This window comes from Bacillus sp. NEAU-CP5 (assembly GCF_026420705.1).
GTDB classification, from domain to species: Bacteria; Bacillota; Bacilli; order Bacillales; family Bacillaceae; genus Bacillus; species Bacillus velezensis.
In genome coordinates, this window is record NZ_JAPMOV010000001.1 from 115343 (window position 1) to 171201 (window position 55859).

General features: G+C 40.9%; 66 protein-coding genes and 4 pseudogenes (2 of these 70 running past the window's edge). 23 read left to right on the plus strand and 47 right to left on the minus strand.

Annotated features, from left to right (window positions below; translation table 11 throughout):
* Positions 1–1239, minus strand: partial view of a DNA topoisomerase IV subunit B gene (parE, locus tag OTK50_RS00305; RefSeq protein WP_007611767.1) — the 5' portion only. Its footprint begins 729 nt before the window's first position; the window shows 1239 of its 1968 coding nt (coding positions 1–1239); the start codon lies at positions 1237–1239; its stop codon lies beyond the left edge, outside the window.
* 423 nt (positions 1240–1662) lie between these two features.
* Positions 1663–2070, minus strand: a complete 408-nt coding sequence (locus tag OTK50_RS00310) for a CoA-binding protein (protein WP_007410316.1) — start codon at positions 2068–2070, stop codon at positions 1663–1665.
* A gap of 155 nt (positions 2071–2225) precedes the next feature.
* On the opposite strand from OTK50_RS00310, the gene plsY reads away from it, so the two are divergent.
* On the plus strand, positions 2226–2807 hold the full coding sequence (gene plsY, locus OTK50_RS00315) for a glycerol-3-phosphate 1-O-acyltransferase PlsY (protein WP_007611761.1): 582 nt from the start codon (positions 2226–2228) through the stop codon (positions 2805–2807).
* Between the two features lie 88 nt (positions 2808–2895).
* Entirely contained in the window at positions 2896–3183 is a 288-nt protein-coding gene (locus OTK50_RS00320) for a HesB/YadR/YfhF family protein (RefSeq protein WP_007410318.1), read from the plus strand.
* A 30-nt stretch (positions 3184–3213) separates the two neighbouring features.
* On the opposite strand, the gene OTK50_RS00325 is transcribed toward OTK50_RS00320, so the two are convergent.
* From OTK50_RS00325 to acnA, 7 genes are all read right to left on the minus strand, one after another.
* On the minus strand, positions 3214–3513 hold the full coding sequence (locus OTK50_RS00325; protein WP_007611759.1) for a hypothetical protein: 300 nt from the start codon (positions 3511–3513) through the stop codon (positions 3214–3216).
* 15 nt (positions 3514–3528) lie between these two features.
* The gene (locus OTK50_RS00330; RefSeq protein ID WP_224224309.1) at positions 3529–3945 is read right to left on the minus strand and encodes a YbgC/FadM family acyl-CoA thioesterase; all 417 of its coding nucleotides are present in this window, start codon (positions 3943–3945) and stop codon (positions 3529–3531) included.
* A gap of 86 nt (positions 3946–4031) precedes the next feature.
* Complete coding sequence (gene tlp, locus OTK50_RS00335; RefSeq protein ID WP_007410320.1) at positions 4032–4274, minus strand: small acid-soluble spore protein Tlp; 243 nt, start codon at positions 4272–4274, stop codon at positions 4032–4034.
* Between the two features lie 24 nt (positions 4275–4298).
* Complete coding sequence (locus OTK50_RS00340) at positions 4299–4445, minus strand: acid-soluble spore protein N (RefSeq protein WP_003153977.1); 147 nt, start codon at positions 4443–4445, stop codon at positions 4299–4301.
* Between the two features lie 63 nt (positions 4446–4508).
* Positions 4509–4634, minus strand: coding sequence for an FbpB family small basic protein (locus OTK50_RS00345; RefSeq protein WP_012117651.1), 126 nt, complete (start codon positions 4632–4634; stop codon positions 4509–4511).
* Between the two features lie 78 nt (positions 4635–4712).
* The gene (locus tag OTK50_RS00350; protein WP_003153980.1) at positions 4713–5222 is read right to left on the minus strand and encodes a TlpA family protein disulfide reductase; all 510 of its coding nucleotides are present in this window, start codon (positions 5220–5222) and stop codon (positions 4713–4715) included.
* 61 nt (positions 5223–5283) lie between these two features.
* Positions 5284–8010 carry an aconitate hydratase AcnA gene (gene acnA / locus OTK50_RS00355; protein WP_017417878.1) on the minus strand — a complete coding sequence of 909 codons (2727 nt, stop codon included), beginning with the start codon at positions 8008–8010 and terminating at the stop codon, positions 5284–5286.
* Positions 8011–8241: 231 nt separating this feature from the next.
* Here acnA and sspO point away from each other — a divergent pair, with 231 nt between their 5' ends.
* From sspO to OTK50_RS00375, 4 genes are all read left to right on the plus strand, one after another.
* Entirely contained in the window at positions 8242–8388 is a 147-nt protein-coding gene (gene sspO / locus OTK50_RS00360; RefSeq protein WP_032875047.1) for an acid-soluble spore protein SspO, read from the plus strand.
* 29 nt (positions 8389–8417) lie between these two features.
* Positions 8418–8564, plus strand: coding sequence for a small acid-soluble spore protein P (locus OTK50_RS00365; protein ID WP_003153984.1), 147 nt, complete (start codon positions 8418–8420; stop codon positions 8562–8564).
* A gap of 95 nt (positions 8565–8659) precedes the next feature.
* Complete coding sequence (locus OTK50_RS00370; RefSeq protein WP_003153985.1) at positions 8660–9031, plus strand: Hsp20/alpha crystallin family protein; 372 nt, start codon at positions 8660–8662, stop codon at positions 9029–9031.
* Positions 9032–9264: 233 nt separating this feature from the next.
* Positions 9265–9693 (plus strand): DUF2621 domain-containing protein, encoded by a 429-nt coding sequence (locus OTK50_RS00375; protein ID WP_007410325.1) that lies wholly within the window; start codon positions 9265–9267, stop codon positions 9691–9693.
* A 27-nt stretch (positions 9694–9720) separates the two neighbouring features.
* On the opposite strand, the gene OTK50_RS00380 is transcribed toward OTK50_RS00375, so the two are convergent.
* The 3 genes from OTK50_RS00380 to OTK50_RS00390 form a co-directional block, all read right to left on the minus strand.
* Positions 9721–10212 (minus strand): CcdC family protein, encoded by a 492-nt coding sequence (locus OTK50_RS00380; protein WP_007611735.1) that lies wholly within the window; start codon positions 10210–10212, stop codon positions 9721–9723.
* A gap of 79 nt (positions 10213–10291) precedes the next feature.
* On the minus strand, positions 10292–10654 hold the full coding sequence (locus tag OTK50_RS00385; protein WP_007410327.1) for a response regulator: 363 nt from the start codon (positions 10652–10654) through the stop codon (positions 10292–10294).
* An 84-nt stretch (positions 10655–10738) separates the two neighbouring features.
* Positions 10739–11446, minus strand: coding sequence for a cytochrome c biogenesis protein CcdA (locus OTK50_RS00390; RefSeq protein ID WP_087920767.1), 708 nt, complete (start codon positions 11444–11446; stop codon positions 10739–10741).
* Positions 11447–11647: 201 nt separating this feature from the next.
* On the opposite strand from OTK50_RS00390, the gene OTK50_RS00395 reads away from it, so the two are divergent.
* Positions 11648–11821: an aspartyl-phosphate phosphatase Spo0E family protein gene (locus tag OTK50_RS00395; protein WP_012117647.1), complete on the plus strand. Its 174-nt coding sequence runs from the start codon at positions 11648–11650 to the stop codon at positions 11819–11821.
* Between the two features lie 73 nt (positions 11822–11894).
* On the opposite strand, the gene OTK50_RS00400 is transcribed toward OTK50_RS00395, so the two are convergent.
* The 6 genes from OTK50_RS00400 to yneA form a co-directional block, all read right to left on the minus strand.
* Positions 11895–12113 (minus strand): YneF family protein, encoded by a 219-nt coding sequence (locus OTK50_RS00400; protein WP_003153994.1) that lies wholly within the window; start codon positions 12111–12113, stop codon positions 11895–11897.
* A gap of 85 nt (positions 12114–12198) precedes the next feature.
* Positions 12199–12645 (minus strand): sporulation inhibitor of replication protein SirA, encoded by a 447-nt coding sequence (sirA, locus tag OTK50_RS00405; protein ID WP_003153995.1) that lies wholly within the window; start codon positions 12643–12645, stop codon positions 12199–12201.
* Between the two features lie 151 nt (positions 12646–12796).
* Positions 12797–14800, minus strand: coding sequence for a transketolase (tkt, locus tag OTK50_RS00410; RefSeq protein ID WP_224224308.1), 2004 nt, complete (start codon positions 14798–14800; stop codon positions 12797–12799).
* 166 nt (positions 14801–14966) lie between these two features.
* A complete protein-coding gene (locus OTK50_RS00415) occupies positions 14967–15200 on the minus strand; it encodes a DUF896 domain-containing protein (RefSeq protein ID WP_003153997.1) in 234 nt (77 codons plus the stop codon).
* Between the two features lie 68 nt (positions 15201–15268).
* A complete protein-coding gene (locus OTK50_RS00420; RefSeq protein ID WP_044801482.1) occupies positions 15269–15919 on the minus strand; it encodes a recombinase family protein in 651 nt (216 codons plus the stop codon).
* A 15-nt stretch (positions 15920–15934) separates the two neighbouring features.
* Entirely contained in the window at positions 15935–16246 is a 312-nt protein-coding gene (gene yneA / locus OTK50_RS00425; RefSeq protein WP_003154001.1) for a cell division suppressor protein YneA, read from the minus strand.
* 154 nt (positions 16247–16400) lie between these two features.
* Between yneA and lexA the strand changes: the two genes are divergently transcribed.
* Entirely contained in the window at positions 16401–17021 is a 621-nt protein-coding gene (gene lexA, locus OTK50_RS00430) for a transcriptional repressor LexA (RefSeq protein ID WP_007611720.1), read from the plus strand.
* A gap of 337 nt (positions 17022–17358) precedes the next feature.
* Here lexA and OTK50_RS00435 read toward each other — a convergent pair whose 3' ends face one another.
* Complete coding sequence (locus OTK50_RS00435) at positions 17359–17787, minus strand: hypothetical protein (RefSeq protein WP_038458127.1); 429 nt, start codon at positions 17785–17787, stop codon at positions 17359–17361.
* A 154-nt stretch (positions 17788–17941) separates the two neighbouring features.
* Here OTK50_RS00435 and OTK50_RS00440 point away from each other — a divergent pair, with 154 nt between their 5' ends.
* Positions 17942–18391, plus strand: coding sequence for a YndM family protein (locus OTK50_RS00440; RefSeq protein ID WP_003154009.1), 450 nt, complete (start codon positions 17942–17944; stop codon positions 18389–18391).
* Positions 18392–18418: 27 nt separating this feature from the next.
* On the opposite strand, the gene OTK50_RS00445 is transcribed toward OTK50_RS00440, so the two are convergent.
* From OTK50_RS00445 to OTK50_RS00460, 4 genes are all read right to left on the minus strand, one after another.
* Positions 18419–19249 carry a prohibitin family protein gene (locus OTK50_RS00445; RefSeq protein ID WP_007611716.1) on the minus strand — a complete coding sequence of 277 codons (831 nt, stop codon included), beginning with the start codon at positions 19247–19249 and terminating at the stop codon, positions 18419–18421.
* Complete coding sequence (locus OTK50_RS00450) at positions 19236–19385, minus strand: hypothetical protein (protein WP_013352411.1); 150 nt, start codon at positions 19383–19385, stop codon at positions 19236–19238. The genes OTK50_RS00445 and OTK50_RS00450 overlap by 14 nt, the downstream gene beginning before the upstream one ends.
* A gap of 108 nt (positions 19386–19493) precedes the next feature.
* The gene (locus OTK50_RS00455) at positions 19494–20315 is read right to left on the minus strand and encodes a poly-gamma-glutamate hydrolase family protein (protein ID WP_088462070.1); all 822 of its coding nucleotides are present in this window, start codon (positions 20313–20315) and stop codon (positions 19494–19496) included.
* A gap of 405 nt (positions 20316–20720) precedes the next feature.
* Entirely contained in the window at positions 20721–21155 is a 435-nt protein-coding gene (locus OTK50_RS00460; protein WP_224224307.1) for a dUTP diphosphatase, read from the minus strand.
* 378 nt (positions 21156–21533) lie between these two features.
* Here OTK50_RS00460 and OTK50_RS00465 point away from each other — a divergent pair, with 378 nt between their 5' ends.
* From OTK50_RS00465 to OTK50_RS00480, 4 genes are all read left to right on the plus strand, one after another.
* A complete protein-coding gene (locus OTK50_RS00465; protein ID WP_224224306.1) occupies positions 21534–23951 on the plus strand; it encodes a peptidase G2 autoproteolytic cleavage domain-containing protein in 2418 nt (805 codons plus the stop codon).
* A 167-nt stretch (positions 23952–24118) separates the two neighbouring features.
* Complete coding sequence (locus OTK50_RS00470; RefSeq protein ID WP_020955874.1) at positions 24119–24280, plus strand: hypothetical protein; 162 nt, start codon at positions 24119–24121, stop codon at positions 24278–24280.
* A 285-nt stretch (positions 24281–24565) separates the two neighbouring features.
* A complete protein-coding gene (locus OTK50_RS00475; RefSeq protein ID WP_224224305.1) occupies positions 24566–25102 on the plus strand; it encodes a stress protein in 537 nt (178 codons plus the stop codon).
* Positions 25103–25844: 742 nt separating this feature from the next.
* Positions 25845–25943, plus strand: coding sequence for a YjcZ family sporulation protein (locus OTK50_RS00480; RefSeq protein ID WP_003154022.1), 99 nt, complete (start codon positions 25845–25847; stop codon positions 25941–25943).
* A gap of 164 nt (positions 25944–26107) precedes the next feature.
* Here OTK50_RS00480 and OTK50_RS00485 read toward each other — a convergent pair whose 3' ends face one another.
* From OTK50_RS00485 to OTK50_RS00545, 13 genes and pseudogenes are all read right to left on the minus strand, one after another.
* Complete coding sequence (locus tag OTK50_RS00485; RefSeq protein ID WP_003154023.1) at positions 26108–26728, minus strand: lytic polysaccharide monooxygenase auxiliary activity family 9 protein; 621 nt, start codon at positions 26726–26728, stop codon at positions 26108–26110.
* 207 nt (positions 26729–26935) lie between these two features.
* On the minus strand, positions 26936–28009 hold the full coding sequence (locus OTK50_RS00490; protein ID WP_224224304.1) for an LLM class flavin-dependent oxidoreductase: 1074 nt from the start codon (positions 28007–28009) through the stop codon (positions 26936–26938).
* 240 nt (positions 28010–28249) lie between these two features.
* Positions 28250–28855 carry a DUF3885 domain-containing protein gene (locus OTK50_RS00495; protein WP_224224303.1) on the minus strand — a complete coding sequence of 202 codons (606 nt, stop codon included), beginning with the start codon at positions 28853–28855 and terminating at the stop codon, positions 28250–28252.
* Positions 28856–29414: 559 nt separating this feature from the next.
* Positions 29415–29894 (minus strand): DUF4944 domain-containing protein, encoded by a 480-nt coding sequence (locus tag OTK50_RS00500; protein WP_224224302.1) that lies wholly within the window; start codon positions 29892–29894, stop codon positions 29415–29417.
* Between the two features lie 128 nt (positions 29895–30022).
* Positions 30023–30457: a DUF3902 family protein gene (locus tag OTK50_RS00505; RefSeq protein ID WP_088462079.1), complete on the minus strand. Its 435-nt coding sequence runs from the start codon at positions 30455–30457 to the stop codon at positions 30023–30025.
* Between the two features lie 30 nt (positions 30458–30487).
* Positions 30488–30598 (minus strand): annotated as a pseudogene (locus tag OTK50_RS19900) (hypothetical protein); the annotation flags it as partial.
* 387 nt (positions 30599–30985) lie between these two features.
* Positions 30986–31528 carry a GNAT family N-acetyltransferase gene (locus OTK50_RS00515; RefSeq protein ID WP_224224301.1) on the minus strand — a complete coding sequence of 181 codons (543 nt, stop codon included), beginning with the start codon at positions 31526–31528 and terminating at the stop codon, positions 30986–30988.
* A 216-nt stretch (positions 31529–31744) separates the two neighbouring features.
* Positions 31745–32503: pseudogene (locus OTK50_RS00520) on the minus strand (YoaP domain-containing protein).
* A complete protein-coding gene (locus tag OTK50_RS00525) occupies positions 32487–32903 on the minus strand; it encodes a UPF0715 family protein (protein WP_224224352.1) in 417 nt (138 codons plus the stop codon). Before OTK50_RS00525 ends, OTK50_RS00520 begins: the two are co-directional and overlap by 17 nt.
* 180 nt (positions 32904–33083) lie before the next feature.
* Complete coding sequence (locus tag OTK50_RS00530; protein WP_224224300.1) at positions 33084–33422, minus strand: hypothetical protein; 339 nt, start codon at positions 33420–33422, stop codon at positions 33084–33086.
* The gene (locus OTK50_RS00535; protein ID WP_224224299.1) at positions 33422–34534 is read right to left on the minus strand and encodes a WD40/YVTN/BNR-like repeat-containing protein; all 1113 of its coding nucleotides are present in this window, start codon (positions 34532–34534) and stop codon (positions 33422–33424) included. Before OTK50_RS00535 ends, OTK50_RS00530 begins: the two co-directional genes overlap by 1 nt.
* A gap of 267 nt (positions 34535–34801) precedes the next feature.
* The gene (locus tag OTK50_RS00540; RefSeq protein WP_166706265.1) at positions 34802–35005 is read right to left on the minus strand and encodes a hypothetical protein; all 204 of its coding nucleotides are present in this window, start codon (positions 35003–35005) and stop codon (positions 34802–34804) included.
* 598 nt (positions 35006–35603) lie between these two features.
* Positions 35604–36248, minus strand: a complete 645-nt coding sequence (locus OTK50_RS00545; RefSeq protein ID WP_224224298.1) for a carbonate dehydratase — start codon at positions 36246–36248, stop codon at positions 35604–35606.
* Positions 36249–36499: 251 nt separating this feature from the next.
* Between OTK50_RS00545 and adhP the strand changes: the two genes are divergently transcribed.
* Positions 36500–37516, plus strand: coding sequence for an alcohol dehydrogenase AdhP (adhP, locus tag OTK50_RS00550; protein ID WP_224224297.1), 1017 nt, complete (start codon positions 36500–36502; stop codon positions 37514–37516).
* Between the two features lie 137 nt (positions 37517–37653).
* Here adhP and OTK50_RS00555 read toward each other — a convergent pair whose 3' ends face one another.
* The 3 genes from OTK50_RS00555 to OTK50_RS00565 form a co-directional block, all read right to left on the minus strand.
* On the minus strand, positions 37654–38154 hold the full coding sequence (locus OTK50_RS00555; protein WP_224181745.1) for a DinB family protein: 501 nt from the start codon (positions 38152–38154) through the stop codon (positions 37654–37656).
* Between the two features lie 64 nt (positions 38155–38218).
* Entirely contained in the window at positions 38219–39133 is a 915-nt protein-coding gene (locus OTK50_RS00560) for a helix-turn-helix transcriptional regulator (RefSeq protein ID WP_224181744.1), read from the minus strand.
* A 577-nt stretch (positions 39134–39710) separates the two neighbouring features.
* Entirely contained in the window at positions 39711–39896 is a 186-nt protein-coding gene (locus tag OTK50_RS00565; protein WP_003154035.1) for a hypothetical protein, read from the minus strand.
* 453 nt (positions 39897–40349) lie between these two features.
* Here OTK50_RS00565 and OTK50_RS00570 point away from each other — a divergent pair, with 453 nt between their 5' ends.
* Both OTK50_RS00570 and OTK50_RS00575 read left to right on the plus strand, forming a co-directional pair.
* Positions 40350–40670, plus strand: a complete 321-nt coding sequence (locus tag OTK50_RS00570; RefSeq protein WP_239033825.1) for a hypothetical protein — start codon at positions 40350–40352, stop codon at positions 40668–40670.
* Positions 40671–41184: 514 nt separating this feature from the next.
* The gene (locus OTK50_RS00575) at positions 41185–41283 is read left to right on the plus strand and encodes a YjcZ family sporulation protein (RefSeq protein WP_003154037.1); all 99 of its coding nucleotides are present in this window, start codon (positions 41185–41187) and stop codon (positions 41281–41283) included.
* Here the strand turns inward: OTK50_RS00575 and OTK50_RS00580 are convergent.
* From OTK50_RS00580 to xylA, 5 genes are all read right to left on the minus strand, one after another.
* On the minus strand, positions 41255–41506 hold the full coding sequence (locus OTK50_RS00580; protein ID WP_007611667.1) for a hypothetical protein: 252 nt from the start codon (positions 41504–41506) through the stop codon (positions 41255–41257). The genes OTK50_RS00575 and OTK50_RS00580 overlap by 29 nt on opposite strands.
* Positions 41507–41821: 315 nt before the next feature.
* Positions 41822–44419 carry a phosphoenolpyruvate synthase gene (gene ppsA, locus OTK50_RS00585; protein WP_045207483.1) on the minus strand — a complete coding sequence of 866 codons (2598 nt, stop codon included), beginning with the start codon at positions 44417–44419 and terminating at the stop codon, positions 41822–41824.
* A 174-nt stretch (positions 44420–44593) separates the two neighbouring features.
* Entirely contained in the window at positions 44594–46093 is a 1500-nt protein-coding gene (xylB, locus tag OTK50_RS00590) for a xylulokinase (RefSeq protein WP_224224295.1), read from the minus strand.
* Entirely contained in the window at positions 46090–46224 is a 135-nt protein-coding gene (locus tag OTK50_RS00595; protein ID WP_266121819.1) for a hypothetical protein, read from the minus strand. Before OTK50_RS00595 ends, xylB begins: the two co-directional genes overlap by 4 nt.
* 3 nt (positions 46225–46227) lie before the next feature.
* Complete coding sequence (gene xylA / locus OTK50_RS00600) at positions 46228–47565, minus strand: xylose isomerase (protein ID WP_224224294.1); 1338 nt, start codon at positions 47563–47565, stop codon at positions 46228–46230.
* Positions 47566–47828: 263 nt separating this feature from the next.
* Between xylA and OTK50_RS00605 the strand changes: the two genes are divergently transcribed.
* Entirely contained in the window at positions 47829–48983 is a 1155-nt protein-coding gene (locus OTK50_RS00605) for a xylose repressor (protein WP_032875010.1), read from the plus strand.
* A gap of 143 nt (positions 48984–49126) precedes the next feature.
* On the opposite strand, the gene xynB is transcribed toward OTK50_RS00605, so the two are convergent.
* Together xynB and OTK50_RS00615 are read right to left on the minus strand one after the other, a co-directional pair.
* Positions 49127–50728 carry a xylan 1,4-beta-xylosidase gene (xynB, locus tag OTK50_RS00610; RefSeq protein WP_224224293.1) on the minus strand — a complete coding sequence of 534 codons (1602 nt, stop codon included), beginning with the start codon at positions 50726–50728 and terminating at the stop codon, positions 49127–49129.
* 42 nt (positions 50729–50770) lie between these two features.
* A complete protein-coding gene (locus OTK50_RS00615; protein WP_224224292.1) occupies positions 50771–52162 on the minus strand; it encodes an MFS transporter in 1392 nt (463 codons plus the stop codon).
* Positions 52163–52644: 482 nt separating this feature from the next.
* On the opposite strand from OTK50_RS00615, the pseudogene OTK50_RS00620 reads away from it, so the two are divergent.
* Together OTK50_RS00620 and OTK50_RS00625 are read left to right on the plus strand one after the other, a co-directional pair.
* Positions 52645–53122, plus strand: a pseudogene (locus OTK50_RS00620) (site-specific integrase); the annotation flags it as partial.
* 44 nt (positions 53123–53166) lie between these two features.
* Complete coding sequence (locus tag OTK50_RS00625; protein ID WP_224224291.1) at positions 53167–53382, plus strand: hypothetical protein; 216 nt, start codon at positions 53167–53169, stop codon at positions 53380–53382.
* Positions 53383–53459: 77 nt separating this feature from the next.
* On the opposite strand, the gene OTK50_RS00630 is transcribed toward OTK50_RS00625, so the two are convergent.
* Positions 53460–54167, minus strand: a complete 708-nt coding sequence (locus OTK50_RS00630) for a hypothetical protein (RefSeq protein ID WP_224224290.1) — start codon at positions 54165–54167, stop codon at positions 53460–53462.
* Positions 54168–54226: 59 nt separating this feature from the next.
* Between OTK50_RS00630 and OTK50_RS00635 the strand changes: the two genes are divergently transcribed.
* The 4 genes and pseudogenes from OTK50_RS00635 to OTK50_RS00650 form a co-directional block, all read left to right on the plus strand.
* Entirely contained in the window at positions 54227–54385 is a 159-nt protein-coding gene (locus OTK50_RS00635) for a hypothetical protein (RefSeq protein WP_224224289.1), read from the plus strand.
* A 66-nt stretch (positions 54386–54451) separates the two neighbouring features.
* Positions 54452–54862, plus strand: coding sequence for a hypothetical protein (locus OTK50_RS00640; protein ID WP_224224288.1), 411 nt, complete (start codon positions 54452–54454; stop codon positions 54860–54862).
* Positions 54863–54933: 71 nt separating this feature from the next.
* Complete coding sequence (locus OTK50_RS00645; protein WP_206583821.1) at positions 54934–55614, plus strand: immunity protein; 681 nt, start codon at positions 54934–54936, stop codon at positions 55612–55614.
* Between the two features lie 58 nt (positions 55615–55672).
* A pseudogene (locus OTK50_RS00650) lies at positions 55673–55859 on the plus strand (phage tail tape measure protein); its annotated part runs 17 nt beyond the window's last position; the annotation flags it as partial.

Here is a 55859-nt window from a genome sequence, read left to right on the forward strand (position 1 = left end):
TGTGAGTTTTCCGCTCAGCGTCGCTTCTGATTTTTTTCGCTTTTTGCCGCTTCTCGCTTCTTCTCTCGCTTTACGGGCCGCTTCACGGGCCTGGCTGGCTTTAATCGCTTTTTTGACAAGCAGGGTCGCCGTATCGCGGTTTTCTTCCAAGAAATAAGCAAGATTCTCGGAAATGACGGCGTCCGCGGCGGATCTCGCCTCACTTGTGCCAAGCTTCCCTTTCGTCTGGCCTTCAAATTGCAGCAGTTCCTCCGGGATACGCACGGAAATGATTGCGGACAAACCTTCCCTGATATCGGCGCCTTCAAGGTTCTTGTCTTTCTCTTTTAAAAGGGCGACCTTTCGCGCATACTCGTTAAACGCTCTTGTCATTGCCGTTTTGGCTCCTGATTCGTGGGTGCCGCCGTCCTTTGTTCTGACGTTATTAACGAATGACAGCATATTTTCTGAATACCCGTCATTAAACTGAAACGCGAAATCGACTTCAATGTCATGATGCTCGCCTTCAAAGGAAACCACTTCGCATAAAGCGTCTTTTTCCTCGTTTAAATAAGCGACAAATGCTTCAATTCCGTTCTCATAATAAAATACTTCTTTTACGCCGTTCCGTTCATCAATTAATTCTATTTTCAAACCTTTTAACAAGAAAGCCGATTCGCGCAGACGTTCTGACAGCGTGTCAAAATTATAAACCGTTGCGCTGAACATTGACGGATCAGGTTTAAAATGGGTAAGCGTTCCCGTTTTTTTGGTCGTTCCGATTTTTTCAAGTGAAGTCACGGGCTTGCCGCCGTTTTCAAACCGCTGTTTATAAACATATCCGTCACGCTCAATAGTAACTGTCAGCCACTCCGATAATGCGTTTACGACAGATGCGCCGACACCATGCAGACCGCCGCTTGTTTTATAGCCGCCCTGTCCGAATTTCCCCCCGGCATGCAGCACGGTGAAAATAACTTCCGGCGTCGGCTTTCCGAGCTTATGCATCCCGGTCGGCATTCCGCGTCCTCTGTCCTGTACAGAGATGCTGTTGTCCTTATGTATCGTTACGATAATATGATCTCCGTAGCCGGCAAGAACTTCATCGACGGAATTGTCGACGATCTCATATACGAGATGGTGCAGGCCGCGTGCGTCCGTCGAACCGATGTACATTCCCGGTCGTTTTCTGACGGCTTCCAGGCCTTCAAGCACCTGTATGGCATCTTCGTTGTAATCAAATTGCTGTTTTCTAGCCAAACGTACAAACCCCTTTCAAAAAACCTGCTCTTAATCATTCTCTTTTTTAAATGTTTTCATGTCTTTGTTTTTCAGTATGCGCAAGCTTCGGTCCAATTCTCCTCGGACTCACAATTATAACCAATATGCTTGATTTCGCAACATATTTAAGCGAATGGCTCGTTTTTTAGGCCGCAAGACATACATTCGAACGGCTTTTCATCTTTTTGGTGCCCTTTTCGGCGGATAAGAACATGAGTTCGCTTTCTATTATATAGCTTTATGCGGGCCATCGCAAACAGACTGTAAACCCCTGTATAAAGGGGTTTCTAAAAAAGCTGTTCATGCTTTATTGTATCTGTTTCATCATCATACGCAAAGAGTATTCTTTCAATAAAAAAGCAAAAACCCCTGATTTGCCAAGGATTTTTGCCTTTTTTGTTCCTATTTTATAACAGCGCGGGCGACTTTTATACATAAATCCATAACAGCCGTCCGTCCTTTGTCTGTAATCATGCGATACGCTTCTTCATTTGCAAGACCCTGCTGCGCCCAAAAAACGGGAGCGTCCGTCTGTAAAAATTCTTCTGCGACGCCGGGAAGCTGCTCAGAGCGTCTGAACACATTCACGATATCAATCGGTCCTTCCACGTCTTTTAATGAAGCGACGGCTTTAACGCCAAGCGCCTCATCAATCGTTGGATTGACGGGAATAATTTCATACCCTTCATCCTGCATCGCTTTGGAAACCATGTAAGAAGTCCGGTCGGGACGGTCTGACAGCCCGACGACTGCGATCCGTTTGCTCCGGTCCAGAATTTCTTTAATCTCTGATTTTGAAGGATTTTGCATCTTTACCATCTCCTTTTGATAATATATTGTACATGACCGCTTTGCCGGAATCAAAAAAAGCGCTTTGTCAGCTTAATTCTCAAAAAAACTTGTCATCAGACGGTAACAACTCGTGTTAAAATAAAGTGAAGGGACATTGAAAAGGAGAAATGTAGATGTTGATTGCTTTATTGATTATTTTGGCCTATGTAATAGGCAGCATCCCGTCAGGTTTAATCGTAGGCAAACTTGCGAAAGGGATCGATATTAGAGAACACGGAAGCGGCAATTTGGGCGCTACAAATGCTTTTCGCACGCTTGGCGTTAAAGCGGGATCTGTCGTCGTCGCAGCCGATATTTTAAAAGGCACCCTGGCCGCGGCGCTCCCATATTTACTGCACGTCCCCATTCATCCTCTTCTCGCAGGGGTGGCAGCAGTGATCGGCCATGTATTCCCCGTGTTCGCAAAGTTTAAAGGAGGCAAAGCCGTAGCCACATCAGGGGGCGTCCTGCTGTTTTATGCTCCGCTGTTATTCGTTACGATGGTTGCAGTATTTTTCGTATTTTTATTCCTTACGAAATTTGTTTCTCTGTCTTCAATGTTAACAGGGATTTATACGATTATTTACTGTCTGTTTGTAAAAGACCCTTATTTATTAATCGTAGTGACGCTCTTGACCGCGTTTGTTATCTACAGACACAGGGCAAACATCAAACGGATTATAAACAAAACAGAGCCGAAGATCAAATGGTTTTGATGAAACTTCAATTTTGACATCAAAATGCCATATGCGTTTATAATAGAGATAATTTCTTTATATGAGAAACAAAAAGGGAGTGTTCCGGATGAACATGAAAGTAACGAAAGGCGCGCTGGATTGGTACAAAGAAGAGCTCGATCTGGAAACAGGTGATCATGTCCGTTTCTTTGTCCGTTACGGGGGATGCAGCAACGTTCAGAAAGGCTTTTCTCTCGGCATTTTAAAAGACCGGCCGATGAACATCGGCACCAGCACGGAAGTTGAAGGCATTACCTTTTTTATTGAAGAAAGCGACTTATGGTACTTTGATAATCATGATTTGTCAGTCACATATTCAGATCAGGCGGAAGAGCCGGTATTTGATTATGTGTAAAAAAAGAACGCAGCGGATGCGTTCTTTTTTTTACAGCCTGAACCTTTTGAGATGATCAGTCAGACGTTCTTTTTCTAATATGCTTCTCTGCGTATCACCGAGCAGGTCAAAGTGGGGAAATTCATTTTTATGGTGAATCCACTCCGGCTTCAGCCCGTACTCCGCTCCCCATCTGATCAGTTTATTGAGGTCGCTTGAACCGGCCTTCGTCACGGTCTTAGCCTCCGGAAAGCGGTCGTCCAGCCAGTAATGCGTTAAAAAAGCGATTTTTCCTTCCGACACATCCCGCTTCCATCTTTCCAGTTCCTTACGCGTAATTCCAAATGCCATAACTGCAGCCGCTCCTTATTTTTTTGCCTTTTCGTAAGCGGCATGCCAATCAGGAAAAGCCTTGCGAAACTGAATCGGTTTGAAGCTCTCTTTATCAACGCATATATGAGAGGATGTCGCTTTGATGGCAAGTTCTTGGTCCGGATTATAGATGTGGTAGCCGTAAACGGTTTTAAATCCATTATATTCTTCAATCCAAGTATGTACGACAGCCGTTTCTCCGTAGCGGAGCGGCTTTTTATAAGAAATGTTGATATCCAATACAGGGGACAGCACTCCTCTATCTTCCATATCCTTGTAAAGGAATCCGAGTTCCTTAATCAGCGCCGTTCTGCCGACCTCCATCCAGACTAAGTAATTGGCATGATAGACGATGCCCATTTGATCTGTTTCCGCATAACGCACTTCTATTTCTTTTTTTGACACATGCAACGTTCTCTGCTCCCTTATTATCAGATTAGCCCCATTTTATCACAACGAGCCGGAAAGAGAAAAAAACCAGGTTTCCCTGGTTTTTATTATGATTGATAGCCGTTTTCTCTTGCAGCCGATTCATCCTGGATTTCACTGCGGAACGATTCAATGCTTTCATTGCGTCTGGCATTCTTCTCTTGAATGCGCTGTTTTTCCTCATCTGTCGCAAATTCCATTGATTCTTTGGCTTCTTCTATATTCTCAATTGTATTCTGCACCATATCCTGCAGCTTTTCAACGTTATCGGAGCGGTCATCCGGATTCGGTTTTTGATAATTGTTTGTCATAATGTCTGCTCTCCTTTGATGATGTTATTCGCCTTTCGTCTGCATGACAATCGGATGTCCGTTTGACTTGTCATGAAACTTTTCCCCTTTGTTGCGTTTATATTTAACGGGTTTTGTCCCTAAGTGGCTCGGAGCGTATTGCGGCTGGCCGTCTTTCTTGTTTATGCCCATGTTCATCCCTCCTTAAGAGTATATTTTGCAAAAGGAGGTTCAAACATGACTGCAAATTAAAGGTTATTTTTGTTTGAACCGCTGCTCCAGCTTTTCTTCAAGCTGATTCAAATATTCCGTATTGGTCATCAGCTCACGTTTATTTTCCATAACCAATTCATGAAAAGAACGTTTTCGCATTTTTTTCAATCTTCTCACCTCCGTGTTTTCATTCATTTTTTCCAATTTTTCAAAACCTAAGCCCTTCACAATAAAAAAACTGAACCTCTATTTGAGATCCAGTTTTTCTTTCATTTCTTTTTTTGTCATTGTGCCTACGCGAATATGCTGAATGGTTCCTTTTTCGTCTAATATGTATGTTGTCGGATAAGAAAGCACGTTGAAATCTCCGTTAATTCCGCTTTTGTCAATCAGAATAGGGAAGGTCAGCTGATAATGATCAGCAAATGATTTCACAGCCTGTATATTTTTTTCAGAGGACGTAAAATTAACGGCTGCTACCGCAATATCAGGATATTCTTTCTGCAGCTCCTGCATATCGGGCATTTCCATTCGGCACGGCTTGCACCACGTCGCCCAGAAATTGAGGAGCACTTTTTTTCCTTTATAATCAGAAAGGGAGATGCTTTTTCCTGACAATGTATCAAGTGTAAAGTCAGGGGCTTTCATCCCTTCTTCTGTCCCTTCTTTCGGACTTTTTTGTACAGAGTAAATGTTCCAGCCCGCATACACTAACAACCCGATAAGTAACATTCCGCCCAGCCATTTCGCAAGCATCCCAAGGCCTCCCGCATAAAAAGAGAGAAAGCAGACTGCTTTCTCTCCTTTGTTCATTCTGCTACTGTTTCATTTTATCGCGTAGCACCATTTGTAAAATGCCGCCGTGGCGATAGTAATCAATTTCCACTTCACTGTCAAAACGGACAACAACTTCAAATGTTTTTACCGTACCGTCTTCACTGATTGCTCTGACAGTCAGCAAGTCACGCGGACGTACAGATTCATCAACATCCACCTCGATGACTTCCTTACCGGTTAAGCCGAGTGTATCCGCGTTTTCACCCTGTTTGAACTGGAGCGGCAGCACACCCATAAAGACGAGGTTGCTTCTGTGAATTCTTTCAAAGCTTTCGGCAATGACTGTTCTGATACCGAGCAGGTTTGTTCCTTTTGCAGCCCAGTCACGTGAAGAGCCCATTCCGTAATCTTTTCCGGCCAGGACGACAAGACCCGTTTTATCTTCTTTATACCGCATGCAGGCATCATAAATAGATGTCACTTTCCCGGTAGGCCAATGTGTTGTGTATCCGCCTTCTGTACCCGGTGCGATTTGGTTTTTAATGCGGATATTGGCGAATGTTCCTCTCATCATGACTTCATGGTTTCCGCGGCGTGAGCCGTAAGAGTTAAAGTCACGAGGAGAAACGCCTTTTTCCTGCAGGTATTTGCCCGCCGGTGTGTCTTTTCCGATCGCTCCGGCCGGAGAAATGTGGTCAGTCGTCACAGAATCGCCGAATTTGCCGACAACGCGAAGTCCTCTTAAAGGCTCAACTTTTCCCGGCTCTACAGACATTTCCTCAAAGAACGGCGGGTTTTGAATGTAAGTGGAATCCTGATCCCACTTGTACAGCGCTTCATCCGTCGTTTCGATTTCGTTCCAGCGCTGGTTGTCGTCAAATACCGTTTCATACTCTTTGCGGAATAATTCCGGCGTAACAGTCTGTTTGACGAGAGAATTGATTTCATCCATGGACGGCCAGATGTCATCGAAATAAACATTTTGTCCGTCATTTCCGACACCGATCGGATCCGTTTTCAGGTTGATATTCACAGTGCCTGCTAATGCGTATGCGACAACAAGCGGAGGTGACGCAAGGTAGTTTCCTTTGACAAGCGGATGGATCCGGCCTTCAAAGTTTCTGTTACCTGACAAGACAGAAGTGATCAAGAGATCATTTTTAGCAACCGCTTCTTCAATCTCTGGAGAAAGCGGGCCGGAGTTCCCGATACATGTCGTACAGCCATACCCTACGAGGTTAAAGCCGAGCTCCTTCATGTAAGGAAGCAGGCCTGAGTTGACTAAGTATCCAGTAACAACCTTAGACCCCGGTGCAAGTGATGTTTTAACATAATTCGGCACTTTCAAGCCTAATTCTACCGCTTTTTTGGCTACCAATCCGGCACCGATTAATACATAAGGGTTTGATGTATTCGTACAGCTTGTAATAGCGGCGATTGCAATCGCCCCTGTTTTCATAACCGCATCTTCGCCGCTGTTAAGTTTAAATGAAATTTCTTTGTTCTCTTCAGCAGCATCCGCTCCGAATCCTTGGTTGCCGGCCGGGCTGACAAGATGTTTTTTAAACGTTTCCTGCATAACGGAAAGCGGGATTAAATCCTGCGGACGTTTCGGTCCTGATAGGTTCGCTTCAATTTTTGACAGATCAATTTCCACAACGTCTGTAAAAATCGGCTCTTCCGCGTCAGGCGTATAGAATAAACCGTTGTTGCGGCAGTATGCTTCCACAATATCGATCTGCTCTTCTTCACGGCCGGTCAGACGCAGGTAAGAAAGTGCTTCCTCGTCAACCGGGAAGAATCCGCAAGTCGCTCCGTATTCCGGCGCCATATTGGCAATAGTCGCCCGATCCGCAAGCGGAAGCTCAGCAACACCAGGACCGAAGAATTCAACAAATTTATTGACTACGCCTTTTTCGCGCAGCACTTGAGTGACTTTCAGCGCCAAGTCAGTCGCCGTCGTTCCGTTAGGCAATTTTCCGACAAGTTTCGCGCCGATGACCTCAGGAACAGGGAAATATGAAGGCTGGCCGAGCATTCCCGCTTCCGCCTCAATACCGCCGACACCCCAGCCGAGGACGCCGATTCCGTTAATCATTGTTGTATGGGAATCTGTTCCCACCAATGTATCAGGATATGTCACAAGTTCTCCGTCTTCCTCTTTCGTATGAACGACACTTGCCAAAAACTCAAGGTTTACCTGGTGAACGATACCTGTTGCAGGCGGAACGGCCTGATAATTGTTAAACGCTTTCTTTGCCCAGCTTAAAAATTTATAACGTTCTGCATTTCTTTCGAATTCTAAGTCCATATTAATGGCTAACGCGTCTTCCGTACCGGCTTTGTCGACTTGTACGGAGTGGTCAATGACCAGGTCAACCGGAATTTCAGGATTGATTTTATCAGGGTCTCCGCCGACAGAGGCCATGGCTTTTCTTAAAGATGCCAGGTCAACTACGGCCGGAACACCGGTAAAGTCCTGTAGAATAACCCGTGACGGTTTAAACGGCACATCGATATCTTTTAATTCAGCAGTACCCCATCTTGCTAAATTTTCAACATGTTCTTTTGTAATGACGCGTCCGTCTACCTGACGCAAAACGGATTCCAAAAGAACCTTAATAGAATAAGGAAGTTTTGAAACATTGCCGACCCCTGCGTCTTCCAATGCTTTTAATGAATAGTAGTTGTATGTTTTCCCATTTGAAGAAAATGTTTTTCTTGCTTGGAAAACGTCTTGTGTTGCGACTTTTTGCTGATTTGTCATTCTCCAAAATCCCCCTTCAATGATCAAGATCGTTCTTTAGATGAATGTTCACATTCCATCACAATTTTCTCACAATTTCATCTTAGTATAAAATCATACATAAGTAAATATCAATGTTTTTATTAAATACAATAAGATCGTCTTATCAGCATGATTGTCGGTAAATTTTGTCCGATTTTCCGCCTCATACAACGGGCTGTAAAGAGCCATATTAATGTTGAGGTGATGATCATGGTAAAACGGAAAGCCAATCATGTAATGAACGGCATGAATGATGCGAAAAGCCAAGGCAAAGGCGCGGGCTATATAGAAAATGACCAGCTCGTCCTGACGGAAGAAGAACGGCAGAACAATAAAAAAAGAAAAACAAACCAATAGCCGGAACACCTTAAAAAGGAGGCTTTAACATGACAAATAAAAATACGAGTAAAGATATGCATAAAAATGCTCCGAAGGGCCATAACCCCGGCCAGCCGGAACCGCTGAGCGGAAGCAAAAAAGTGAAAAACCGCAACCATACAAGACAAAAACATAATACAAGCCACGATATGTAAAACAGACCCCGGTGTCTGTTTTTTTTGTGCCATTCACCCATTCAAAGCTTCTGCATACGTTATAGCAAGGCTTTTTAATATGGAGGGATGCTTCCATGAATCACTCAAAAAACGCTGAAGAATTTGATGATACGGAAGAATGGCTGCGGCAGTTTTACGAGGACCCGTATGCTTGGTATGACGAGACGCTGCCGATCGATCTATATGAAACAAGCCGTCAATATATCATTGAAGCCGACCTGACGGCGCTGAAGCAGGTGCAAGCGATAACCGTCACTCTTTCGGGAAATGAGTTTATGCTCTCTGTTAAAACGCTTGAACGGACGTTAAACAAACAAATGGTGCTTCCTTTTTATCTGAATGACAAACATATTTTCACTGATTTCACCAACCATATTCTGACCGTCTCCATGAACAAGGAGCCAAATGAGACTCCTGCCTCTTTTTCCTTTCAATTTCCTCTATAACATAAAAAAGCCGCTTTCATCCCTCAATGGAAGCGGCTTTTTTGTCCGGTCATATCAGTCATATACCCTCAAAGTGAATCTCCCATGGCCAAATAGCAGAATCACTATACGATAGAATATGTTCTACCAACCGGAATGACTGGACATCTATCATTTTTTCTATTCTTTTTTTCATGTGTTCTTCTATTCTGTCTTCGTTTACAATATGGTTAAAGTAAGGAGGAGATAGAACAATGCTGGAAGGCTGGTTTATGTGGTTTATTTTATTTTGGGTCATCGTGATGATCGGATTGCTGTCTATCGGCGGGTTTTTTATGTTTCGAAAATTTTTAAAACGCTTACCGAAAGAAGACGGCCGGTCAGAACTGGATTGGCAGGACTATTATATTGAAAAAAGCAGGCACTTATGGAATGAGGGTGACAAGGCGTTTTTGGATGAATTGGTCGCCCCCGTGCCGGAGCTCTTTCGGGATGTAGCCAAAGCGAAAATCGCCGGAAAAATCGGTGAACTTTCCTTAGCGGAGGAAGCTGAACAAATAAACCGTGATTTAATCATCAGGGGTTACATACTGGCCACTCCTAAGCGTGATCATCAATTTTTAAAAAAGCATCTCCGTGAAAAACAGATTGATCTTACTCCTTATCAAGCTCTGCTCAAATAAAAAACCTTTCCGGCGGACGGAAAGGTTTTAATTCATCTGAATATCAGCGGTCTTCAGTTCATTCGAAAGTTTGCGGTAAGACAAAAACATCGCGATGCGCCACGGGACAATCATTCCGAAAGCCAGAATCCAAAACATTCCGCTTAAAGCTCCGTAATCAATCGTCGTGCTCAAAATGGATTTCATAGCGATTCTGATAACCAAGAGACCAATCAGGATAAACACAAACGCTTTTGACCGTTTTAAATAGATTTCATTATTTTTAATCTCAAATTTAGATGTTTTAATCAGAAAAATAGAGAAGATCACGCCCAGCGTAATGGCCTCCAAAAATTCTTCGCCCGTCACTCTGAAAATCGGAAAAAGGAACATAAGCGCTCCCGTACTCATGAAAATCGGCGGGAGAATTATTTTTTTAGGTGAAGCGGGCTTGTCGGAGGATTTAATCCTGACGATCATCACGGAAATTGCCATGGCCGCTGCAATAACGGATGAAATTATAATCATCATCTTTATCATTCCTTTGCTTGCACGGAGTTTGATACTATATACTATACTCCAAAAACATAAAAAAAACCAATTTGAAAAGAGAACACGTTTACGTTCCCGTTACCCGGCCTACGGCCTCCAGCACTTTAGATGCTTCAAACGGTTTAACGATAAAGTCTTTAGCGCCTAATTCAATCGCTTCCAGAACGATCCGCTGCTGCCGCATGGCGGTGCACATGATGATCCGGGCTTTCGGGTCAAAAGCTAAAATATCCTGCAGGGCCTGTATACCGTTTTTGACCGGCATGGTAATATCCATTGTCACCAGGTCGGGACGGATTTTTTGATATACTGCCAGAGCTTCCTCACCGTCAGCCGCTTCCCCGGCCACTGTGTAATTCGCCGATTCCAGAATCTCTCTGATTTTCACCCTCATGAACTTGGCGTCATCTACAACTAAAACTCGTGTCATATTCCCCTCCACATATTTAACATTAACTAGTCTTATTGTACCAAAAACAAAAGGGTATATAATAGTTCAAAAGTTATTAATCCGTTACAGACCCGTAAATCCTCCGAAAAGATTTGACAGAACGATCAGAATGTAGCTCATCCAGTTAAAAAACAGCATAACTCCGATCAGAATCATAAGAATGCCGCCGATTTTCATGATAAGCAGCTGATGCTTGCGAATCCAATTCATTCTGGTAATAAAAAATGAAAGAACAAGAAAAGGAATCGCAAATCCGAGAACATATAAAAACATATACGGCACTGCTGAAGAAGGATTTGTATTAGCCAGCGAAAATACCGCTCCTAAAATAGGCCCGCTGCACGGCGACCAGCCGGCTGCAAACGCAAGACCGATCAGAACCGAACCGATAAACCCCTCCGGACGGCGCTTAAAGTGAATGCGCCGCTCTTTCATCATGAATTTCGGCTGAAACACACCGGCAGTAACCAGCCCGAAAAGGATCAGCATGATAGCGCCAAACTGGCGGATCGCTTCATGATATTGGGTAAAAAAACTGCCGATAAACGAAGTTCCATATCCCAATGCGATAAAAATCACGGAGAAACCAAGCAAAAAACAAAGTGTATGCACGAGGCCGCGCTTTTGCAGCATCACCTTTTCTGTTTTCACCTCGTCCATACTGACACCAGTTATGTAAGACAAAAAAGCGGGATACAACGGCAGACAGCATGGAGAAATGAAAGACAGAAATCCGGCCCCAAACGTCAGAAAGTAATTAAAACTCACGATGACACACTCCCTTCGAGTTATGACAAAATCATTTCATTTTTTTAACACTTTCCCGAGAAGGATTACTTTTTATAGAAAAAGCTTATATAATTTAATTTGACATCGAGATATTATACTCCTTCTTATTTGAAAAACAGTATAAATGTGGATATAATAATAGCGACTCAGGTGAAAGATTTATGTATGAAAGGATATATCCCTGTGATTAGAGAGCATCTATTAAATGAAATTGAAAAAAAACGGGCAGAGCTGCTTAAAATCGTCATGACAAACGGAATGACATCAAACATTACGATAGAACTCAGCCAGGAGCTTGACCACCTTCTCATACAATACCAAAAAGAACTGCACACCGGCAGTTGGGGTGAAACATGACGCCAAAATAAAAAACCCTCTCCGGGTTTTTTATTTTTATAACCATGTATCTCTATATCATAATCTGTACGTATTATTTCGCTTGATTATTCATGGCTTTCATCATTTGATTAATTTTCTTTTGAGAAGGTTTCATTCCCATTTGCATCATCATCATGCGTAACATTTGTTCATTAATAGGCGGATTCTTTTTCAAATAGCTCATCATATATTTACGAGCAATAAAAAACCCGAGTGCAACACCTATGAGCAATGCGACAACGCCCACTAGGATGCCAACCCATAAAGTCATTTTATTTCCTCCTTCATGTTGTCTAGTTTAAAGTGTACTAAACCAAAGGCTATTATACAACATTTACATCTCTTTTTCCTCGTTTTTAGACAAAATTTCTTTCTCTGACCGGATTTAACCACCCGTAGCGCCGTGTCTTGAAATCCATTGCAAGAAAACAGGGGCTGATTTTACGCAGAATCTCAAAGAAAATCGTTTCCGCCTCATAATCTCCCGAAGCTGCAATCTCAATTAAACTGTCTTTCATCATGAAGGTGGCGCGGCCCTTTTCTCCGGGCAGTGTAAGCCGGTAAATGGAATCCAAACGGCTGTAACTCATTCGGTTTAAATGCAGCTGGAGACGCTGATGCATATGTATCACCGGAATCGGTTCCGTTATATATTGAACTTGCTTTTCTGTCATTTGATATTCCTGGGGTGTCAGGTCTGTCCAATGATAGTCTCGAAACAACTCAAACATAGCCGTTTCCCGCCCGAAGTAGTGGTTCGCAAACTCATCCTTTATCAGGTGCGTATAGTAATGACGTTCCATTTCCTCATCCCCTTTTACAGCGCTTCGTTATTGCTTTCTATTATACAAAAGGAGAAAAGAAAGAATTGTCTATTACTGTTACGCCGCCCCTTCTATTTTTGTCGCATAAACAGGAAAAAGAGGATGATTTGACTCATCCCCTTTTGTCTCGTTATTTGTTTAGGAGTTTTTTCACGCGGTCAACCACGTTTTCTGCAGTAAACCCGTATTCTTTCATAATTGTTTCTCCCGGAGCTGACGCACCGAAACGGTCAATTGCGAGAACGTCTCCTTCAAGACCGGTAAATTTGCCCCATCCGAAGCTTGAACCCATTTCGATCGCAAGACGTTTCGTCACATTCGGAGGAAGCACGCTGTTTTTGTACTCGGCCGATTGTTTTTCAAAGCGGTCCCAGCTCGGCATGCTGACTACAGATACGTGAATGTTTTCTTCAGCCAGTTTCGCTTGAGCTTCGATCGCAAGTCCGACTTCAGAACCTGTCGCTAAAAGAAGAGCGGCTGGTGATTCCGTTTGGGCTTTGGAAACGATATAAGCCCCTTTTTCCACGCCCGCATACGCTTCTTCAGCCTGCTGATCAATCGTCGGCAGGTTTTGGCGTGTCAATACAAGAGCTGTCGGATGATCTTGGCTTTGAACGGCAACCTTCCATGCAGCTGCGGTTTCATTTCCGTCAGCAGGTCTGATCACAGAAAGGTTAGGAAGTGCGCGTAAAGAAGCAAGCTGCTCAATCGGTTCGTGAGTCGGCCCGTCCTCTCCTACGGCAATACTGTCATGTGTGAATACATAAGTGACGGGAAGGCCCATCAATGACGCCAGACGAATGGCAGGTCTTAAATAATCAGAGAACACAAAGAATGTGCCGCCGAATACGCGGAGGCCGCCGTGAAGCGCCATTCCGTTTAATGCAGCGCCCATTGCAAATTCACGGACACCGAACCAGAAGTTTTTCCCGGCGTAGTCTTTGGCCGTGAAGTCTCCTCCATTTTTGATTGTCGTTTTATTTGAACCCGCAAGGTCAGCAGATCCCCCGACAAAGAAAGGAATTTTCTTAGCGATCCCGTTCAGCACCTCACCTGAAGATGCGCGGGAAGCAAGGCTGCTGCCTTTTTCATAAACGGGAACTTCCTGATCCCAGTCTTTAGGAAGCTCGCCTTTCATGCCGAGTGACAGCTGTTCAGCAAGCTCAGGATATTTTTCTTTATAAGCCGCGAACAGTTCATTCCATTCCTGTTCTTTTTTCGAGCCGGCTTCTTTTACCGCTTTATTGAAATGCCCGTATACTTCTTCCGGAACATAAAAATCTTCTTCAAACGTCCAAGCATACGCTTCTTTTGTCAGCTTGCTCTCTTCTAGTCCTAACGGAGCGCCGTGAACGCCGGATGTGCCCGCGCGGTTTGGAGAACCGAAACCGATCGTGGTTTTCACTTCAATCAAAGTCGGTTTTTTATCATTCTGGCGCGCTTTTTCAATTGCAGCCGTCAATTCAGCGATGTTGTTTCCGTCCTCAACATAAAGAACTTCCCAGTTCATTGCTTCAAAACGCTGCTTTACATTTTCAGAGAAAGAACGGTCTAAATCGCCGTCTAAAGAAATGTCATTAGAATCGTATAATACGATCAGGCGGCCTAATTCAAGATGGCCTGCAAGAGAAGCGGCTTCGGAAGAAATGCCTTCCATTAAATCACCGTCTCCGCAAATACTGTATGTATAATGATCAACTACGTTGAAAGAATCACGGTTATATGTCTCAGCCAGATGGCGTTCTGCAATTGCCATTCCCACTGCCATTGCAATACCCTGTCCAAGCGGCCCGGTCGTTGCGTCTACTCCGGATGTGTGTCCGAACTCCGGATGTCCCGGTGTTTTGCTTCCCCATTGACGGAACTGTTTCAAGTCTTCAATGCTGAGGTCATATCCGCTTAAATGCAGCATGCTGTATAAAAGCATTGAACCGTGGCCTGCTGATAAAACAAAGCGGTCGCGGTTAAACCAGCCCGGATTCTGCGGATTTACATTCATAAATTTCGTCCACAGCGTGTATGCCATCGGAGCAGCTCCCATCGGCATGCCCGGATGTCCGGAATTCGCTTTTTCAATTGCGTCTATAGATAGTGTACGAATGGTGGCAACTGATTTCTTTTCAATTGTATCCATTATAATCCCCTTCCATATTGTTGTACCTTTTCATCATAAAGCGATGCTGACTTTTTCTCAACTCTTTCAGCTTAAATTTGAGATAAACTTGTTGAAAATTGTCGTAAAGCACATTCTGATATTAGTATATACGAAAAAAGAATACGTATTGCCGTATTCTTTCTGTTTAATGAAGATTATTTTTCTGTTGTTCTCTTTTTAATTTTTCAGGGGTGACATCGTTGCCTTCCGGATCAATCACTTTTACGCTCTTTAACGTATTTTTCATTGAGGAGCGGAATCCTTTCAAATACTCCTGGCGAAGCTTTTGCTGTTCAGCTTTTTCCTCATCCGTTATCGTGTTTGATTTAGCTTTTTGAGCCAATTCGTTAATTCTTGCGATTTTTTCTTTAGAAATCATAATAAGCTCCTTTGGTGCGTGTTGATTATATACTACTAAAACGCAGTCTTTTTTACAACTGATGCGCGTCAGCTGCCTTCTGTGTCTGCGGTATATTCCTGAAACCGCCGGTGAACCGTGGCTTTGGACACATCATAGCCGAATCCCCTTAAGGTCGCTGCGATTTCTGCAAAGGTAAGCTTGTTGGCTCTCAGCCTGATAATTTCCGAAACCGGAACCTCTTTTTTTTCTTTTCCGCTGTTTTCATGCCTGTTTTTCAGATTCCGTTCAGGTTTGTAGCCGTTTTTCACGGCTCTTTTCATTCCCCGCCGGATTTTCATATTATGAATTTTCCTTTGATATTCCTCAACAATACTGACGATTTCGAGTACCATCGAATCAGCTTCAGAAAGCTCCAGTTCACCTTTATGAGCCGTCGTATATATTTTCACATTCTCCCTGTAAATACAATGCAAAAGCGCAATCTTGGCGTTGCCTCTTCCCAATCTCGTTTCGTCCTGCACCAATATCGCGTCAATATGTGATTTTTTAATTTCATCAAGCATTTCAAATACTCCGTCGCGGTCCATTTCGTAACCGCTGGCTTTCTCAGAAATGACTTTCACGACTTCCATGCCGTTTGCAGCAGCGATCTCACCGAGCTCCTCTTCCTGTCTTTTTAATGACGTTTGCTGCTGTTCTTTGTTTGTGCTTACGCGGGCATAAATGAGCGCCTTCATTTCTCTCTTTCCTCTCTAATTGACAATGGCCAGCTGATATACGGCCGGATGCTTCTTCTTAACCGGAAGAATAAGTTCGTCTCCGGGCTTTATATCAGCAGTTTGGAGATGATTATTCTCCGTCACCCACTCAATGAAATCTTCTTTATTAATGTGTTTCTTTTCTGCTACATGATCCGCAAGTGACCAGAGTGTATCGCCGTCCTGAACCTTTATTTTAACATATTGGCTGAGGGACTGATCATTTCCCGCACATGAGACAAGTAAAATAGCGGCACTTAAAATTGCAGTAAACAGCCCGACAAATATAATAGATTCTTTCGCCATGTAAACAACCTCCGATAAGAATGTTTGTTCGCTTTTATACCTTTCAGTATATACGAACAAACGTTTCTGTCAATCGTTTTTTCGAACCTATGTTTGTACTGTCAGGAAAATCATGCTATAATCTACTTAAAATCGACGTTTTGAGGTGCGAAATATGACGAAGCTATCAAAAAGGCAGCTTGATATCCTGCGTTTTATTAAAGAAGAGGTAAAAACGAAAGGATATCCGCCTTCTGTAAGAGAGATAGGAGAAGCAGTAGGACTGGCTTCCAGTTCAACCGTGCACGGCCATTTGGCGCGGCTGGAGACAAAAGGCCTGATCAGACGGGACCCTACTAAACCGAGGGCGATTGAGGTATTGGATGAAGAAGAAGTCCAAATTCCGAAAAGCCAGGTCGTAAACGTTCCGGTCATCGGGAAAGTGACGGCGGGTATTCCGATTACGGCTGTTGAAAATATCGACGAGTATTTTCCGCTTCCTGACCGGATGGTTCCTCCGGGCGAACATGTCTTTATGTTAGAAATCATGGGAGAAAGTATGATTGACGCCGGCATTTTTGACAAAGATTACGTCATCGTCAAACAGCAGAACACGGCCAATAACGGAGAAATCGTCGTAGCTATGACCGAAGATGATGAAGCGACGGTCAAGCGCTTCTATAAAGAAGACAATTATGTGCGGCTGCAGCCGGAAAATCCGACGATGGAGCCGATTATCCTGCAAAACGTAAGCATTTTGGGGAAAGTTATCGGCGTATTCAGAGCCGTACATTAATTCTATTAAACTTCATTTATCGTAAAAAACCCCTCTGCAAGGGGTTTTTTGCATAAAAAAAGCAGATTCGCCCTGGCTTAAGAAACGAATCTGCTAAGGAGGAAAAACTTACATTCTTATTATCCGACATCACACTTTTGAAGTCAACTAATAATGTTTCCCTCGAGAAACTTTTCATCCGTTTTTCAACTTTGTATATTTGTGCGTGATGAATTTGCTTTTGTTTATCTTTTCTTTGGGCGGGTGCATCAAAATTTGTATATGAATATTTAGTACATAGTACGATAAGTTATATTTAAATATAAAAAAACCCGCTGCCTTTAGCGAGTATCTATTTTCAATCAAAATGATAATATTCTACACCGTATAACCCTTTAATATAGACGGGGCCACAGACGTTTGAAGAACTTTCAACCAGAATCCTGTATTTGTGATACGGATCAATTGATTTTTTATCCTGGGCACTGAGGTTTAACCAGCTGCCGCTGTAGTTTTTAGAGCTTAATGTATAAAAATTTCCGTTCAGCGCCATCCGCTGGAGTTTCATGCTCAAACCGCACGAAGAGTTGTTCATTATGGTGAACTTATATCCTAAAAAGTAATCGTCGGCAGCTACAGCCCCCGGATTTTCAATATGAAACTCTTTTGCATTTCCCTCCAAAGTGAAGCTTGTTTTTGATCCGAATTCAGTGGTAGCCGCTTTAGCTGAGTGTATTCCGCTAAAACATAATAAAAAAACAGCAATACATATCCAGTATTTTTTCATTTGCATCCCCCCTTTTTACATATTTTAACTTGTGAATCCTGTGATGTCTATTCACATTTTATTAAAACGTATCCTTTATAACCACTATATACCAGTTTAAAAATTTGCGGATTGCTTACAATGAAGACTAAACGAAATAACGAAGGTGGTTCAAATGAAACACGTAATTGCTTTCGCTTCTAAAACGGCGCTCACACTTGCTTTACTGTACATTGTTCTGGATCTTATGTACCAAGTAACCTTTTTAAACGTTCTGTTTATTACAGTGATCTTAAGTTTAATCACTTATTTTGCGGGTGATTGCATGATTCTGCCGAGAACAAGCAATTTCACAGCCGTTGCAGCTGATTTCGGAATTTCATTCATTATATTATGGATATTCCTTATGAACATTGGCGGATTTAATGTCTCTCCTGCCGCGGCATCGGTTATCTCTGCACTTTGCATTTCTGTTTTTGAGGCATTTTTTCACCGGTATTTGCAGCAATATGTACTTCCCGAAGATTATCAGGACACAACAGAGACGGATAGCACGCTATGGAGCTATCAAACCGAGGCGTCTGAAGAATTAGTGCCGGAAAAAGACCCTCAGGAAAAAACATAAAAAGGAGGCAATCGCCTCCTTCTCTTTTTATTTTTGCTTCTGATCGTCCAGCGGCAGCTGCAGCAGTGAGTCTGTGCCTGTCGCTTTCGGCGTTTTTCCGTCCCATTTTTCAATCCATTTATATTTGATCATTTCATCTGACATTGATTTCTTTATGATTTGGTTGTAATCAGCGATCCCTTCCGCTTCAATTTTTTTCTTTTTCGCTTCGGCTTCGGCTATTTTAATTTCAGTTTGTGTCCGTTCAAGTTCCTGTGAAGACTTCACCCTTGCATCGATAGCTTCCTGTGTGGCTTTATCCGGCTTCGGTACGCCAAGCGTCAGATCATCAATTAAAAATCCAAGACTCTTCATATCATCAGCAAATCGTTTTTGGACATCGGCGGCGGCTTCTGCAGATTTTTGCCCGTATGTGTCAATAACCGAGTATTTGCTGATTGATTTTCGCGCTGCATCCCACAGCCTTGTTTTTAAATATGTATTTTCGATCGTTTCAACGTCTACCGCGCCGAATTTGTTAAACAGATCGACTACTTTATCAGGCTGCACGACATAGTTGTAAGCGATATCCATTTCTATATTTTTACCGTCTGAGGTTGCCACTTTTATATTTTCATTATTCACTGTCTGCATACGCACCGGATATTCCGTTACTTTATTAAATAATCCGACTAAGTGCCAGCCTTGGTCCAATGTGTCGGATTTTACCCCGCCATTCGGTGAGTATACAACCCCGACATAACCGTTCGGTATTTTTTCAATGAATAGTGACGCTGTAACGCCCGCAATTAAAAGGGCTGCACCTATAATCACACCGCCGAGAATTTTTTTTGTGTTTCCGCGCTTATTTTCGCTCATGCTGATCTTCTTCCTCCCATGACTTTTTGAATTTTTTGGCTTTGCTTCCCACTTGTTTAAAGATTGGACTAAGCATCAGCCATAAACCGAATCCGATGATGACAAGAAGAATGATAGACCCGATCATCACTTTCATTTGCCCACCTCTTTTCTTTCATCCTGTCAATTATGTATACGATCTTAAGAACTTAAAGTTTCATAAATTTCAAAAGAAAAAGCCCCGCCGGCAAAATAGGCGTGCTTATTAATAATTGTCACTGATAAAATCAGAAATCGTTTTTGTGAATTGATAAAAGGTTCCATTTTGTGTGGATGCTCTGCTTTTCAGCGTAAAAGTGTCAAATAGTGATTTTCTGAAGCCGGTGCTCATTTCGATTTGAATACTCAATCCGGATGAAGATTGATTGGCAAGGTTGTTCGGACTGACGCCTGCATATTTATCATTTATGCCAAGAAGAACGGCAGGATACCCGTGTCGTTTCAGCACATCGGTCAAAAGTTCGGCACGTTCTCTGTCTGTACCGCCGATTTTTATCTTTTTATCGTCACTGCCGTAACCGTGCAATGAAATGACATTAGAGTGCTCTTTCACCATTTGCACGGCCTTCGGTTCATCGAAATGCGAACTTGTCAAATGCAGAGCCGCATTACCGGCTGGTTTTAACCCTTCAAATAAATATAAACTCCGGTTTTCGGCAATTTCTCTCGATAACTCACTGGTCCCCGGCTCTATGCCTCCGCCGTGTATAGCTAATATGAGGACAGAAGGGTCATGCTCTCGCGTTGAAATGGAAAAATCGGAAGGATCTTCATTCAGCTTTAATTCCTCGAAACCGCCGTAAATATCTGAAGCGGCATTAGCCTGAAAGAACGGCAGGAGCAAAAACGGTAAAATTAAAACTGAAATTCCTTTTTTGGTTATTGATGGCATTTGTATGTTTATGTTACAATACAAATGCTTCAGCCTTTGAAGCGAACGGCAGAACAGGGTGACTTTGGACGGTTTCTTCTGCTCTGCCTCTTTGCCAGCTGCTTTACGCTCTACTCTTCTAACCCTTTTTGCCATAACATCATCCTTTCTTTTGTTTACACTTTTGTCACAATATTATATACGTTGGACAAAACCTCCGTTCATCTTGAAGAATAAAAACATCAAAACAACCTCTATCCTTTAACCTAAAAAAGTCTTTCTGTCAAAGAGACGGAAAGCTTAAATGATAAAAATGAAACCCTTCTCCTTAGTTTTGGAGGAGAGTGAGGACTGCAGGGAAATCATTTTATCAATATGCTGAGCTGGGCTGGCGTCCGGCTCAAATATTTGCTCCCGGCATAAACGGTTACAGAGTGGCCGAATTTCGAAGTCAATTTTGAACATGACGTATGATTTCCCAATTCAAGAATCACCGAAACAAATTGAATGTAACTGCTGTTTCCATAAAAAAAGACTGCTGTTAAGCAGTCTTTTTTCGTTTTATTTCGTGCCTGTTGATCCCAGTCCGCCGCGGTCATTGTTCCCGAGCTTGTCTACTTCGACCAGCTCCACTTCAGGCATTTTCTTCATGATTCTGAATTGGCAGATCCGCTCCCCCTTGGAAATGTCGGTATCCCGAAGCGCGAATGCAGGAAAAAACCAGAAGTCATTGTCGCCTTTATAAGATTCATCAATGACACCCATTGAATTTGTCTGAATGATACCGAAATGCTTATATGTACTTGAACGCGGAACGACATGGGCCTCATATCCTTCCGGCAGTTCCATCGCAACTCCAAGCGGGATAAGTTTGAATTCACCTTTTTTGATTGTTATATCTTCAGCTGCCCGCAGATCAATCCAATCGCCCTGTTCAATTTTACTGATTCTCGTTTGCGTATCATCTGAATATTTAATTTTGATTTGTAAAGTCATTTTCGCTGCTCCTTTTGCTTCCCTATTTCAGTCGTATTGATGACCAATCCGTGCCCCATTATACCATTTAACTGTTAAGAATGTTGATTTTGGTGTATATGCAGCCGAAGAGGAAGCACTGCGAAGTCAATGAGAATAAACCTAAAATGAGGACCCCTCCTATCGTTTTTTCCTCCATTTTCACATGACAGCTTCAATTACAATAATGCACAGCTTTATATCCGTTGTTTCAACAGAGCTTTTTTAAAATTTCACCTTGGTTTCAAAAGGAATTTCGTTCTGAATAAAGAATTTGAAGAATAAGCGCTTAAAGGGCGCGCGACTCTTTTCTGTCCCCTGCCTCAGGCGCTTATATCAAAAGAAAGAGGTGTCTTTAGAATGGTTCAATTTAAAAACTTTCCTGATCCGTCTTTAAACGCCCCATTGCAGTCTCGCCCTGCACAGCCCTCTGAATTGGAGCATCTCAAAGCAAGGATGCAGAATTTTATTAAGCATTCCGCAACGGATGATAATCTTGAGATCGCAGATGCCCGGGTGACGGCGGAAGGAATGGTCACCTCACTTTTAAAAGAACGGCTTGATACAGAATACGAAATGCTTAAGAATAAAATCACCCGGGAAGTGAATGTGGAGGACTACGGAGCGATCCCTGACGGCCGGGACAATACGGAAGCCTTTCGGAGAGCGATCGGTAACGGCCGGGTCAAAGTAAACGTTCCCGCAGGAGAATTTTTGGTTCAAGGGATAAAACTCCCCTCATGGACTACCATTTCCGGTGAGGGACAAGGGATTACCGTGCTTAAGCTTCATGAGGACACTCCCGCATACGAATGGGTCATTACTAACGATGATTACGATAATGGAAACCGTAATATTTTTGTCCAGAACATGACTTTAGACTGGAATCCTGATCGTCAATGCGGGGTCAGGAACCCCGGAGGACAGTTTTCCAGCTGTTTAACGTTTGCCAATGTGCAATACGGCTGGATTAAGAATGTTGAAACGGTTAACGCGGGTCTCCATGGTATTGATATTACATCTCCGACTTACGATCATTTGCCTGAAACAGAATGGACGAAAGACGGGTGCCGATATATATGGATTGATAACTGTGTGGCATACGGTTCCGGAGACGACGGCATTACCACCCATTACAGCGAATATATTTTCATTTCCAATTGCCATTCCGGAAACCCCCGCGGCACAGAGCATGCTGAGGGCAGCGCAAACTCGAACGGCATTGAAATTGACGACGGTTCTAAACATGTATGGCTTTTAAATAACTATACGAGCGGAAATATCCGCGGGATTGAGGTAAAGGCGCACAGCCTGTGGCCGGCTTCTCAAAATGTTCATATTATCGGTCATGTTTCGTATCGTGATGTACGTTCATTTGATATTCGTCATATCGGCCATCATCAGGCCTCAGACCCCGAAAGCACGACGGCTTATGATGTTACTTTAACCGATTGCACCGCGATTGAACCGGTATTCAATGCTCTCTATGACGGTGTGACCCCGAGGGCGCTGGTCATCTCTGCCTATAAAAACGTTAATGTAAACGGATTCACAGCTATTGGTGATCCCTCATACGACTATGGCGGGAATCCAGTCGTGGCTCTTCAATACCGCAGTCAAAATATTACGATCAACGGCATTAAAATACGCGGCTTTACACAAGCAGGTGTTGACATCAATATATCCGGCGGATCAAATAAAACCGATTATGTTAAAATTTTAAATTTTGATATATACAAGTCTTCTCCTAAAGGCATCTCAATCGGCGGAGGCCAATATAACGTAAATATTATGAACGGTACGATGATCGGAGACGGCGGTTCCGTCGGAATTACGTCCCCTAACAGTCAGGCCGTCATTCTCGGGGTGCAAGCGGAAGGTTACAGCGCGGCCGCATCTATAAAAGGACAGACTTATGAGCAGATCCCCGTCAATTTAAAAGGAGGCGCACAGCTCGCGACCAGCTCCGGTTTTGCATTCAACCCGACAAGCGCCGTTATTGCGGGAACAGGCGATATTACGGCCAGAGGTGACAGAAATGCGATCATCAGCTCTTCCGGAGGTTCAAGTTCTGAAGGTTCAAGGGCATTTATCGCCGCTTCAAACAATGTCCATATTACGGGCAGCAAAGTCTCCAGAACGATTCTGTCATCAGAAAGCATTACATTGGAAGAACCATACACGGTTGCCGGAGGGCATCAGTCCATCAAATGGAAACTGGATTCAGCGGGCGGCCACGGTACGTTCGCCGGAGCTGTCACCTCTTCCCTGTCAGGGTACGGAGAATATTTTGAAAGTGTAACCGGCCAGACAATTCCCGCCGGGACGATCGTCACAGTGAACGGCGAAAAAATTGAATCGGCTCACGTCGGAGATTACATGCTCGGCGTCATTTCAGAAACAGCCGCTTTTATCTCAGGAGCCGCAAGCTTCGGATGGCAAAGCCGCTTTTTGACAAATGAGTTCGGCGGTTTCATATACGAAAATGTGACTGACGAAGAAACAGGAGAAACGGTACGCGTGCCGAAACAAAACCCGGACTGCAGTCCGGCTCTTGAAGCTGACTATGAAGCACGCGCGGCCAGAGACGAATGGCACATTGTCGGACTCAACGGCCGGCATTACGTACGGGTCGACGGTACGGTCAGCCCGGGAGATTATATCACGGCCCATAACGGAATCGGGACTAAAGCCGCGGAAGGCTGGAAGGTATTGAAACTGACGGCCTTATACAGTTCTGAAAAAGGGTACGGCATTGCAATTGCGGTTATCAAATAGGGTCTCAATATCAGGATCATCTCCTCTCTTTTCTATCGGGCGGGTAGATCCTGTTTTTTATACCGAATGAGATGCCTCTTTTTCAGCATACCGTTTCATTTGTCCAAGCCATCCATGCTTTCTGTCATAGAATACTACCGTCAGATGAAAAAAGGAGGAATATGAGTATGGATATGGGTATGGATATGGACATGGATATGAACGGACATTATGATCACCACCCAAAGCAGCCTAAACAAAAAAAGAAGAAACAAGATAAAAAGCATCTTGATTATGATTACATCGTTGTTTATAAAAGAAAATGCAAAAAATGTAAAAAATGCTGCTAACTTGACATATCAACACTTTTTACACCCGGTAAACTCCGGGTGTTTTTCTTATTATGGCGTTTCTCCGGGCTATTTTCACCCAAAATCCGGTCATCCTATCACAATACATAAAAAGACTCTATTATTTTCTTCCCTTTTCGCCTAATTAAAAGTATTTCATTTACAGAAAACAACACAAATAGAATGACATGACTTTTGAGAAAATCTACTCTTTGCTTGGTCAATTTTTCTGCGATACCATGAATTTGCAACAATTTTTAAAAATTTCCTCAGGAGGTCATAGCCATGAAAATCGCCAGAACGATAGTCGGATCATGCTTAGCTTTATCTCTAACAATTCCTTTCACAGCCAGTGCCTCAGCAGCCAGTCAGTCTGAACACGCAAACGCGCCTCACGTTTCACCCGTTGCAAATCCGTTAGAAAGTAAATTATCCCAAACAGCAGACCAAAACGTAAAAGCAGCAGGTGTTGATGCCGGGCTGTACGTAAACGTAGATGTTCTCGGAATCTCAGATCGCATTGCTGAAGCGGTTAAGTCAGATCAAAACCGAACCGGCTGGGTAAAAAATGTTATGGAAACAACATTTTACGCATCAGGACAGAAGTACAACGTCATGGTGTTCAATTTAAATCAAGAATATGAAGACCGCTTTAACGGCGTTCAATTTTACGGATCAGCCGTTTATGACGGTATTACTTACGGAATCTGGGTCTTCGAAAACGGGTCCTTCGATAACAAAGGAGACGAAGGCTGGATCAATTGGGCTTTCAGAGGGTGGTTCGATCGTGATAATCAGCATATTGAATTCCACAGACCTTAATACGGAGAAAACTTGCGGCAGCGCCCGCAAGTTTTTTTAACTGGACTGCACATTTTTCACCGTTATAACGACTATACTTGAAGTGCGGGCTCCGAACGCAGCCCCGGTAAAGTCTTTCAAAGTGAGGGTAAGCCATGTCAAAGTCTTTAAAAATAATGTTGTGGAGCATATTGGTGTTCATCATCTTGTTAGTGATTATCGGAATCGTTTCTTACAATCAAACTCCGTCTGCAGAAAGCGCAGCAAAAAAATGCTTTATGGCTTCTAATCAATGTTAAGCCTTCATCGGCTTTTTTTATTTTCGCACACTTGAAGTTCTTCTATTTAGATCGTTAACGTTCCCATTCAGAATGGAGTATACGCGTATATCATCAGGCAGTCCGTTTTGATACATGGTTCCGATTATGCCCTTCGCATCTTTTTTCTCTATTCCTCATCACATTCCCTTTTTTCATGCTACTGCTCTTGAAACCAACCAAAAGGTTTCAATCCTAATAGCTTGTTACTTTTCATTTTTTTTAAAACAAGCCACCTGCGCATTCTCTTCGCAACTTCTCAATGTATGAGCCTACCCGTCTCTATTACAGGAAGCAGTACGATGCCTCCTTTTACTCATTTTAACGGATGGTCATGTAAAGGAAATATAGACTAAAAACCTTTTTTCAAAAAGTAAACTAGCATCCCTATCAAACTTTACATTTCGGCATAATATGTATTAATCCTCTTTAGGAGGTGAGATTATATGGGATTCTCAGGTGGTTATGGTAGCTCCTTTGCGTTAATCGTGGTGCTATTCATTTTATTAATCATCGTTGGGGCTTCTTTCCTCGGCGGTTATTAAGAATCCTCTTACCTCCGCATCCATGTCAGCAGCACCTCCATGATCGTACGGCGCCATAAATGAAATGTTTATGGCGCTCTGCTGTTTTTCCCCTTTTCATTCACACATTAAAACTAAAAAGATCGGCCGATGTATCAACATGCAGCCGATCAGTAATTCATAGATTATTGTGTAAGGTTTACATCGATGACGTTATAGAAGGCATTGGAAGTATCCGCAACGTCCCATACCCCTAAAATAACATGATACCCGCTTCGATCAGTCGGCACAAAAATCTTATGAGTCAGATTCGTATCTGCCTTGGAACCGTCGTGGTTTACCGTTCCGATTAATTCGAATTCATCTCTTGACAAAGGTTTATTCGGATTCCAGTTTTTCTTGGTGATATAATAGTGCCACTTTGATGTCGCATGAGGGGCCGTGTAGTACCAAGTAAAGGTGTTAAAACCGCCGCGGATGTTTTGTTTTACCCAATAATCTGCAGTCTGCTTGTCTAAACCGAAGTCAATTTGTCCCGATCCCCCATTTGCAGACGCAATTCTTCCATCAGGCGGTCCTGCAGCCGGAAATCCTTTCGGCCCTTCTACAGACTGAGGATTATCAATGACGGAGCCATATTTCTGCGCAGCGGCCGTCCAGCCCAATGTTTGTTTCTCTAATGCTCCCATGTACGCTCTGCTGACGGGCTCTTTTATATACCCGTGCGCAGATGCATCACTTGAATAGAATGCGCCTCCAATACCAAGAGTAACAGTTAAAACTGCAGCTTTGACTAAACCCTTCATTACTGCATCATCCTCCCTCTTTTGTTAATAAAAACCTTTCAGTGTATACACTTCACGATAGAGGATGAAATGACCTTCCTTTTCTTGATAGGAAAAAGCAATGAGGTTCGCGCTTTCCCCTTTGTTTTTTATAATCATAAAGAAAAAGCCGGGCCGATTCTGTTGTCGAATCCGCGATTGACCGGCCCGCCCCTTTTCCTCAGAACTTCATTCGCTGGATTTGCCGGTTTCTTTTCGGATAACCGGTGCTACTTCCGCTGCTAATCGTTCGATGTTTTCCGCGGCTTTTTTAAACGGCATACCTCCTATATCGATTTGCGCGAGAAATCGCTGATGTCCGAATAACTCGTATTGATGCATGATTTTTTCAATGATCTGCTGTGAGCTTCCCACAAATAAAGCTGTTTCTTTTCCGGACGCCCGCTCAAAATCTTCCTTCGTTAAAGGCTCATCGATCCCGTGATATGAATGAACGTGAGACCAGTAATTTGAATGATACGGATAAAATTCTTGTATTGCCTGTTCATTCGTTTTTGAAATGAACATATGTCCGGTTACCGCAACCTTCACATGTTCCGGAGGATGACCGGCTTTAGAAGCCGATTCCCGGTATTTGTCAACAAGCGGCTTAGATGACATCGGATCACCGCTCAGTACAGCTAATGCCAAACCCGCGCCTGCACGCCCGGCTCGTTCTGCGCTTTCCGGAGTCCCCGAAACACCTAACCATAGCGGAATGCTTCCGCGAAAAGGCCGAGGAGAAATTTCTGCCTCGCGCAGTGGCGGCCGGTAACGTCCTTTCCAGGTAACCGATTCTTCCCCGGAATTTAATTTTAAAAAGAGGTCAATGTGTTCTTCAAACAGTTCTTTATAATGGCCTACGTCATAACCGAAAAGAGGAAACGAGTCTAAAAATGCGCCCCGTCCCGCAATGATTTCCGCCCGGCCGTCTGAAATCAGATCAAGCGTTGCAAAATCCTCAAATAAACGGACGGGATCAGCGGTGGATAATACAGTCGTGGCACTGGTCAGCTTAATATTTTCAGTGATCTGTGAAATCGCTGATAAGATGGCCGGCGGCGAAGATACCGCATAATCAAGACGATGATGCTCGCCTACACCGAATACATCAAGCCCTGCGTCGTCAGCCAGTTTCGCCAGCTTCATCAATTCATCTATCCGCTGCTTTGCGCTGACTGTTTTCCCTGTCAGAGGATCGGGATATAATTCTGCAAATGAATAAATTCCAATTTCCATACAATCACGGTGATCAGCCCTCACATTTCTCTCCTCCTGCACTGTGTAAAAAAGCTTTTATGTTATTCTATTCAGCCGTTTTATAAATAGGAATTCATTCAAAATAAATACAGAAGCTTAACATGCAGAAGGTCGGTATGAGAGGAAAAAAAGTTTCTGGCGCCCTTCAATTCTGCCCATTACACTCATGCAGCCCGACTAGGCAAGAACAAAGCCGCCACAAACGGATTCGAATTCATGTGTTCATTTTCAGTCCGATTCAATCTAATCGTGAAATTGATCATAAAGCTTTCGTATTCTTCCGGCATCAAGAGCAATGACTTCACCCCCTCTGTCATCATACAGAAAGAAAATAATATCTTTTGTCATATTCACAAAAAAAACATCAGGATACCCAACGGAACAGCCACCGAACCTTGGCTTCAGCGGAAAATCTTCGTGGACGGCTGCCTTAAGTAATTGGGGGATACGCAGAGCTTTCCGTTTACATAATAAAGAAAACTGCTGCATTTCATATTCTTCTTCGAACGGGCATGGACAGGTCTTCACTTGAATCCGATATAAATCATCCTTACACTTCAGAAACGGCTGATAAACCTTTAATTTTCTCGCGTGATGACCTTGAGATTTGTGCTTATACACGTTGGCAACAAGGAACATGTCATCGCTATGTTCAAACAGCTCATTGAAAAGTGCGGCGGTTTGATGATGAACATGCTGAAAATACTCAAGATTCAAAGCACCGCTTTCATTAAATTGATACATATTGCCGCCGAGAGAAAAATGAATTCCCACGTCCCATTGATGATAAATGCCGGGCACTAATTTTAAAGTTGGAAACCTTTCCTTCAGATAATCATTTATTTTCATTCAAACATCTCACTTTCCTTTTCCCGCTCCAGAAGCAGAAGAAGCCGAAAACATTCCGCTTATTTCTTTTTCACCCTTGTAATATTATTCCGATTGGAATACAATGAAATAGAACACTGTGAACCCCATTGATCAGGGTGGATGCTGGTCACATTCATCCTGATCCTTTCTTTTACACAAGATCGCCCCAACTTTGAACCCCTCCGTTTCCAACCTTATTCATTGATATTACATATATTTCAATGGTATTATTTTCTTATACATAAGCATCAAGAGGTGTCAGCTTTGAACAACATCAGAAGATTAAGAGCATATTTTCAGTCTCACCGTAAAATAGGTCTGGCTGCAGACTTGCTTACGGCTGTATTGCTTATCTCATTATCCATTCTTTTTTACGGATGCCGGCAGGGGGCTTTTAATGGTTTCTTTATGTATGTCTTAGTAAGTAATTTTATCGGCTCCAATGCCTCTTTTATCGACTTCAGCACATCGAGGAAAAACAGACAAAAATAAAGGCTTTGCGTCAAAAAGAGGGTTATACCGCCCTCTTTTTATTCTTTCAGTCATACCAATGCGTTCTTTTCAGGTTGAATTTTTCTGAATAGGACTCATGATCGGTTTTCCATGCTGCTTCAACAGTGATTTCATGACCGATCACTTCATTTTCCGGCATATATTCAAACGTTTGAATATGGTCTTCTCCCGTTCCGCCGCCTTCTAATTTCTCTCCGGTGTATTCTGAAAGATGATAGTCTTTATCTTCACCATATTTCCGGCCGTCAACAAATAATGTTAATCTCTTAATCACCGTGTTCTTTTCATTCACTTTATTACCTCTGTAATACAAATTCAAGAAATAGTTAGGGCCGAAAGAGGTCTTGTCTGATTTTTCAATTGACGCTTCCCACGTCTTGCTTTGGCTATAGCCGATATATTTAACTTTTTCTCCTGAAATTAAAGAAAACAGTGCAAATCCGGCTGCTATTATGAGAACAGTGATAATAACCAGCAATGTTTTAATGACTTTACGTTTTTTCATGACATCCCGCCTTTATCATTTAGAACATATGAATATTAGAATTGTTACATTTAATTTGAAAGAATGATAAAAAGGGATTCTAATCCAAGGAATAAAAAAATACTAAGAAGATCATATTCCCCTTAGCTTCACATCCCAGATTGCCATGCAATAATGATAAAAGTCGTCCAAAAAGTTGTGACTAAAATAAGCATAACGGTTACAATCATTAAAATGAGACAACTTATTGTTAGAATTGAGTCTTTGCTTTTGTTAAGAATCAGAGTAACCATTGATCCTGCAGCAAATAGATACGCCAAAACCGCACCGACCCAATACCACAACATAGAGTCATTGCTCCAGTAAGCCATTGACTGCATATAAATACTGAATATAAATCCTGACAATGCTAATAGAAACGAAACTAAATTTGATTTCAAGTTAGCGTTCCTTTCTTCATAAGTTTTATTTTTAGGAACGGTCATACATCTGATAACACCTTTTATGCGATATGCTTCGCCGCTTTGTCTGCATATTTTAATTCCTATTTCGTTTTTAAATATGTTTACTAAAACAGAAATCATATAAAGGTCACCTGAAACGCCGATTTAAAATTAAATAGATGTTTTATAAACGTTAATTGCTTGATTTCTCAAAAGCACATTATCTTTCGTAACCATTCCAAGATTGTATGCTTGTTTGATGATATCCAGCACTTGATTATCCGTTTCAGTTACAGCTCGTCCACCAGTTATGCTGGATTTCCAATAATCAAACTGGTGATTTCATTCTGAACTGCTTTTAAGGTTTTGAGTATCAACCACTTTTCCATTCTCAAGCGCTTCTTTAAATTCATCAAAATGAATTGAACATTGCTGATTCGAATTACTTCCTGCACCTTCTGTCGCTAAACTGCAAAATGTCCATCACAATCATCCTCTCTCTAATTTTACAACATTGCTATAATGATTTTCATGTTTTTCCCAACCTTCAAGCTGAATCTTTTTGATCGTTACTAGGTAACCTAATGAAGTATTTAACTTAAATACAAAAAAACCTGCTTCTAGCAAGGTTTTTTCGGTAAAGGAGAGGTTATTTCCCCACAAATTCTATTAACTATGTTTTTGTTTTAACCATTCTTTCTTTAGCAATGCGTATTGGTAAGTGTTTTCATATTTAGGTGTTCCATCCTCGTGTGCAGTAAATGAAATAAATTCAAGAAAATAACCTTCTTTACGCATTCCTAATCTCTCACATAGTTTTTGTGACCTGTAGTTATCATCTTCAACATATGCATAAAGCCTTCTTGCTTCTTTTTGCATAAAGAGATACTCAAAGAAAGCGTTCGCACTTTCACTTGCGTATCCCTTCCCTTCAAAACGGGCATTGAAATTCCAGCAAAAGGAATAGGTATCTGGCTCTTCTTTTAAATAAAATAGTTCTCCGACTAGATCATTACTGTCTTTTAAACAAACTGCAATATAAGAGTCATCTCGGCTTCTTTTTTGAACGTTTACGGCAGCTTCTTCTAACGTAGACATTCTGTCATCAAGAAAGCAATTCACTCTCGGATGTGCCGAATATTCCAACAGACCTTGCGAATCTCTCTCGGTAAAGTTTCTTAAAATTAAGCGATGGGTTTCAATTTTTTGCATTTGCAGTCTCCTGTTTCATTGTTATCGATCATTGAAAAGAACTTCTTCGTTTGTTGAAGAACTTGTCTCAATCTATTTTTACTATAATGATGGATGCTATCATCTTTGTCAAAAACAATAATTTTCATTTGCCGCCGCGATGTAAAGTACTGAACAATTTTCGTGAAAAACCCTCAGTATCGAATATAGAAACGAGCAATAGTAATTAAAACAAAGTTAAGCCATTAAAAGCTTATTGAGTATTTTTTCAAACTTATTCACACTCATCATCTCATGAGTGAGAAATGTCCCGTTATAAAACACGCTGAAAGTCGTCCAAACTGCCGGGGTTTTTTGCGCCATATTTTGACGTTATTCGCCGGGCCTGAAAATGAAGTCCTTTCTTTTCAATCAGTTCCTTAAAATCCTTTAACAATCCGACTGCAAATGGGCATTGAGCTGTATAAAATATTGTGATTCCCTCATCATTAACGGAATTACTTTTCACCTGTTTTTTAAATATAGGAGGATATGCATGTTCATTCCACGTCAGTGACACCAACTGAAAATAGGGTTCTGCTTCATCTTGCACAGCAAATCCCATATGTTCAAAGAAATGCTTATCACTTAAATAAGGGAGTTTTCTCTTCCCCACTATATGAACTATCCCATCCATACCGCGGGATTTTGCATCTGACACACATTTTTCTAACAATTAATAAACATAAAATTAGGTGCGCTTACCGGAACCCACGCTTCTTCTGCAGGTAAATATTCAATAAAAACTTTTGCCCGTTCGTTTAGGCGATAGAACACCAAGCCATCAATCATCCGATCTCTGAGCCAGCTCTTCTTTTCATTTACCGCATCCTCATATTGTTTTGTACCCAATGCACAGCAAATATGATTGTCATCAATATTGTCCCTAGTCAACTCAATGTATTTTTTCCTCACCCGCTTTCTTTTGGAAACATCAGCTTTACTTGCAGTGAACATTGTAATTTCTCAGAAATATAGAGTCCCACAACCAATATATGAACGCAGCAACAAAGCTCATTATGTAATAAATGAAACTTCTGAAAACTGTGAAATCAATTGACGGATTATCTATGTGCCAGAACAAGAACACGGCTAAAAAAGCGACTGCTGTATAAATGAAAAGATGAACCAAACTAAACCTTTTAGGCTTCTTTCTTAGCCATAGTTGCACAGGAACAGCAAACAAAAAGTAAGTAATCAATGCGTAAAAAGCAATGATAACCACAGTAACCAATGCAAATGGCACAAAACCCGAGTATACAAACATATATAGCCCGAAGATCAAACCATACGACAAACTTGAAAAAGCCAATGTGTAAGTATAGCTTTGACTTTTGCTCCAAGTCGCCGCTCCCATATATTTCACCTGCTTTTTATAAAAATACATTTCTCATTTTTTTCCTATTGTTTAAAATCAGTATATATCCATCACTTTAAAAGATCTATTTTTTTGGCAGATCATCAATTCACTATCTTAATATCCAGAAATTTTATTGCCATTAAAAAAGGTCAAGGAAATACCTTGACTGTGTATCGCTCACCAATCTGCATCCGGCTCATCGTGTTCGAATCCGTAAAAGCCTTTAATCCACACATCTCCGCAGCCGGCTCCTTTTGTGATCAATAAGTAATGATTTCTGTTTGCATCACCACTCACCTTATCAGCCGCGCTCAAGTTCAAATGATTACCCGTGAAATTCTTTTCACTAAGGGTAAAATCATATCCTGCCAGTGTAATTCTCTGCAGTTTGATATTTAATGTACATCCATCAGCATTGTAGATGGTGAACCTGTATCCCAGCTTAGTCGGCAATACGGTAGGCAAAAATATAAAAAAAGCAATACCTAAAAAGGTATTGCTTTTTTCATTTGTCATTATGAGTTTTCCATCATAACAACATTGGTAATATTATTTTTTATTCCACTGTTTACTGAAATCCATCGTTTTCCGTCTAAGGAGAATAAAACAGTGCCGGAATCCCCAACTGCAACAAAACGTTTATTTACGTAATCCCATTCAACATCATTTAGTTTGTTGGCTGTAGGAGAAGATGCTTTAGTCCAATTGTGCGCATCCTCAGAATAATAAATTGATCCAAGATCTCCTACAGTAATGTATACTCCATCTTTATAAGTAACAGAATTCAGAGGAGCATTATACCCCAGTACCGTCGTTTGAAAACTTTCGCCTTTATCAGATGAAACAGCAACTAAACCATAATCGCTAAATGTCCCTCCTGCTTGTTGTCCTACGGCCACCACCTTATCTCCATTGTAAATAGCATCAAAATATTCACCATCAAAACTTCCTTTTCTGGTAAATTTAATACCATCTGAAGACTCACTTATATAGTTTGTAGCATATGAGTTACCGAACATAAGAATCTTATCATCAATTGCAACTCCAGTGTACACGACACCTAAGTAGCCGCCCGTGGTGTAACTTGACTCTTTGGATTTATAACCACTGACTTTCTGTGACCAGTTCGCATCACCGCCAATTGATGTGAAAATTGTTGAACTGATCCCATATCTGCGTGATTCTCCTCCACCGGCAGCAAATTTATTATCACTTGTTTTGATTAAATCAAAAATTGGCCCGCCTCTAAAACTCGCAAGTTGATCCCATACTTTTAAACTATTATTCCATTTCAGTATTTTTGCATAATAACCATCGTCCGCAGTAGCATATAGGTTTTTGCCATCAAATGATTTAACATCTTTAATTGGTGTTGTAGATGATTTATAAACCCATTTGTTATCAGCATAATTAAAAACAGAACTAGAATTAACAAAATGATAATGACTTATATCTCCCGACTCAGATAATAATGAAGCATTTTCACTAGGAAGAATGCCTGCTTCCGCAGCAGAAGCTACGTTATTCATAAAAGAAGTTTGTGAACCTGACTCAGTTACAAAACCTACACAGCCCAAGATAGAAACTGAGGAAACTATTTTCATTAACATACTACTTTTTCTATTCATATGTACCTCCGTAATCTAATAATCACATAATAGTTCAATATTTTTACTGCATAATATTAACACATCATCATAAAAAAGTCAATTTGCCCATAAATACGCTCGGAATACGTCCGATTCTCATGATGGATGTTCGCACATAATATTTTAAATACAATATTACATCGTTTATTGAATCATTAAAGACAGTATCAGAAGATAATATCTAGTGAGTTTCCCGAAAGTGTAAAGTGGTGTAACAGCCCATCAAGTCAAATATCGACAGAAAGATTACGACCACAAATTCAAAGCAAGAAACGACAGCCCCCATGCACATAGACCAAACATTACAAAGAACCTAAGCAAAGCTTCGAATTTTGTAAGTCTTCGCTCCCTTTTCGTTTTACCCAATTTCCAATAAACGGCGTAGCAGGAAAACACCAAAATCAGTTGTCCAAGTCGCGACACAGATTCTAAGAATTCTATACCATTCATTGATTTTCACCTCGTTTATTTAAACAGAGAGTCTTTCTTACAGCGTTTATCCAAAGCACTAATTTCTTCGGTTATAAAAACCGCTTGAGGAATTTGTTTGTAAAATGGTTTGCGTGCCGCTTGATAAAAACAGCCCATCCTTACTCCCCCATGTATCAATCAAGATGAATTTTATTATCTCAGATGGAAAGACCATTTCCAACAGTTATGTAAAAATAAGTAACTTCACTATGCTAATTGTATAAGAAAAGTTATCTTATCCAGCAGAACCATGAGTGCTGAACTTCTACGTTAAAGCGTTAAAGACGAATTATAAAAGGGCCGCTTTTAGGCTCATTCGCGAAGCATCATTTTATTTTTATGATTGTATCCTCCTGTCAATCCTATTGGGATAAAATTTGAGGGAAGGTCAGTTTTAATCCGCCGCCCTGCTCACCTTCGACCCTTCTTGCAGCTTCCCCACAAATATCCGATGAACAGCTTTTAACTCTTCCCTTTGCGACCGAAATCTGACTCTCAAAACTTATCTGACCTTGCATCGTGGGGCGCCAATTCTCATGCATTAATTTAATTTAGGATATTCGCATTTTGCTTTTCGTTAGCTGAATAACGCTTTATAAGAAGCGGGAAATTCTTGATTTACGCGCTGCACTTCCCGTGCAAATTCACGTTCCTCTTCTGTCACTCTTCTGAGTCTGTCAGCTTTTTCTTGTGTATCTATGTCGGCACCGGGAGGAACGAACCGATTCGGTGCAATCCGTACACAATTTGTGATAACAGCATTGTATGAAACAAATGATCCTTTTCCTATAATTGCATTGTACACGATTGCCTTAAAACCGATGAACGTGTGATTTCCAAGATAACAAGGGCCATGAATGAGAGCGTCATGCCCGACACTTACATTGTTTCCGATATAAATGGAATATGCCTTATCTTTGATTGTGACAAATTGCTTTAACAAACCATGTAAAATGACTCCGTCTTGAAGATTTGTATTTGAACCAATATAAAAGGGTGTTCCTTCATCTGCACGAATAGCAGCATTTGGCGCTACATAAACATTGTCCTTTATTCTCACGTCTCCTATCACGCTGGAAAACGGACTTATGAACGACGTTTTATCGATTTTAGGATATCTTTGAACCGGATTAAATGATGTAACAGGGTTAGGGCTGATAAAGGGCGCAAACTTAGTGAGCCGATTATCAAATTTATCTTCCGTCAGCTTTCTATCGCTCAAAAAAAGACCTCCTTTGAAAACGTGTCTATTGATGTATACTATGTAAATTCTGTGCATTTGGAGACGACAATCCCCCATTTAAACACCATTCGGATGACAAATCATCCAAAGGATCTTTCCTGCATAGCTCCCTCAATTTTTGTAGAGACACTTGTCCGCAAGAAAATGTAAGGGTTTTCAAAATAAGATCAGTGTGCTAAATTGTAAGATAAGTAACAATTTTCTGCTAATAATAAAAAGGGGTGTATGACGTGAAAGCAGTAGTAGCAACAAAAGACAAAAGTATAGAGATTGTACAAAAAGAATTACGTCCTTTGCGACATGGTGAAGCCAAAGTTAAGATGGAATACTGCGGTGTATGTCATACTGACTTGCATGTTAAAAATGCTGATTTCGGGGATGTTACAGGCATCACTTTAGGTCATGAGGGAATAGGCATTGTAACTGAGATTGGTGAAGGCGTAACAAATTTAAAAAAGGGAGACCGCGTCTCTATTGCCTGGATGTTTGAAAGCTGCGGCCGCTGTGAATATTGCTTAACTGGCCGTGAAACCTTGTGCCGTGATGTGAAAAATGCCGGCTATACAGTTGACGGCGCAATGGCTGAAGAAGCAATCGTAGCGGTTGATTATGCAATAAAGGTGCCGGAAAATTTAGACCCTGCAGCAGCAAGCAGCATTACTTGTGCAGGTGTAACAACTTATAAAGCCGTTAAAGTCAGTGAAATTAAGCCAGGTCAATGGATCGGTGTATTTGGAGTCGGCGGTTTAGGCAACTTGGCTGTTCAATATGCAAAAAATGTCTTTAACGCTAAAGTAATTGCTTTCGACATTAGCGATGAAAAATTGAATTTTGCTAAGAGCTTAGGCGCTGATGCGGTTGTAAACAGTTTAAACGAAGACCCCGTCGCTAAAGCAAAAGAAGTGACTAACGATTTAGGGCTTGATGCAGTGGTCATCACGGCTGTCTCTAAAACCCCTTTCAATCAAGCGATTGATGTTGTAAAAGCAGGAGCTCGCGTAGTCGCCGTCGGTTTACCGGTGGACAAAATGGATTTAGATATTCCCCGTCTCGTGTTAGATGGAATTCAGGTAGTAGGTTCATTAGTGGGTACCAGAGAAGACCTGAAGGAAGCATTTCAATTTGCTGCAGACGGTAAAGTTGTACCTAAAGTGACAAAACGCCCGATTGAAGATGTGAATGATATTTTTGAAGAAATGGAGCAAGGCAAAGTGACCGGCCGCATGGTTATCGATTTTACTTCCTAATCATTAAGGCTGCCGGGAATGATACGGCAGCCTTTGATCTCTATTCTTGCTCAGCGCCCCACCCAGATGTCATTTAGTTCAGAAAAGAAACTTTACAGACCATTCAGCGGTTATTCATTTTGCAAGTATTCTCTGAACTAATCCTGATACCAATATAATACAAGGTCATTCATTGCCGAAGCGTAGCCCTGCTGTCTTAACATAGTTGTTATGCTGCCCCGATGATAAGTTCCGTGATTGGCAACATGGAATAAAATTTCTGAGTAAGCAGTTTCTCTGTAACCTAACCAAGGATTATTTAAGTTCATTTTTTGTTCTAAATCTGTTTGGCTATTCATCCATTCTTCAAACTGTGAAGCCAGTTCTTCATAAGACGCCGCAAATTCATCTGCAGAATATAAATGAGCCCTTTCTGCATAAGCCGCAGAACCTTCCACTGCTTCCTGCATGTCTATTCCTTTAAGTACTTGCAGCCACATAGCATCCACCGCGAAGATGTGACTGAACGTTTGAGCAATTGTAGGATATGAACTGCGAACCTCTTTATAAAGAACGTTACTTGGTAATTCCTTTATTCTTTCTAATAACGCTTTATTCGCCCAAACATGGTACTGATACATATTTTTCGCATGGTTCATTTAACATCTTCTCCTTTAAAGTTGATGCTTATGATTATAAAAAAAGATATATGACAGCAGATCGTCATACATCTTGATAAACTTTCATTATTTTTTTGGCTTCAGCGATTAATTTTGATTGCAGCTGCACCGGTTTTATCATTTTAGCTCCGCTGCCAAAACTTAAGAGAATTGATATAAGCCATCCGGCATGAAGAGGCTGATAAACAGAAATGGTAAACGTCATACTTCCATCACTGTTCATGACTTTAGACGCGTTCTGAAATTGATCTAAAGCTTTTGCCAGAGAATTGGGATCAACCCAAATGACAACATCCTCAAACCCTTCCGCATTGGATTCTGAATAAGATGGTTCATCTTTCACTTTGTGACTGCGCAAAAACTCTTCTTGAGTAAGCGTTATATTCATCATACGTGATACTCTAAATTCTCTATCGTCTTGACGTTCTCTGCAGAAGCCATATACATACCAATTACGAAACTTATAATGAAGGTGGATAGGTTCTACTTCACGTGAGGTAAATTCATTTTTATTACTGACATAATCAAAGCGTACTGCCTTTTTTTCCTGTATAGCTTTTCGCAGCCGGATTAATGAATTCGGTTCTGTTCTAAGGTTTTCCAAGTTAACATACAAAGTCCTGCTGCTTTCGCTTGTATCCAGAGATTTTAATCTATCTATCGTGTGTTCAACTTCCTTATCTTCAAAAACACTCGACAAACTGCTTAATACTGTAATTAAATTCAATACATCATGAGAACCGATTAAACTTTTATCAAATTTGTATCCTCTCATTATCCCAAAACCGCCGTTAGCCCCTTGGTATGAAACGACTGGTATTCCAGCTGCACAAATCGCTTCGATGTCTCTATAAATTGTCCGCGTTGATACTTGAAATTCATCAGCTAAACTGGAAGCAGATAAAATTTCATTATGTAAGAGCTTGAATATGATTGATAACAAACGTTCTAATTTCAATTCTCAATTCCTTTCCTTATTAGGGTTGGAAGTGCTCTTTTAGCTCTGACACATTTATGCCGCTCACCTCCTGTCACTTCAAGAAACCACGCAGAAAGCTTAATTTTTCCACCTAACCGCATTAATACGCGAATTACCATATACTTTATACTTTGCGACCCCGATAAACCCTTCTATCGCTTCATTTGATATTCAATAAAACGCCTGTTGAACCTTTGCTTATGTATACAGCTTCATCTTCACTGAGTAATTTGAGGCCCAATTTAAGATAAAAATCTTCTTTTTATAGAGATGTTCGTTCTATCGACATCCTTGTGATAAATATGGTAAAATTCATAAAAACAAGGGAGTGTTGTTACATATGAGTCTTATCATTTTAGCATCCATGCTTTTATGGGGTGCAGTGATCCACGAGCTAAACAAACCTTCAAAAAAGCAAAGTAAACGAAAAATGATCCCTTTGGTATCCCTCAGTTCTTTATCTACTTTAATCATCACAATTTCGCTTTTTTCTAATTTAATTGGTTGATATTTGTTATGAGGAAACCCGCCAGAGGTTCCTCATAACACTAAAAACCTACTCACTGCACTTTTTACAGCAGACCTTATCAGAGTGTTTGCTTAACACTTTGTCCATTCTCCCCACAGGCATCTTCTTCTCACTCGGAAGTGTAAGATAAGCTGTTATCTCATCCCCTGATTTTAATGTTTTTCCGCAGATAGAGCATTTTAACTCAGTATTAAAGAAATTTTTTAATCCCATTCAGAAGCCTCCTTATTTACCTTTATAAAGTAATACGTTAATGCTTTATAAAAGTTTCAGGTTAAAGAAATACTCCTTGCCTGGGAATATACTTCGTTTCAGTTGATCCGCAGCCGCCCCGGTCATCGTTGCCTACAAATATACCCCACCCAATAGGCCGCTTTTTCATTTTAAGTGAAATCATCTTCATGCTTTGACCAGTTTACTGCAGTGTATAGATTAAATTTGTGACATTTATTTGTCCTCTTAAAATTTTTTCTTCTTCTCTCAATTTGAAAAATAAGGAATTATTTTATAAATATTGTAAATTTATAGCTGTATCACATTCACTATTAAGAGGAGCGATACGAATGAAAAAGAAAATTATTGCCGGCGCTCTTGCTTTTGGGTTAATTCCATTAATGGGGGACTGCAGATGTTTCTGCAAAATCCTTGCAAAATCCAGATAAAGTTATGAAACCTGCTGGTTGGTCATGTGACGCTCCGTATATTGTCTGTCAGCCTTTTTCTGGCGGTACCGGTAAGGTTTCATTCAACTATCAAGGCAGCTCTCCAGGAAAAATCAGAGTTTTGGTTGCGAATGACGGCAGCAAATCTTTCAAATTCACCATTAATTATCCTAATGGGAATACACTCTTATCCTCTACGACATTAAATGCGGGGAAAACGTTCATTCAGGAATTCAGCGTTAACCAAAAAGGAGAATACATCCTGAAATATGATAGCGGCACCGGTGATAGTGTCGATGGTTTCTTTAGATCTGTTGAGATCTAAATTCCGTTAGGAAAGTCGGCAGTTTTGCCGACTTTCTTTTACAAGCATTCTGCAGGAATAAACGTAAAGTTTGGAATAAACATATGACCTTTTTGAAACGGAAACTTTATCTGCACCACATACCCGCAAGCAGCCTCCTTGTATCGTACCTTCCGTCCCTTTGTGATTTGTTTTGATTTGTCGTATACTGCGCTTGCCCGGGAAATGATGAATATTTTCGTTAACTATAATTTCCCTGTACCTCTTCGTATGTGGCTCTGCATGATGAAGTAGCTTCATGGCTCACCACTTTCATACACAGTTTCATTGCATGTTTAGCCATATCCCTCCTCTTTAAACAGCAAACCGTCCAATCCATTTCCCTCTTTCAGTTAACTTTCCCATTATTTTATATTCTTAGAAGCTCTTCATTTTAGACATAACATCCATTTTTTCTTATTTAGACTTAAATCTATGTCGAAATTTATCGTCCGGCATATTATGTACTATCCTAACAACAGGAGGTGGCAATAATATGGGGAACTACGGTGGAAATTACGGTGGAAGTTCTTTCGTATTGATCGTTGTGCTGTTCATTTTGTTAATCATTGTAGGTGCTGCATTCCTTTTCTAGCACATTGACGATTTATATTCGTCTCCCAAACATTGCATCCCTTAGTTCGGACAGACGCCATAAGAAGTTTTATGGCGTTTTTACTTTTTAAAAAAATCCATCTAAGATAACCATTTTTTATTTTTGCTCTGGTAAGCGGTAGAGTTTCCTCCCCTGCCTGCGCCAATATTGCCGCTATGAAGAATGAGGCGAATAATCCAATTCGGAATAAAAACTTGTTCATGAACAAAACCCCTAAATAGTTGTTAAAAAACTAAGGCGTTTTTAATTCATCAGGATTACAGATGTTGTGAACTTAAAAAGGATATTACTCACCCTTATAAAATTGTCATTCGTTAGATTTAGTCACTGAATCTTATTTGTTTGGTATCTTAGCGGCCTTCCACACTCATTTAAAAAGGGTCCGCCCACAAAATACGGTGTTCACACATCAAGTCATTTTCACATAAAAAAAAACCGGATTCCTCCTTTAAGAGGTTCCGGTCTTTTTTAGTTAAAATGCGGGAAATATCTGGTGACGTGCTGCACACCCCCGCTATTATAATATTTCAATAGAGCCTTCTGTTCCATGAACGCGTATTCGCTGCCCATCTTTTATCAATTGGGTTGCATTTTCAACTCCGACAACTGCAGGTAAGCCGTATTCACGCGCGATAACCGCTCCATGGGTCATCAGTCCGCCAACTTCAGTGACCAGGCCTTTTATGGATACAAACAATGGTGTCCAGCTGGGATCAGTATAAGGGGTAACTAATATATCCCCATCTTCCAAATCGGCATCTTCCATGTTTAAAATAACCCGTGCCCGCCCCTCTATGACTCCCGAGGAAACGGGCAGCCCTGCAATCGCACCGGCCGGGAGATTTTCTCGTTTGTACTCGCCTGTAACGATTTCACCGTCAGATGTGATAACACGCGGCGGAGATAGTTTTTCATATACTTGGTACTCGCCTTTTCGTGTGCTGATGATTTGGTAATCCAATTTATGTGTGCGTACGACTTCCTGAAGTTCTTCAAAAGTGAGATAGTATATGTCCTCTTTTTCATGAATAACGCCCGCTTCTGCGAGTTGTTCGGCTTCTTTCAGTAAAGCCTGCTTATAAACGAAGTAGCGGCTGATCATGCCGTATTTTGGATATTCTCTGAACCCGCTGAAGTTCCGGATGATGCGGATCATTCGTTTGGTTTCTTTGGCTTTTTGTTCACCATCCGGTAATTGCTTCAATCGGTCTAATAACTCTTGTTCTTTCTTCAATGCCTCCTGCCGCCCTTGCTCAAATTTCCGCTGGCTGGCATTTGGCTCAAAGTTTTTGAGATTATTAAGAATCATAGGGACAAGTGCAGTTGGTTTTTCGCTCCATCGAGTTCTTGTCATATCAATTTCTCCGGCACATCGCATTCCGTACTTGCTGAGATAAGCATAGATAGCGTCACGGGTTTCCCGCCCGCCTTCAAACGTCACCAGCCCATCCAAAAAGTGATCATCTTTTACATTCTCTAAATAGGCAATTACTTCTGGATAAGGGCGGATCACATCGGCGACGTCCAAAAGCGCAAGCCCCATTTCCGAGGTAATATTATGGGGTACAGATTGAGAAAGCGTATCTGCTGCGTTTTTTTCACCTAACCACTCGTTCATTTTTTCGTTAATCCATGATGAAGCATCCATTGCAGTTCGAATCAACACCGAACTTTTTGGGTTAAATAAAATCTTCTTTAATTCCTTGATATCTTCCAAAATAAAACGACATAAATCAGATCCTGATTTCGTCTGGATGTTTTGTTTTAACTCTTCTATCGATGCCTGACTGCTCTTAATCAAATCAGAAACAATTGCCGGATCGTTCTCAGCTTGATCCGGCATATCTGCATTGCCTTTGCCGGGAATCTGTGCCGTTTTATCAGGTATCGGCTTAATGAAATCATCTCGCTCTATTATGGTCATAAGTGCGTCTTTTAAGAGCGGATCGTGCTGCCCCATGCCTTTTAAGAAAACTTCTCTGACAGTAGGAGATGCCAGTTGATGTGTGACATCAACGAATAGCCTTCCGCCGGCTTTACGCATGGGTGCAGCAGTCGTCAACAGAAAAAATGACAATCCAAGGGGTTTTATGGGATCCGTCATCATTTGCTGATGACCAACAGAGATATAGACGTGATTTTCTTGATCGTTCGCTTCAGGAACGGGGTATAACGTTGTGATCGGCCGGCTTTGGACAATATAAAAAGTATCGCGGTCCAAACACCATTCGATATCTTGCGGCTGGCCGAAATGAGCTTCGATCTGTCTCCCGATACGTGCCAGCTGTAAAATTTGTTCATCAGTCAGTGTTTGAATCTTTTGCTGATCAAGAGCGATCTCCTGTGTTTCCGTTCCGCCTTCTTTTCGTCCATAGATTGCCAATTTTTTAGTTTCTATTCTCTTATCGACGATTTGCCGGTCCTGTACTTTATAACAATCGGCAGAGACTAAGCCGGAGACAAGTGCTTCACCAAGTCCAAAACCGGCATCGATGGACAGCAGCTTTCGGTTTCCGGTCATCGGATCAGCGGTAAATAAAATCCCCGAAGCCTGAGGGAACACCATCCTTTGAATGATAACGGATAAATAAACTTGGCTGTGATCAAACCCATTTTGCATACGGTAAATGACCGCGCGATCCGTAAATAGGGACGCCCAACATTTACTGATATGCTGCAAGATCGCATCGACCCCGGTAATATTTAAATAGGTGTCTTGTTGACCGGCAAAAGAAGCATGCGGTAAATCCTCAGCTGTCGCACTGGAACGTACGGCATAGGCATGTTCTTCGCCGAACCGGGAGAGATGGCAAGCAACTGCTTTGACTACATCTGAAGGAATTTCTGCTTCCATAATGGTTTGCCGGATTTTTTTGCTGACTTCACCAATTTGATTCCGATTCTCCACTTTCAGCATGGTCAGTTGATCCAACAGCGTTTGTAACGTTTCGTTTTGTTCAATGGCTTTTTGATATCCTGCGGTTGTGACACAAAATCCTTCCGGTACTTGTATTCCTTGAATTTTTGATAATTCCCCTAAATGTAACCCTTTTCCTCCAACGAGCAAAGGCTGTGTTTTTTCAATTTCGTGAATGCCGAGAACCAAAGAACTCATTCTATATCTCCCCTTCAAAAAAATTTGACAAGAGCTTTTCAGCATGATATAATCATAATATAAGGTGGATATCTATGACTTTTCACACAGAAAGCGCGCGTGTTCTGATTATATCACCGTGTCTGTTTTTGTGCAATATAAAAAGAACCTGGCCAATTTGGCGAGGTTCTTTCTTCATTTTTGTCGAAAGCTCTTTAAAGCTGTATTGAGATCTTTTGTGTGAACGTAAATGTTCTTATACAACTCGAATAGTGTTTTATATTTTTGAACATTTTTTTCTTTTGGATAAAATGCAGCTGCTTCATGAATGAACTGCTCTGCGCATTCTTCAAGAGAGTCAAACCACCCGCTTCCGAAGGCAGCTAACATCGCTGCCCCCATGGCGGGACCTTGTTCATTCTCTAACTTAACCACCCTCGTATTGAAAATATCAGCCTGCATTTGAAGCCACGTTTCATTTTTAGCTCCCCCGCCAATAGAGACAACCGTATCAACTGATTTTCCCGCTTCACGGAATAGCTCAATTGATTCATATAAAGAGAATGTGATGCCTTCCATTATCGCCCTCAAAAAGTGCTCTCTTTTATGGGCTCCGTCCATTCCGATCAAGCTTCCCCGAATAGATGAATCAGCATGCGGCGTTCTTTCACCGACCAAGTAAGGAGTGTACAGCAGTCCATTTGCTCCTATCGGAACAGATTCCACTCCCCGCAATAATTGTTCAAACGATTCGTTCGGCGCAAACGTTCTTTTAAACCAGTCCAAGCTGTACCCTGCAGCGAGCGTGACTCCCATCGTATAAAAAGAATCCTTCTTTCCATGATTAAAAAAGTGCACTTTCCCTTTAAAGTCCCTTTCTTTGTCTTCTTCACAGGAAAGTATGACTCCTGACGTTCCGATACTGCATAATGTTTTTCCGGAAGAAAGAATACCGGCTCCGACAGCACCGCAAGCATTATCTGCTCCCCCGGCGTACACTTTTGTTTTTTCCAACAGCCCAGTCTCCGCCGCAACGCTCGGAAGCAGCGATCCTACACAGTCATGGGATTCAACAAGCGGAGGACAAATTTCCGCTGAAATACCAAATTGATTGCAAATCTCATCGCTCCACTCTTTGCGGGTCATATGTAAAAGTAACGTTCCCGCCGCATCGGAGTATTCGGTGTGAATGGCGCCAGTCATGCGGAATCTCACATAGTCTTTCGGAAGCAAAAAAACAGCGGTTTTGTTAAAAAGTTCAGGCTCATGTTCCTTCACCCATAACATTTTAGGTAATGTAAACCCTTCAAGGACACGGTTTTTTGTGATATCAAGCAGATGATCGCCAAATGTCTCGGTAATCCTGCTACATTGAGGCGTCGTTCTGGTATCATTCCAAAGAATCGCATGACGCAGCACCCGCCGATCTTGGTCAAGCAGTACTAACCCATGCATTTGTCCTGAATAGCTAATCCCGTCAATATCCCCGGCTTGAACGTTGGATATCGAAACCAATTCAGCCAATGCTTCAATTGTTTGCTGCACCCAGTCTTCAGGATTTTGCTCACTATATCCCGCCTTCTCTTGGATGAGCGGGTAACTTTTGGACGTTTCTGCACAAACCTTGCCGTTTTGATTGACTAAAATGGTTTTAACGGCACTCGTTCCAAGGTCTATTCCAATGACATACTTCATTTTTTCACTCCTTCCTCTCTAAATAGATCCCCATTGGAATGGTCCGCCATAACAGTAACTTCATGACGGGCAATTCCGGGAACTTGGCTGCCTGCATCTTTCACAGCGGGATCTGGAGCTTCTTTTTTCATTTGTTATACCTGTAAAATGTATTGATTTAATATCGCTTTTAACCGCTCCTGTCTCCCTGATTCGTTTTTAATTGGCTGATTGTTTAGCGCATATTGCTCAAGTGTCTTAAAATCAGCTCTTCCTTCTGTAATTTCAAGACCAATCCCTTCAGTAAAGCTGCGGTAACGGTGTTGAATCACATCTTCAAACACACGATCTTCGATTAATTTGTGGGCGGCTTTCAACCCTCTTGCAAATGTATCCATCCCTGCAACATGGGCATATAGTAAATCATCAGGCTCAAAAGAAGATCTCCTGACCTTTGCGTCAAAGTTTAATCCTCCGCTTCCAAGACCGCCATTTTGCAGAATTTCGTACATGGCTAATGTCGCAGAATATAAATCTGTCGGAAATTCATCTGTGTCCCAGCCTAAAAGCGGATCACCCTGATTCGCGTCAACAGAGCCAAGAAGGCCATGCACTCTCGCCATGCGTAATTCATGTTCGAATGTATGCCCGGCTAATGTGGCATGATTGGCTTCGAGATTTAATTTAAAATGATTGTCTAAGCCATATTGCTTTAAAAAGGCAATGGTTGTTGCTGCGTCCGTATCATATTGATGGGTGGTCGGCTCTTTTGGTTTTGGTTCAATCAAAAACTGCCCTGTATACCCGATTTCCTTCGCATAATCCACTGCCATATGCATAAATCTGGCCATATTATCAAGCTCAAATTTTAAATCGGTATTTAACAAAGTTTCGTACCCTTCACGTCCGCCCCAAAATACATAGTTCTCGGCGCCAAGCTCTTTTGCTGTTTCTAATCCTTTTTTTACTTGGGCTGCGGCATACGCAAATACATCTGCGTTACAAGAAGTCGCCGCACCATGGACGAAACGGGGATTCGTAAACATGTTTGCAGTATTCCATAATAACTTAACGCCGCTGGTTCTCATGTAGTCTTTTATCATGTCCACGATTATATCCAGATTTTGATTTGTCTCTTTTAACGTACTTCCTTCCGGTGCGATATCCCGGTCATGAAAAGCAAAAAATGGCGCATCCAGTTTTTCAAACAGCTCAAACGCTGCATCTACCCTCGCTCTCGCCAGATCCATGCCTTTATAGTGATCCCACGGTCTCTGCATCGTAGCTGCGCCAAAAATGTCTGTGCCGTCAGCGGTAAATGTATGCCAATAGGCAATAGAAAATCGCAAATGCTCTTTCATCGTTTTTCCGCCAATTACTTCTTGAGAATTATAGTATTTAAATGCTAAAGGATTCGTGGATTCTTTCCCTTCGTAAATCACTTTGTTTACGCTTTCAAAATAGTTGACTGAACCGGAATGAGAGTGAGCCATGTGTGATTTCCCCCTTAAAAATAAATTCTAAACATGATCATTCAAATACAGATGCTTTTATGTCATGTTGCACATTAGTTTGTTGCCCAAACAAACTAACTTATTTTCATCTTATATAACCTCATCAGTATTTTCAATATTTTTTTTAGTTTTTTACGAACACATTAGATATAATAAAGGTTGGATTCGCTATGTACTGCGTTTCGCACGATAACACAGAACGTTCAACTTAATTTAAAGATTATACAAATGGAGTGGATGAAGTGGATATCGCTGATCAAGCCTTTGTCAAAAAAGTTAACCAAAAGTTATTACTAAACGAAATACTTAAGAATTCTCCTATTTCAAGAGCAAAATTATCTGAAATGACCGGATTAAATAAATCAACTGTTTCGTCACAGGTAAACACATTAATGAAAGAAAACCTCGTATTTGAAATCGGTCAGGGACAATCAAGCGGCGGCAGAAGACCCGTCATGCTTGTTTTTAATAAAAAAGCAGGATACTCCGTAGGAATAGATGTTGGCGTGGATTATGTTAATGGCATTTTAACAGATCTTGAAGGGACGATCGTCCTTGATCAACACCATCATTTGGAATGCAATTCTCCAGAAATCACTAAAGATATTTTAATTGAGATGATTCATCACTTTATTGCAAATATGCCGCAATCTCCATACGGTCTTATTGGTATAGGGATATGCGCGCCTGGGCTGATTGACAAAAATCAAAAAATTGTTTTCGCTCCTAACTCCAACTGGAGAGATATTGACTTAAAATCTTTCATCCAAGAAAAGTTCAATGTGCCCGTTTTTATTGAAAATGAGGCAAATGCCGGCGCATATGGAGAAAAAGTATTTGGTGCTGCAAAAAATCACGATAACATTATTTATGCAAGTATCGGTACAGGGATAGGGATCGGCGTTATGATCAACAATCATTTATATAGAGGGGTTGGCGGATTCTCTGGAGAAATGGGACATATGACAATAGACTTTAAGGGTCCTAAATGCAGCTGCGGAAACCGAGGCTGCTGGGAATTGTATGCTTCAGAGAAGGCTTTAGTAACATCTCTTCAGACGAAAGAGAAAAAAGTGTCCAGCCAAGATATCATAGACCTCGCCCATCTAAATGATGTTGGAACTTTACAGGCATTACAGAATTTTGGTTTCTATTTAGGAATAGGCCTGACCAATATTTTAAATACATTTAATCCGCAAGCCATCATTTTAAGAAACAGCATCATTGAATCGCATCCTATGGTTTTACATTCAATTAAAAGTGAAGTGTCATCCAGGGTTTATTCCCAACTAGACAATAGCTATGAATTATTACCATCTATCTTAGGAAAAAATGCCCCTGCTCTAGGAATGTCCTCCATTGTTATTGATCATTTTCTCGACATGGTTCATAACTGAAATGTACATACTTCTATGTTTTACGCTCATCTTTAAAGATGGGTTTTTTTATTCTAGGCGTATTTCTGAATCAATACTGACATAGGCACTTTCTAATATGAAAAAGGAGTTCTAAAATAGAAATCTCCTTTTTCATGTGCTAATTATTTTTCTTTATAACGAAAATATCTGAAGTCGGCCGAAATATGATGACCGCTCGTATCTTGGCATTGCATCCCTACAAAAGCTCCTGTAAAGAATCCCCCGCCGCGGATGTAATCATCTGATAATTTTTTCGATTCCAATGCAATGTCGATTTTGTGCCAATCTTCTTTGTTAAATGAATACAAATAATAATATTTTTCGTTTTCAATATTCACTTTTAAATAGACATACTTGACTTCACGAGGAATCACAATTTTATTTTTTAATGGCTGTGAAAAAGAAAAGTTATCACATATCGTTAATTCAAGAATACGGCCAAGTTCTTCATCATACGTGACTTGAAGAGCCGTCCAGTTCTCTGTATTGTAATAGTTCACCAAACCAGCGGCTTGCTGAAAATTTTCCGGATAAAACGCAACAGCCGTTTCCGCTTCAAAATGGAGACTTTGCCAGCGTCTGGCTACAAATGCCTGAGTAAATGTCGAAGTTAAGGATTCATGGCCGTATAATCGTAAATGATTTGGTACTTGAGTTAATGACCCTAATTTCTCCGTAAACGGAATTCTTAACGTTTGAAAATTAATATTTAATGTTGCATCCTCAAATTCATCAACTTCCGGATACGTGTCTTCAAACATTGTTTCTGGTATAGAAGGCGCATCCACTTCCAAGCTCCCTTCTATTCCGCCTTCTACATATGGCCAGCCATCTTTCCAATAGAGCTTTTGAATAGCTGTTTCTCTGCCCAGAGGACAATATCCTCTCTGCTGAAAAATTGAATCATCGTCCGGATGAATGGGACGTCCCGTTAAATGAGCTAAATACCACTCGCCTGTATGTGTTTGTACAATGGATGCATGTCCGCATTTTTGCAGCGGATTTTCCGGCGCATGCCATGACGTTAAGATTGGATTATCAGGATGAACTTCATATGGGCCTTCAATATTTGCAGAACGGGCAATTGTAGCAGCATGTTCGAACCGCGTTCCTCCTTCTGCGGTTAATAAATAATAATAGTTCCCGATACGGTAAAGGTGCGGCGCTTCTGTCAGCTTTCTTTCGGTTCCTTTAAATATCACTTTCGGTTTACCGATTAGTTTTCGCTCCTCATCAGAATATTCCTGCATGACAATGCCTCCAAAGGAGTGCCGATCAATACGCTGATCCCATAACATATTTAATAAATATTTTTTCCCATCCGTATCATGGAACAAAGAAGCATCAAATCCCGAGCTGTTTAATGTGATCGGCTCCCCCCAATCACCAGTAATCGTGTCACAAGTCACTAAATAATTGTGACAATCTTTCCAGGCGCCATCTACGACCTTAACATCCGTATAAATCAGCCAAAACTTTCCGTCACTGTAACTTAAACATGGCGCCCAGACCCCGCCTGAATTAGGATTTCCTTTCATGTCTAATTGCGATACTCTCTGTAATGGATGTGCAACCAACTGCCAGTTGACTAAATCTTTTGAGTGGTGTATCTGGACTCCCGGAAACCACTCAAATGTAGATACAGCGATATAATAATCCTCTCCAACCCTGCAAATACTCGGATCGGGATTGAATCCTTTAAGTACTGGATTGATAATCTTCATTTTGAACTCCTCTTCAGCTATTTTCTGTTGACTCATCACGTTTTAAGCTTTGAAATCGTCAATATGATCCAAATAAACTTTGTCTCTATTCTCTAATTCTCGAACCATGCTTTTATATTTTTTCTCATCTAAGTTATAAAAATTAATATCAATCATGGCCAGAACCAGTAAGAACACGGGAATAATGGTTGCTGTAATTAAAATTCCCGTTAATGCCGCCGGGGTTTGTGCCTGATTTGCCACATATCCAAACTGATCAAGAACCAGACCCGGCACAACCCCTCCCAAGGCCATGCCGAATTTAAAGAAAAACCCGATAATAGCGTATATGAGACCGCCCATTCTTTTCCCGGTCTTATACTCTCCATATTCTATTGTTTCAGGAATAAGCGCCCACATATATCCCCCGGCAGTGAGACTTCCTGCAGCGGCCAGCAATCGAAAGGAAAGTATCAGGAATACATTACTTGGCGGAACAAACAGTAAAGCTAAGAGGCCGATCATATTCAGTAATAATGCATAGTTTAGTAATTTCTTCTTCCCTAATAATTGATGAAGCTTTGGAATAAACGGTAAAATGACCAAAGCAGGCAAACTTCCCAACAAACCGTACCACTTCACTAAATCCGCTCTTTCTAAATTATACGTTACGTAATAGATGCCAACCGAATTACTGATTGAATTCACTCCAAAAATAATAATAAAGAAAATACTTAATACAACTAGAGGCCGATTAACACGAAACTGCTCAAATATATCCGAAAATTTAATTTTTTCTTCGGATTTTTGAAGCGTGACACGCTCTTTTGTGCTTTTAAAACAAAAGATTAAAAGGCACCCGCCTATAACTCCCATAATACCCATGGTTAGCTGCCAGCCAAGAGATTCGCTGCCGGAATTATCGCTTAAATAAGCAGCCAGTAAGGGAACAAAAAATGCAACGACAAGTCCCCCAATATTCGCAAATAACATACGGACAGACGTTATACTAACAACTTCTTGATTATTTCTGGTCATAGCAGATGTTAACGCGCCATATGGCACGTTTATCATGGTGTATGTAAGCGATAAGCCGACATAGGTGATATAGGCATATATTAATTTCCCCATATCCGAAAAATCCGGGGTTGTAAAACAGAGTATTGCCAATATGACAAAGGGAAAAGCTCCGAATAAAAGATACGGTCTAAAGCGGCCAAACCTGCTATTTGTTCTGTCAACTATTGTTCCAATAAAAGGATCAGCGAGAGCGTCGATGATTCTAACCACTAAAAACATCGTCCCGGCTGTTGCTGCCGATAAACCAAAAACATCTGTATAGAAGAACAAAAGATACGTAGACACTGTTGCATAAATTAAATTACAAGCAAAATCTCCAGACGCATATCCAACTTTTTCAACCATGCTGATCTTCTTTACATTTTCACTGAGCATGATTTCTCCCCTTTTCGATCCTTTACATAAGGAACATGATGAATGGTATAACATTTTCTTTAAAATTATCAGCCAGTGAGCGACATATAAAAGCGCTTTCAAAAAATGACAGCGGTTTACTTTCACAGAGCATTTTCAACATCCAAATGGTGATCAGATAGCAGTGAACAGGATAAAAGCTTGGCTTTCGCTTTTTATACACCTCCAATTAAATCGAGCCTCTTATCCCCTCCCATTTAAGACCTTTACATGATGAACAATTAAAGTGGTTTCATTAGTTTGTTGATCGAACAAACTAACTTGATTTCATATTATAAAATCTTTTCTGCTTTTTCAACTCTTTTTTCAGAGAATTTAAATCGGTCTGAAATAAATTGATTGATTGATTCTCGTCAGCAATTTCACACTGTATTCCCTTTGGATTCAAGCCATCGAGCTATTCCACTTGTCATACGCAATCTCCCCTATGGCCAAAAACGGTTTATAATATAGGTGCCAGAAGAGCTGAAATCATTCAGTTTAAAACTGAAATCCTAAATTATGAGATAACTGAGGATCAATCTTATGTCATGGCTCTCAAAGTTCTTGAAAAAGAAAAATGCGAAGGAAAACCTCTTGACTACGATTAAAACCGAAACTCTGGAATACTTAAAGATTTGACATGAACAATGTGGATATGACCACGAGTATCTATTTACCACACAGTACGGTGGCCAACCAAGACAAATGTCAGAGGGTTTGGCTGACTATTTTTGTTCTGATGTTCTTTCTGATATCCCCGGCCGCCGTATTAACCCCCACCTCTTTAAGGCCTCCTGTATTACCTACCTTCTTGAGGTCAAGAAAATTAAGATAGAGCTCGTGAGTAAATATGTTGCACAGCATAATGATATGTCTACAACAATTAAGCATTACGATCTTCGTGATTTTAAAGAAGAAAAAAATCAAATCTTCTCGTAAACATTATGAGTCTCTTCAATCCTCACCAAAGTTCAATTGAGAATATGCAACAGCAAATTGATGAATTGGCAGAAGCTGTTGCTGAATTAACTAGGCAGCTTGATACTAAAGCTGATAAGAATCAATTCGGGTCTAAACAGATTGATGAATCCAAAATCAGTGATGGTAAAGTTCTTGTTTACAACGCAAGTACCGGTAAACTTGAATACGGAAAGATTAAAAAAAGCCTGTTGGGAGACATATCAATTGATTTGCTTTAGGCAGCACTCTTTATGAAATTCCTCTTTTATGCAGAATCAAAATCCTTCAATTGAGGGATTTTGCTTATGTATAGAATTCACGACTTGCTTTCACAGTAAGAGTTAATTTGAGTGACAATACCTTTGATCATTTTTAAATAAAATTGTAAAGTATCTAATACAGGCTTTCTAGTTTTCTCAAACGAAAAGTATGCATTTACTTTCCCATTATATTGAGATGTATACGGATTGTTATTTAAATCTTTGACAGGGACACCATTAACCGAAAACGGATGCTCAGATCCCTTAAACTGCAAATTAGACATATTAATTCCTGGGATTGTAGCATAGTTAATAACACCCGACTTTAATTTTTTATTCCTTGTCAACTTTATATGCTTACTTTCATTTGTAATATTCTTAAACTCTTTTAACCAAAAATCCCCACAATAAAAAGGTTGACTTTTTTTAAGCAACTGAAAGATCTCCTTATGATCAGACTCTAATCCAACAAAGCACTTGTTCACCTCTTTATCAAAAGTTTTTTCCTGAGGATAGCATGGAAAATAGATTTTCCGTTTAATATGATTTATGTTACTGTGTCTTAATTTTGCCTTTTCCAAACAAAAAATTTCAAATAAATCATATGCTGCATAATCTAATGATGAATTTAAGGTTTCTAAAAAATTCTTAACTTTAAAACTCAAAGAACGATCTAGGTCTTCGATCAGAGCCTGTTCATGTAATGTAACAATTTTTTCAAAAATATCAGTTGCTTCTTCTATTAAATAAAGTGAATCGCTCATGGTTTACCCCCTTAATTGACCAATAATAACTAACTATAGCAAAACAAGGAGGGAAAAACATGGAAAAGAACGAAATTATAAAAATTTTTGAAGAGGTTCTTGAAGATTGGTTTTCAATTGAATTATTTGTTGAAATGCAATGCGGTGGTGAAAGCGAGTATTTAGAAGAAAAAAGAGATTTTATTAAAACAAGGTTTATGGAAGCGATAAATAAATGATTGTTTTTCAGTTAGATACGCTTAACACTTTATCTTGTCTGCCGATAGTAAGATGAGGTGTTGATAATGTTTAACAAAACAGCTGTTCGACGGAAATTGGCTGAACTGGATGCAACAGAGTTAATAAAATTTATAAGAACAGAATTTCCGTCCACTGGACAAGATATCAATTCATTAAATACAAAGCTTCAGGTTTTAAAATCTTTGAATCATGAGGAATTATCTGCAGCTATAGCAAGGATGTCAAGAATTGAAACAGCGTGCGATGTTTCAAAAACGATATCATTATCCGCAATCGTTGTAACAAGTATAACTCTTTTATTTAAAACAGTGTTCGGTGATAATAGCTCAGTAATGTCCTTTTTGGTAATTCTTTGTGTTATAGCCGTATATAGATACACTGCACTTGATAAAAATACTCATACGACTGCTGTGTATTTTAAAGACCTCCTCATTAGAATAAAAAGTGATAAATAAACAATCTGCATTCATACTACCCTAATGGAAACCATGATATAATGTAGGAAAATAATACTGGTGGTGGTTGGATGGGTTATAAGATTATGGCTTATGGCGGCTATTTTTTATTCAGCCTTTTCTTCTGTTTAATGGATGGTTGGAAACCTCTGGGAGTTTGCTTAACAATCCTAGGCTTACTTATATTAGCTACTGAACCGTACAGGATAAAATCCGCAGCGCTTGCAGATAAGATTAAAAAAAATGCTGAAATGCTAAAGGTCTACGATAGCGAATTTAATCCTGATAATTTCTTTAGCACTTATAAAACCAAAATTGCTTACAATGAAGATAAAGCTATCCTTAAGGTATATCAGCTTAATGGCGAAGAAATAAACGAGTATGTTATCCCTTTTGACCAAATTATTCAATCTGAAATCTCACTGGATGACCAGGTGATTTCGAAGGTTGCCAAATCAGGGATTATTGCTGGAGGATTATTAGGTGGTGGAATCGGTGCAGCAATTGGCGGTTTGTCAGCCTCCTCTACTCAAACAGAAATGGTGAAGTCAATTACGCTTAAAATTACAGTCGAAAACCTTAAAAATCCTATACACTATATCCACTTCCTTCCTTCTCGTGAGGATGATGGATATGAACCTCAAGGTTATAAAAAAGACGGAAATATAATTCAACAGGCTTTGAAAAACGCCGAATATTGGCAAAGTGTTATGGATGTAATTATTAAGAAAACAAGTACAGTCGCTCAATAATTTGAGTGGCTTTTTTATTTGCTCTGATTAGCCCCACTTGAAAGGATGTGACTTATTTTTGAGTCAAGATTTAAAAATAATACTGACCCCAAAAGCTGATACCTCCTCAAAGACTGTCGAACAGTTAAATCAGCAAATTAAATCTTTAGAGAAAAAGCTTAATTCCCTTAATTTAAAGACCAATATTGATGCCTCTGCTTTAAAGACTTACCAAAAACATCTCAAATCCTTCAATCAAACAGTTA

Coding starts and splice junctions, on each gene's coding strand:
- OTK50_RS00310 (WP_007410316.1), bottom strand. CDS start 2,070: ATGCAAAATCCTTCAAAATCAGAGATTAAAGAAATTCTGGACCGGAGC.
- plsY (WP_007611761.1), top strand. CDS start 2,226: ATGTTGATTGCTTTATTGATTATTTTGGCCTATGTAATAGGCAGCATC.
- OTK50_RS00320 (WP_007410318.1), top strand. CDS start 2,896: ATGAACATGAAAGTAACGAAAGGCGCGCTGGATTGGTACAAAGAAGAG.
- OTK50_RS00325 (WP_007611759.1), bottom strand. CDS start 3,513: ATGGCATTTGGAATTACGCGTAAGGAACTGGAAAGATGGAAGCGGGAT.
- tlp (WP_007410320.1), bottom strand. CDS start 4,274: ATGACAAACAATTATCAAAAACCGAATCCGGATGACCGCTCCGATAAC.
- OTK50_RS00340 (WP_003153977.1), bottom strand. CDS start 4,445: ATGGGCATAAACAAGAAAGACGGCCAGCCGCAATACGCTCCGAGCCAC.
- OTK50_RS00350 (WP_003153980.1), bottom strand. CDS start 5,222: ATGCTTGCGAAATGGCTGGGCGGAATGTTACTTATCGGGTTGTTAGTG.
- acnA (WP_017417878.1), bottom strand. CDS start 8,010: ATGACAAATCAGCAAAAAGTCGCAACACAAGACGTTTTCCAAGCAAGA.
- sspO (WP_032875047.1), top strand. CDS start 8,242: ATGGTAAAACGGAAAGCCAATCATGTAATGAACGGCATGAATGATGCG.
- OTK50_RS00365 (WP_003153984.1), top strand. CDS start 8,418: ATGACAAATAAAAATACGAGTAAAGATATGCATAAAAATGCTCCGAAG.
- OTK50_RS00370 (WP_003153985.1), top strand. CDS start 8,660: ATGAATCACTCAAAAAACGCTGAAGAATTTGATGATACGGAAGAATGG.
- OTK50_RS00375 (WP_007410325.1), top strand. CDS start 9,265: ATGCTGGAAGGCTGGTTTATGTGGTTTATTTTATTTTGGGTCATCGTG.
- OTK50_RS00380 (WP_007611735.1), bottom strand. CDS start 10,212: ATGATAAAGATGATGATTATAATTTCATCCGTTATTGCAGCGGCCATG.
- OTK50_RS00385 (WP_007410327.1), bottom strand. CDS start 10,654: ATGACACGAGTTTTAGTTGTAGATGACGCCAAGTTCATGAGGGTGAAA.
- OTK50_RS00400 (WP_003153994.1), bottom strand. CDS start 12,113: ATGACTTTATGGGTTGGCATCCTAGTGGGCGTTGTCGCATTGCTCATA.
- sirA (WP_003153995.1), bottom strand. CDS start 12,645: ATGGAACGTCATTACTATACGCACCTGATAAAGGATGAGTTTGCGAAC.
- tkt (WP_224224308.1), bottom strand. CDS start 14,800: ATGGATACAATTGAAAAGAAATCAGTTGCCACCATTCGTACACTATCT.
- OTK50_RS00415 (WP_003153997.1), bottom strand. CDS start 15,200: ATGATTTCTAAAGAAAAAATCGCAAGAATTAACGAATTGGCTCAAAAA.
- OTK50_RS00420 (WP_044801482.1), bottom strand. CDS start 15,919: ATGAAGGCGCTCATTTATGCCCGCGTAAGCACAAACAAAGAACAGCAG.
- yneA (WP_003154001.1), bottom strand. CDS start 16,246: ATGGCGAAAGAATCTATTATATTTGTCGGGCTGTTTACTGCAATTTTA.
- lexA (WP_007611720.1), top strand. CDS start 16,401: ATGACGAAGCTATCAAAAAGGCAGCTTGATATCCTGCGTTTTATTAAA.
- OTK50_RS00435 (WP_038458127.1), bottom strand. CDS start 17,787: ATGAAAAAATACTGGATATGTATTGCTGTTTTTTTATTATGTTTTAGC.
- OTK50_RS00440 (WP_003154009.1), top strand. CDS start 17,942: ATGAAACACGTAATTGCTTTCGCTTCTAAAACGGCGCTCACACTTGCT.
- OTK50_RS00445 (WP_007611716.1), bottom strand. CDS start 19,249: ATGAGCGAAAATAAGCGCGGAAACACAAAAAAAATTCTCGGCGGTGTG.
- OTK50_RS00450 (WP_013352411.1), bottom strand. CDS start 19,385: ATGAAAGTGATGATCGGGTCTATCATTCTTCTTGTCATCATCGGATTC.
- OTK50_RS00455 (WP_088462070.1), bottom strand. CDS start 20,315: ATGGCAAAAAGGGTTAGAAGAGTAGAGCGTAAAGCAGCTGGCAAAGAG.
- OTK50_RS00460 (WP_224224307.1), bottom strand. CDS start 21,155: ATGACTTTACAAATCAAAATTAAATATTCAGATGATACGCAAACGAGA.
- OTK50_RS00465 (WP_224224306.1), top strand. CDS start 21,534: ATGGTTCAATTTAAAAACTTTCCTGATCCGTCTTTAAACGCCCCATTG.
- OTK50_RS00470 (WP_020955874.1), top strand. CDS start 24,119: ATGGATATGGGTATGGATATGGACATGGATATGAACGGACATTATGAT.
- OTK50_RS00475 (WP_224224305.1), top strand. CDS start 24,566: ATGAAAATCGCCAGAACGATAGTCGGATCATGCTTAGCTTTATCTCTA.
- OTK50_RS00480 (WP_003154022.1), top strand. CDS start 25,845: ATGGGATTCTCAGGTGGTTATGGTAGCTCCTTTGCGTTAATCGTGGTG.
- OTK50_RS00485 (WP_003154023.1), bottom strand. CDS start 26,728: ATGAAGGGTTTAGTCAAAGCTGCAGTTTTAACTGTTACTCTTGGTATT.
- OTK50_RS00495 (WP_224224303.1), bottom strand. CDS start 28,855: ATGAAAATAAATGATTATCTGAAGGAAAGGTTTCCAACTTTAAAATTA.
- OTK50_RS00500 (WP_224224302.1), bottom strand. CDS start 29,894: ATGAAAAAACGTAAAGTCATTAAAACATTGCTGGTTATTATCACTGTT.
- OTK50_RS00505 (WP_088462079.1), bottom strand. CDS start 30,457: ATGATTTCTGTTTTAGTAAACATATTTAAAAACGAAATAGGAATTAAA.
- OTK50_RS00515 (WP_224224301.1), bottom strand. CDS start 31,528: ATGCAAAAAATTGAAACCCATCGCTTAATTTTAAGAAACTTTACCGAG.
- OTK50_RS00525 (WP_224224352.1), bottom strand. CDS start 32,903: ATGGGAGCGGCGACTTGGAGCAAAAGTCAAAGCTATACTTACACATTG.
- OTK50_RS00530 (WP_224224300.1), bottom strand. CDS start 33,422: ATGACAAATGAAAAAAGCAATACCTTTTTAGGTATTGCTTTTTTTATA.
- OTK50_RS00535 (WP_224224299.1), bottom strand. CDS start 34,534: ATGAATAGAAAAAGTAGTATGTTAATGAAAATAGTTTCCTCAGTTTCT.
- OTK50_RS00540 (WP_166706265.1), bottom strand. CDS start 35,005: ATGAATGGTATAGAATTCTTAGAATCTGTGTCGCGACTTGGACAACTG.
- OTK50_RS00555 (WP_224181745.1), bottom strand. CDS start 38,154: ATGAACCATGCGAAAAATATGTATCAGTACCATGTTTGGGCGAATAAA.
- OTK50_RS00565 (WP_003154035.1), bottom strand. CDS start 39,896: ATGGGATTAAAAAATTTCTTTAATACTGAGTTAAAATGCTCTATCTGC.
- OTK50_RS00570 (WP_239033825.1), top strand. CDS start 40,350: ATGAAACCTGCTGGTTGGTCATGTGACGCTCCGTATATTGTCTGTCAG.
- OTK50_RS00575 (WP_003154037.1), top strand. CDS start 41,185: ATGGGGAACTACGGTGGAAATTACGGTGGAAGTTCTTTCGTATTGATC.
- OTK50_RS00580 (WP_007611667.1), bottom strand. CDS start 41,506: ATGAACAAGTTTTTATTCCGAATTGGATTATTCGCCTCATTCTTCATA.
- ppsA (WP_045207483.1), bottom strand. CDS start 44,419: ATGAGTTCTTTGGTTCTCGGCATTCACGAAATTGAAAAAACACAGCCT.
- xylB (WP_224224295.1), bottom strand. CDS start 46,093: ATGAAGTATGTCATTGGAATAGACCTTGGAACGAGTGCCGTTAAAACC.
- OTK50_RS00595 (WP_266121819.1), bottom strand. CDS start 46,224: ATGAAAAAAGAAGCTCCAGATCCCGCTGTGAAAGATGCAGGCAGCCAA.
- xylA (WP_224224294.1), bottom strand. CDS start 47,565: ATGGCTCACTCTCATTCCGGTTCAGTCAACTATTTTGAAAGCGTAAAC.
- xynB (WP_224224293.1), bottom strand. CDS start 50,728: ATGAAGATTATCAATCCAGTACTTAAAGGATTCAATCCCGATCCGAGT.
- OTK50_RS00615 (WP_224224292.1), bottom strand. CDS start 52,162: ATGCTCAGTGAAAATGTAAAGAAGATCAGCATGGTTGAAAAAGTTGGA.
- OTK50_RS00625 (WP_224224291.1), top strand. CDS start 53,167: ATGCAACAGCAAATTGATGAATTGGCAGAAGCTGTTGCTGAATTAACT.
- OTK50_RS00630 (WP_224224290.1), bottom strand. CDS start 54,167: ATGAGCGATTCACTTTATTTAATAGAAGAAGCAACTGATATTTTTGAA.
- OTK50_RS00635 (WP_224224289.1), top strand. CDS start 54,227: ATGGAAAAGAACGAAATTATAAAAATTTTTGAAGAGGTTCTTGAAGAT.
- OTK50_RS00640 (WP_224224288.1), top strand. CDS start 54,452: ATGTTTAACAAAACAGCTGTTCGACGGAAATTGGCTGAACTGGATGCA.
- OTK50_RS00645 (WP_206583821.1), top strand. CDS start 54,934: ATGGGTTATAAGATTATGGCTTATGGCGGCTATTTTTTATTCAGCCTT.